General features: G+C 60.6%; 57 protein-coding genes (2 of these 57 only partly in view). 22 read left to right on the top strand and 35 right to left on the bottom strand.

Annotated features, from left to right (window positions below; translation table 11 throughout):
* A protein-coding gene (gene katE, locus GIW79_RS09435; protein ID WP_236453072.1) for a catalase HPII crosses the window boundary here: on the bottom strand, nt 1-1,415 show its 5' portion. The gene continues 727 nt to the left of window position 1, outside the view; only the first 1,415 of its 2,142 coding nucleotides appear in the window; its start codon is at nt 1,413-1,415; its stop codon lies beyond the left edge, outside the window.
* A gap of 265 nt (nt 1,416-1,680) precedes the next feature.
* On the opposite strand from katE, the gene GIW79_RS09430 reads away from it, so the two are divergent.
* From GIW79_RS09430 to GIW79_RS09420, 3 genes are read left to right on the top strand one after another with little or no spacing between them, the layout of a single operon-like run.
* Nucleotides 1,681-2,688 carry a methionine ABC transporter ATP-binding protein gene (locus GIW79_RS09430; protein WP_034129230.1) on the top strand — a complete coding sequence of 336 codons (1,008 nt, stop codon included), beginning with the start codon at nt 1,681-1,683 and terminating at the stop codon, nt 2,686-2,688.
* A complete protein-coding gene (locus GIW79_RS09425; RefSeq protein WP_003187354.1) occupies nt 2,688-3,362 on the top strand; it encodes a methionine ABC transporter permease in 675 nt (224 codons plus the stop codon). The genes GIW79_RS09430 and GIW79_RS09425 overlap by 1 nt, the downstream gene beginning before the upstream one ends.
* A gap of 51 nt (nt 3,363-3,413) precedes the next feature.
* Nucleotides 3,414-4,184, top strand: coding sequence for a MetQ/NlpA family ABC transporter substrate-binding protein (locus GIW79_RS09420; protein WP_003187353.1), 771 nt, complete (start codon nt 3,414-3,416; stop codon nt 4,182-4,184).
* Nucleotides 4,185-4,313: 129 nt separating this feature from the next.
* Here the strand turns inward: GIW79_RS09420 and GIW79_RS09415 are convergent, their stop codons facing one another.
* From GIW79_RS09415 to GIW79_RS09395, 5 genes are read right to left on the bottom strand one after another with little or no spacing between them, the layout of a single operon-like run.
* The gene (locus GIW79_RS09415) at nt 4,314-4,949 is read right to left on the bottom strand and encodes an SCO family protein (RefSeq protein ID WP_054897237.1); all 636 of its coding nucleotides are present in this window, start codon (nt 4,947-4,949) and stop codon (nt 4,314-4,316) included.
* Complete coding sequence (gene cyoE / locus GIW79_RS09410; RefSeq protein ID WP_054897238.1) at nt 4,946-5,845, bottom strand: heme o synthase; 900 nt, start codon at nt 5,843-5,845, stop codon at nt 4,946-4,948. The genes GIW79_RS09415 and cyoE overlap by 4 nt, the downstream gene beginning before the upstream one ends.
* A complete protein-coding gene (locus GIW79_RS09405; RefSeq protein ID WP_054897239.1) occupies nt 5,833-6,912 on the bottom strand; it encodes a COX15/CtaA family protein in 1,080 nt (359 codons plus the stop codon). The genes cyoE and GIW79_RS09405 overlap by 13 nt, the downstream gene beginning before the upstream one ends.
* Nucleotides 6,913-6,922: 10 nt before the next feature.
* Nucleotides 6,923-7,507, bottom strand: a complete 585-nt coding sequence (locus tag GIW79_RS09400; RefSeq protein ID WP_034129225.1) for a hypothetical protein — start codon at nt 7,505-7,507, stop codon at nt 6,923-6,925.
* On the bottom strand, nt 7,473-8,237 hold the full coding sequence (locus GIW79_RS09395; protein WP_236453070.1) for an SURF1 family protein: 765 nt from the start codon (nt 8,235-8,237) through the stop codon (nt 7,473-7,475). The genes GIW79_RS09400 and GIW79_RS09395 overlap by 35 nt, the downstream gene beginning before the upstream one ends.
* A gap of 31 nt (nt 8,238-8,268) precedes the next feature.
* On the opposite strand from GIW79_RS09395, the gene GIW79_RS09390 reads away from it, so the two are divergent.
* On the top strand, nt 8,269-8,472 hold the full coding sequence (locus GIW79_RS09390; RefSeq protein ID WP_003187345.1) for a twin transmembrane helix small protein: 204 nt from the start codon (nt 8,269-8,271) through the stop codon (nt 8,470-8,472).
* Between the two features lie 6 nt (nt 8,473-8,478).
* Here the strand turns inward: GIW79_RS09390 and GIW79_RS09385 are convergent, their stop codons facing one another.
* The 4 genes from GIW79_RS09385 to coxB all read right to left on the bottom strand — a co-directional run bounded on the left by GIW79_RS09385 (nt 8,479) and on the right by coxB (nt 12,858).
* Entirely contained in the window at nt 8,479-9,366 is an 888-nt protein-coding gene (locus tag GIW79_RS09385) for a cytochrome c oxidase subunit 3 (RefSeq protein WP_003187344.1), read from the bottom strand.
* A 35-nt stretch (nt 9,367-9,401) separates the two neighbouring features.
* Nucleotides 9,402-9,953, bottom strand: a complete 552-nt coding sequence (locus GIW79_RS09380; protein WP_054897242.1) for a cytochrome c oxidase assembly protein — start codon at nt 9,951-9,953, stop codon at nt 9,402-9,404.
* Between the two features lie 135 nt (nt 9,954-10,088).
* Nucleotides 10,089-11,672, bottom strand: coding sequence for a cytochrome c oxidase subunit I (gene ctaD, locus GIW79_RS09375; RefSeq protein WP_003187339.1), 1,584 nt, complete (start codon nt 11,670-11,672; stop codon nt 10,089-10,091).
* Nucleotides 11,673-11,730: 58 nt separating this feature from the next.
* Nucleotides 11,731-12,858, bottom strand: a complete 1,128-nt coding sequence (gene coxB / locus GIW79_RS09370; RefSeq protein ID WP_032894328.1) for a cytochrome c oxidase subunit II — start codon at nt 12,856-12,858, stop codon at nt 11,731-11,733.
* A gap of 369 nt (nt 12,859-13,227) precedes the next feature.
* Between coxB and GIW79_RS09365 the strand changes: the two genes are divergently transcribed.
* Nucleotides 13,228-13,875 carry a hypothetical protein gene (locus tag GIW79_RS09365; RefSeq protein WP_003187334.1) on the top strand — a complete coding sequence of 216 codons (648 nt, stop codon included), beginning with the start codon at nt 13,228-13,230 and terminating at the stop codon, nt 13,873-13,875.
* Nucleotides 13,876-14,005: 130 nt separating this feature from the next.
* Here the strand turns inward: GIW79_RS09365 and GIW79_RS09360 are convergent, their stop codons facing one another.
* From GIW79_RS09360 to GIW79_RS09335, 6 genes are all read right to left on the bottom strand, one after another.
* Nucleotides 14,006-15,547 (bottom strand): SulP family inorganic anion transporter, encoded by a 1,542-nt coding sequence (locus GIW79_RS09360; RefSeq protein ID WP_034129222.1) that lies wholly within the window; start codon nt 15,545-15,547, stop codon nt 14,006-14,008.
* A gap of 85 nt (nt 15,548-15,632) precedes the next feature.
* Nucleotides 15,633-16,364: a carbonic anhydrase gene (locus tag GIW79_RS09355; protein ID WP_003187331.1), complete on the bottom strand. Its 732-nt coding sequence runs from the start codon at nt 16,362-16,364 to the stop codon at nt 15,633-15,635.
* A 228-nt stretch (nt 16,365-16,592) separates the two neighbouring features.
* Nucleotides 16,593-17,651 carry a PA0069 family radical SAM protein gene (locus GIW79_RS09350; RefSeq protein ID WP_034129221.1) on the bottom strand — a complete coding sequence of 353 codons (1,059 nt, stop codon included), beginning with the start codon at nt 17,649-17,651 and terminating at the stop codon, nt 16,593-16,595.
* Between the two features lie 82 nt (nt 17,652-17,733).
* Nucleotides 17,734-19,032 carry a cytochrome c gene (locus tag GIW79_RS09345; RefSeq protein WP_072445700.1) on the bottom strand — a complete coding sequence of 433 codons (1,299 nt, stop codon included), beginning with the start codon at nt 19,030-19,032 and terminating at the stop codon, nt 17,734-17,736.
* Nucleotides 19,033-19,044: 12 nt separating this feature from the next.
* Entirely contained in the window at nt 19,045-20,829 is a 1,785-nt protein-coding gene (locus tag GIW79_RS09340) for a GMC family oxidoreductase (protein ID WP_060763841.1), read from the bottom strand.
* Between the two features lie 2 nt (nt 20,830-20,831).
* Complete coding sequence (locus GIW79_RS09335; protein ID WP_034129218.1) at nt 20,832-21,584, bottom strand: gluconate 2-dehydrogenase subunit 3 family protein; 753 nt, start codon at nt 21,582-21,584, stop codon at nt 20,832-20,834.
* Nucleotides 21,585-21,859: 275 nt separating this feature from the next.
* Here GIW79_RS09335 and GIW79_RS09330 point away from each other — a divergent pair, with 275 nt between their 5' ends.
* On the top strand, nt 21,860-22,510 hold the full coding sequence (locus tag GIW79_RS09330) for a dual specificity protein phosphatase family protein (protein WP_236453065.1): 651 nt from the start codon (nt 21,860-21,862) through the stop codon (nt 22,508-22,510).
* A 108-nt stretch (nt 22,511-22,618) separates the two neighbouring features.
* Here the strand turns inward: GIW79_RS09330 and GIW79_RS09325 are convergent, their stop codons facing one another.
* Together GIW79_RS09325 and prlC are read right to left on the bottom strand one after the other, a co-directional pair.
* The gene (locus tag GIW79_RS09325) at nt 22,619-22,894 is read right to left on the bottom strand and encodes a YheV family putative zinc ribbon protein (RefSeq protein ID WP_020301415.1); all 276 of its coding nucleotides are present in this window, start codon (nt 22,892-22,894) and stop codon (nt 22,619-22,621) included.
* Nucleotides 22,891-24,942 carry an oligopeptidase A gene (gene prlC, locus GIW79_RS09320; protein ID WP_236453061.1) on the bottom strand — a complete coding sequence of 684 codons (2,052 nt, stop codon included), beginning with the start codon at nt 24,940-24,942 and terminating at the stop codon, nt 22,891-22,893. Before prlC ends, GIW79_RS09325 begins: the two co-directional genes overlap by 4 nt.
* Nucleotides 24,943-25,043: 101 nt before the next feature.
* Here prlC and GIW79_RS09315 point away from each other — a divergent pair, with 101 nt between their 5' ends.
* Entirely contained in the window at nt 25,044-25,586 is a 543-nt protein-coding gene (locus GIW79_RS09315; RefSeq protein ID WP_034116625.1) for a gamma carbonic anhydrase family protein, read from the top strand.
* Nucleotides 25,583-26,242, top strand: coding sequence for an HAD family hydrolase (locus tag GIW79_RS09310; RefSeq protein WP_034129215.1), 660 nt, complete (start codon nt 25,583-25,585; stop codon nt 26,240-26,242). The genes GIW79_RS09315 and GIW79_RS09310 overlap by 4 nt, the downstream gene beginning before the upstream one ends.
* Nucleotides 26,243-26,337: 95 nt before the next feature.
* On the opposite strand, the gene GIW79_RS09305 is transcribed toward GIW79_RS09310, so the two are convergent.
* A complete protein-coding gene (locus GIW79_RS09305; protein WP_236453056.1) occupies nt 26,338-27,381 on the bottom strand; it encodes an aminopeptidase in 1,044 nt (347 codons plus the stop codon).
* 110 nt (nt 27,382-27,491) lie between these two features.
* Here GIW79_RS09305 and GIW79_RS09300 point away from each other — a divergent pair, with 110 nt between their 5' ends.
* Entirely contained in the window at nt 27,492-27,914 is a 423-nt protein-coding gene (locus GIW79_RS09300; RefSeq protein ID WP_236453054.1) for a PA0061/PA0062 family lipoprotein, read from the top strand.
* Nucleotide 27,915: 1 nt separating this feature from the next.
* Here the strand turns inward: GIW79_RS09300 and GIW79_RS09295 are convergent, their stop codons facing one another.
* Nucleotides 27,916-28,155 (bottom strand): DUF1161 domain-containing protein, encoded by a 240-nt coding sequence (locus GIW79_RS09295; RefSeq protein ID WP_003187312.1) that lies wholly within the window; start codon nt 28,153-28,155, stop codon nt 27,916-27,918.
* Between the two features lie 212 nt (nt 28,156-28,367).
* On the bottom strand, nt 28,368-28,799 hold the full coding sequence (locus tag GIW79_RS09290; RefSeq protein WP_003187311.1) for an OsmC family protein: 432 nt from the start codon (nt 28,797-28,799) through the stop codon (nt 28,368-28,370).
* Between the two features lie 217 nt (nt 28,800-29,016).
* On the opposite strand from GIW79_RS09290, the gene GIW79_RS09285 reads away from it, so the two are divergent.
* Nucleotides 29,017-30,018 (top strand): LLM class flavin-dependent oxidoreductase, encoded by a 1,002-nt coding sequence (locus GIW79_RS09285; RefSeq protein ID WP_034129211.1) that lies wholly within the window; start codon nt 29,017-29,019, stop codon nt 30,016-30,018.
* A 137-nt stretch (nt 30,019-30,155) separates the two neighbouring features.
* Here GIW79_RS09285 and GIW79_RS09280 read toward each other — a convergent pair whose 3' ends face one another.
* Together GIW79_RS09280 and GIW79_RS09275 are read right to left on the bottom strand one after the other, a co-directional pair.
* Complete coding sequence (locus GIW79_RS09280; RefSeq protein WP_198715748.1) at nt 30,156-30,383, bottom strand: DUF1161 domain-containing protein; 228 nt, start codon at nt 30,381-30,383, stop codon at nt 30,156-30,158.
* A gap of 116 nt (nt 30,384-30,499) precedes the next feature.
* A complete protein-coding gene (locus GIW79_RS09275) occupies nt 30,500-30,715 on the bottom strand; it encodes a dodecin (RefSeq protein ID WP_005783406.1) in 216 nt (71 codons plus the stop codon).
* A 157-nt stretch (nt 30,716-30,872) separates the two neighbouring features.
* Here GIW79_RS09275 and GIW79_RS09270 point away from each other — a divergent pair, with 157 nt between their 5' ends.
* Nucleotides 30,873-31,199, top strand: a complete 327-nt coding sequence (locus GIW79_RS09270) for a DUF883 family protein (protein WP_003187304.1) — start codon at nt 30,873-30,875, stop codon at nt 31,197-31,199.
* An 8-nt stretch (nt 31,200-31,207) separates the two neighbouring features.
* On the opposite strand, the gene GIW79_RS09265 is transcribed toward GIW79_RS09270, so the two are convergent.
* Complete coding sequence (locus GIW79_RS09265; RefSeq protein WP_054897253.1) at nt 31,208-32,104, bottom strand: LysR family transcriptional regulator; 897 nt, start codon at nt 32,102-32,104, stop codon at nt 31,208-31,210.
* Between the two features lie 108 nt (nt 32,105-32,212).
* On the opposite strand from GIW79_RS09265, the gene trpB reads away from it, so the two are divergent.
* The 3 genes from trpB to GIW79_RS09250 all read left to right on the top strand — a co-directional run bounded on the left by trpB (nt 32,213) and on the right by GIW79_RS09250 (nt 36,094).
* Nucleotides 32,213-33,439 (top strand): tryptophan synthase subunit beta, encoded by a 1,227-nt coding sequence (trpB, locus tag GIW79_RS09260; RefSeq protein ID WP_236453019.1) that lies wholly within the window; start codon nt 32,213-32,215, stop codon nt 33,437-33,439.
* The gene (gene trpA / locus GIW79_RS09255) at nt 33,439-34,248 is read left to right on the top strand and encodes a tryptophan synthase subunit alpha (protein ID WP_236453023.1); all 810 of its coding nucleotides are present in this window, start codon (nt 33,439-33,441) and stop codon (nt 34,246-34,248) included. The genes trpB and trpA overlap by 1 nt, the downstream gene beginning before the upstream one ends.
* Nucleotides 34,249-34,435: 187 nt before the next feature.
* Complete coding sequence (locus GIW79_RS09250) at nt 34,436-36,094, top strand: FAD-dependent oxidoreductase (RefSeq protein WP_236453028.1); 1,659 nt, start codon at nt 34,436-34,438, stop codon at nt 36,092-36,094.
* A gap of 33 nt (nt 36,095-36,127) precedes the next feature.
* On the opposite strand, the gene GIW79_RS09245 is transcribed toward GIW79_RS09250, so the two are convergent.
* The 6 genes from GIW79_RS09245 to GIW79_RS09220 all read right to left on the bottom strand — a co-directional run bounded on the left by GIW79_RS09245 (nt 36,128) and on the right by GIW79_RS09220 (nt 41,796).
* Entirely contained in the window at nt 36,128-37,432 is a 1,305-nt protein-coding gene (locus tag GIW79_RS09245; RefSeq protein WP_032894350.1) for an MFS transporter, read from the bottom strand.
* 101 nt (nt 37,433-37,533) lie between these two features.
* A complete protein-coding gene (gene dgoD, locus GIW79_RS09240; RefSeq protein WP_003187297.1) occupies nt 37,534-38,682 on the bottom strand; it encodes a galactonate dehydratase in 1,149 nt (382 codons plus the stop codon).
* Between the two features lie 48 nt (nt 38,683-38,730).
* The gene (locus GIW79_RS09235) at nt 38,731-39,351 is read right to left on the bottom strand and encodes a 2-dehydro-3-deoxy-6-phosphogalactonate aldolase (RefSeq protein ID WP_057975191.1); all 621 of its coding nucleotides are present in this window, start codon (nt 39,349-39,351) and stop codon (nt 38,731-38,733) included.
* A gap of 1 nt (nt 39,352) precedes the next feature.
* Nucleotides 39,353-40,312, bottom strand: coding sequence for a 2-dehydro-3-deoxygalactonokinase (locus tag GIW79_RS09230; protein WP_236453030.1), 960 nt, complete (start codon nt 40,310-40,312; stop codon nt 39,353-39,355).
* 176 nt (nt 40,313-40,488) lie between these two features.
* Nucleotides 40,489-40,815, bottom strand: a complete 327-nt coding sequence (locus tag GIW79_RS09225) for a DOPA 4,5-dioxygenase family protein (protein ID WP_014716300.1) — start codon at nt 40,813-40,815, stop codon at nt 40,489-40,491.
* A 30-nt stretch (nt 40,816-40,845) separates the two neighbouring features.
* Nucleotides 40,846-41,796 (bottom strand): choline sulfate utilization transcriptional regulator, encoded by a 951-nt coding sequence (locus tag GIW79_RS09220; RefSeq protein ID WP_034129203.1) that lies wholly within the window; start codon nt 41,794-41,796, stop codon nt 40,846-40,848.
* Nucleotides 41,797-41,899: 103 nt separating this feature from the next.
* On the opposite strand from GIW79_RS09220, the gene betC reads away from it, so the two are divergent.
* From betC to GIW79_RS09205, 3 genes are all read left to right on the top strand, one after another.
* Nucleotides 41,900-43,414 carry a choline-sulfatase gene (betC, locus tag GIW79_RS09215; RefSeq protein WP_236453033.1) on the top strand — a complete coding sequence of 505 codons (1,515 nt, stop codon included), beginning with the start codon at nt 41,900-41,902 and terminating at the stop codon, nt 43,412-43,414.
* A gap of 18 nt (nt 43,415-43,432) precedes the next feature.
* Entirely contained in the window at nt 43,433-44,347 is a 915-nt protein-coding gene (gene choX / locus GIW79_RS09210) for a choline ABC transporter substrate-binding protein (RefSeq protein ID WP_089041574.1), read from the top strand.
* A 219-nt stretch (nt 44,348-44,566) separates the two neighbouring features.
* Nucleotides 44,567-46,135: a SulP family inorganic anion transporter gene (locus GIW79_RS09205; RefSeq protein ID WP_236453035.1), complete on the top strand. Its 1,569-nt coding sequence runs from the start codon at nt 44,567-44,569 to the stop codon at nt 46,133-46,135.
* 128 nt (nt 46,136-46,263) lie between these two features.
* Here the strand turns inward: GIW79_RS09205 and aroE are convergent, their stop codons facing one another.
* The gene (gene aroE, locus GIW79_RS09200) at nt 46,264-47,082 is read right to left on the bottom strand and encodes a shikimate dehydrogenase (RefSeq protein WP_057975195.1); all 819 of its coding nucleotides are present in this window, start codon (nt 47,080-47,082) and stop codon (nt 46,264-46,266) included.
* On the bottom strand, nt 47,082-48,014 hold the full coding sequence (hemF, locus tag GIW79_RS09195; RefSeq protein WP_054898863.1) for an oxygen-dependent coproporphyrinogen oxidase: 933 nt from the start codon (nt 48,012-48,014) through the stop codon (nt 47,082-47,084). Before hemF ends, aroE begins: the two co-directional genes overlap by 1 nt.
* A gap of 178 nt (nt 48,015-48,192) precedes the next feature.
* Here hemF and GIW79_RS09190 point away from each other — a divergent pair, with 178 nt between their 5' ends.
* Complete coding sequence (locus GIW79_RS09190; RefSeq protein ID WP_034129198.1) at nt 48,193-49,170, top strand: quinone oxidoreductase family protein; 978 nt, start codon at nt 48,193-48,195, stop codon at nt 49,168-49,170.
* A 111-nt stretch (nt 49,171-49,281) separates the two neighbouring features.
* Here GIW79_RS09190 and GIW79_RS09185 read toward each other — a convergent pair whose 3' ends face one another.
* From GIW79_RS09185 to GIW79_RS09175, 3 genes are all read right to left on the bottom strand, one after another.
* Nucleotides 49,282-49,839 (bottom strand): L-threonylcarbamoyladenylate synthase, encoded by a 558-nt coding sequence (locus tag GIW79_RS09185; protein WP_034129197.1) that lies wholly within the window; start codon nt 49,837-49,839, stop codon nt 49,282-49,284.
* A gap of 74 nt (nt 49,840-49,913) precedes the next feature.
* A complete protein-coding gene (gene dprA, locus GIW79_RS09180; RefSeq protein ID WP_054898864.1) occupies nt 49,914-51,017 on the bottom strand; it encodes a DNA-processing protein DprA in 1,104 nt (367 codons plus the stop codon).
* 63 nt (nt 51,018-51,080) lie between these two features.
* Complete coding sequence (locus tag GIW79_RS09175; RefSeq protein WP_034129195.1) at nt 51,081-51,857, bottom strand: hypothetical protein; 777 nt, start codon at nt 51,855-51,857, stop codon at nt 51,081-51,083.
* 135 nt (nt 51,858-51,992) lie between these two features.
* Here GIW79_RS09175 and def point away from each other — a divergent pair, with 135 nt between their 5' ends.
* The 4 genes from def to trkA all read left to right on the top strand — a co-directional run.
* A complete protein-coding gene (gene def / locus GIW79_RS09170) occupies nt 51,993-52,499 on the top strand; it encodes a peptide deformylase (RefSeq protein WP_020301426.1) in 507 nt (168 codons plus the stop codon).
* Between the two features lie 69 nt (nt 52,500-52,568).
* Nucleotides 52,569-53,522, top strand: a complete 954-nt coding sequence (fmt, locus tag GIW79_RS09165) for a methionyl-tRNA formyltransferase (RefSeq protein WP_034129194.1) — start codon at nt 52,569-52,571, stop codon at nt 53,520-53,522.
* Entirely contained in the window at nt 53,519-54,829 is a 1,311-nt protein-coding gene (rsmB, locus tag GIW79_RS09160; RefSeq protein ID WP_198790687.1) for a 16S rRNA (cytosine(967)-C(5))-methyltransferase RsmB, read from the top strand. Before fmt ends, rsmB begins: the two co-directional genes overlap by 4 nt.
* 22 nt (nt 54,830-54,851) lie before the next feature.
* Nucleotides 54,852-55,219, top strand: partial view of a Trk system potassium transporter TrkA gene (gene trkA, locus GIW79_RS09155; protein WP_054898867.1) — the 5' portion only. Its footprint extends 1,006 nt past the window's final position; the window shows 368 of its 1,374 coding nt (coding positions 1-368); its start codon is at nt 54,852-54,854; the stop codon falls past the right edge of the window.

The raw sequence follows: 55,219 nt of genomic DNA, 5'->3' as shown, positions 1-55,219 counted from the left end.
GCCTGGGAGAAATGGTCACCGAAGGATTCGCTGCGCTCACGCACTTTGTTGGCATCGACGCGCTCGTAGTAGGACTCAAAGCCACCATCGGTAGGACCGGCAGGGGTTTCTTTCGGCCAACCACCATCAATAGAGTTTGGCTCGTAGGACGCACGACCCTTATCAATCACGGTGCGATGCTGAGCGTCGCGCTGGCCGTTATGAAAAGGCACGACAGGCCGGTTGATTGGAATCTCATGAAAGTTCGGCCCGCCCAGTCGGCTGATCTGGGTATCGGTGTAGGAAAACAGACGGCCCTGCAGCAATGGGTCGTTGGTGAAGTCGATGCCCGGCACGATGTGACCCGGGCAGAACGCAACCTGCTCGACTTCAGCGAAGAAGTTGTCCGGGTTACGGTTGAGCACCATTTTGCCCAGCGGCGTGATCGGTACCAGTTCTTCTGGAATGATCTTGGTCGGGTCGAGCAAGTCGAAATCAAACTTGTGCTCGTCTTCTTCGGCCACGATCTGTACGCCCAGCTCCCACTCGGGGTAATCGCCGCTTTCAATCGCTTCCCACAGGTCACGACGGTGGTAGTCCGTATCTTTACCGGCCAGCTTTTGCGCCTCATCCCATACCAGCGAGCAGGTGCCGACTGTTGGACGCCAGTGGAACTTCACGAAGCTGGACTTACCTTCGGTATTGATCAAACGGAAGGTGTGTACCCCAAAGCCCTGCATGGCGCGCAGGCTTTTTGGAATGGCGCGGTCGGACATGGCCCAGATCACCATGTGCGCGGATTCCGGTTGCAGCGAAACAAAGTCCCAGAACGTATCGTGGGCCGAACCGCCGGTAGGAATCTCGTTATGAGGCTCGGGTTTCACCGCGTGGACGAAGTCAGGAAATTTGATCGCATCCTGGATGAAGAACACCGGCATGTTGTTGCCCACCAGGTCGAAGTTGCCTTCGTCGGTGAAGAACTTCACGGCAAAACCGCGCACGTCACGCACGGTGTCGCCGGAACCACGCGGGCCCTGCACCGTGGAAAAACGTGCGAACACCGGGGTTTTATGCTCAGGCGTGCGCAGGAAACCTGCCTTGGTCAGCGCCGAATGGTCGCCGTAACTCTGGAAATAGCCATGGGCCCCCGTACCACGGGCATGCACGATGCGCTCGGGGATACGCTCATGGTCAAAGTGCGTGATCTTTTCACGCATGATGAAGTCTTCCAGCAGCGAAGGGCCGCGGGCACCGACTTTCAGGCTGTTTTGGTTGTCGGAAATCTTCACGCCCTGGTTGGTGCGCAGGGCCTGGCCGGTCGCGTCGGAACGGAATTCTTCCAACGCCTGCAGCTTGGCGTTGGTGTTGCCACGGTCCAGGGTATCAGTGCCCGCGAGTTCACTCTTCGGCGGGGTGGCTGGCTTCTTGGTACTCATCAGTCAAAACTCCTTATTCAAAGTGGCCAGAGCGGTCCCCGGCTCGTTTGAGCAAAACCCCAGGCACGGCACCTGGGAAATCGAGTTGCTTAAGTAGTGACTGACTTGGTTTTGCACCGTTCCTTTTTTATGACCTTTGATCGCGTTATTGCCAAATGACTGGATGAATACGAAATAAATGCTAAGAAACGCTATACGGACAGGCTAAAATGCGCGCCCGGCTAACCGCTGATCCCTTTTCAATGCGCCCCACAAGGTTCGCTACGTGATCGAGTTTCAAAACGTCCATAAAACCTACCGCGTCGCCGGTAAGGATATCCCCGCCCTGCACCCCACCAGCCTGCGCGTCGAGAACGGCCAGGTGTTTGGCCTGATTGGCCACTCGGGTGCCGGTAAAAGCACCCTGTTGCGCCTGATCAACCGTCTGGAAGAGCCCAGTGGCGGCCAGATCAAGGTGGATGGCGAAGAAGTCACTGCGCTGGACGCCAACGGCCTGCGGCGCTTTCGCCAGCAGGTCGGGATGATCTTCCAGCACTTCAACTTGCTGGCGTCCAAGACCGTGGCCGACAACGTCGCGCTGCCGCTGACGCTCGCCGGTGAACTGTCGCGCAAGGAAATCGACCAGCGTGTGGCTGAGCTGCTCGCCCGCGTCGGCTTGTCGGACCACGCCAAGAAGTACCCGGCGCAGTTGTCCGGCGGCCAGAAACAGCGCGTCGGCATCGCCCGAGCCCTGGCGACCAAGCCAAAAATCCTGCTTTGTGACGAAGCCACCAGCGCCCTCGACCCGCAAACCACGGCGTCGGTCCTGCAACTGCTGGCCGAGATCAACCGCGAGTTGAACCTGACCATCGTGTTGATCACCCATGAAATGGACGTGATCCGCCGCGTATGCGACCAGGTCGCCGTCATGGACGCCGGGGTAATCGTCGAGCAAGGCTCGGTGGCCGACGTGTTCCTGCACCCCAAGCACCCGACCACCAAGCGCTTCGTACAAGAAGCCGAACAGGTGGACGAAGGCGAGCAGCGCGACGACTTTGCCCATGTGCCAGGCCGTATCGTGCGCCTGACGTTCCAAGGGGACGCGACCTATGCGCCACTGCTGGGTACCGTCGCACGGGAAACCGGTGTGGACTACAGCATTCTTGCCGGTCGTATCGACCGCATCAAAGACATCCCTTACGGGCAACTGACCCTCGCCGTCACCGGCGGTGACATGGAAGCCGCGTTCGCACGCTTCACCGCCGCCGACGTTCACATGGAGGTCCTGCGCTGATGGACGTTTTCCTGAGTTTCTTCGCCAATATCGACTGGTCTGAAATCTGGCTCGCCACCGGCGACACCATGACCATGCTGTTCGGCTCGCTGTTCTTCACCGTGCTACTGGGGCTGCCCCTGGGCGTGCTGTTGTTCCTGACCAGCCCGCGCCAGCTGTTCGAACAAAAAGGCCTGTACGCGCTGTTGTCGCTGATCGTGAATATCTTGCGCTCGCTGCCATTCATCATCCTGTTGATCGTGATGATTCCGTTCACGGTACTGATCACCGGCACGTCGCTGGGTGTCGCCGGCGCGATCCCACCACTGGTCGTCGGTGCCACGCCATTCTTTGCTCGCCTGGTGGAAACCGCCCTGCGCGAAGTGGACCGTGGCATCATCGAAGCCACCCAGGCCATGGGCGCCACCACCCGCCAGATCATCACCAATGCCCTATTGCCCGAGGCCCGCCCTGGCATCTTCGCGGCGATTACGGTGACGGCGATTACACTGGTTTCCTACACCGCGATGGCTGGTGTGGTCGGTGCTGGCGGCCTGGGCGACCTGGCAATCCGTTTTGGCTACCAGCGTTTCCAGACCGATGTGATGGTGGTCACTGTGGTGATGCTGTTGATTCTGGTGCAAATTCTGCAAACCGTCGGCGACCGGCTGGTGGTGCACTTTTCTCGTAAATAACGGCCATTGCCGGCACATAGCCGGCAGATGCCCGAACAAGGAGCTTGCTGGATGAAAAAACTACTGGTTGCTTTCGCCGCCGTGGCTGCGTTTTCCGCCCACGCCGAGACCATTACGGTCGCTGCTTCGCCGGTGCCTCACGCCGAAATCCTCGAATTCGTGAAGCCTGCCCTGGCCAAAGAAGGCGTGGATCTGAAGGTCAAAGTCTTCACCGACTACGTGCAGCCGAACGTACAGGTGGCTGAAAAGCGCCTGGATGCCAACTTCTTCCAGCACCAGCCGTACCTGGATGAATTCAACAAGGCCAAAGGCACTCACCTGGTGAGCGTCGGCGCTGTGCACCTGGAACCTCTGGGCGCTTACTCCAGCAAGTACAAAAAACTGGCCGACCTGCCTGACGGCGCCAACGTGGTGATCCCGAACGACGCCACCAACGGCGGCCGTGCGCTGTTGCTGCTGGCCAAGAACGGCCTGATCACCCTGAAGGACCCGACCAACATCCTGTCGACCATCAAGGACATCACCGGCAACGATAAAAACCTGAAATTCCGCGAACTGGAAGCCGCCACCCTGCCGCGCGTGCTGACCCAGGTCGACCTGGCGCTGATCAACACCAACTACGCCCTGGAAGCCAAGCTGGACCCATCCAAGGATGCCCTGGTGATCGAAGGCAGCGACTCGCCTTACGTGAACATCCTGGTGACCCGCGAAGACAACAAGGATGCGGACGCGGTGAAGAAGCTGGTTGCAGCCCTGCACACGCCTGAAGTGAAGAAATTCATCGAAGAGAAGTACAAAGGCGCGATCAAGCCAGCGTTCTGATCTCTCCTGACCTGATCGTTCCCACGCTCCGCGTGGGAACGCCTCTTGTGACGCTCTGCGTCACGCTTGGGGACGCAGAGCGTCCCTAACTGCATTCCCACGCAGAGCGTGGGAACGATCATCAGGTGCTCACTTGCGCTGCAGCAACCCCGGCAACTGCGCCACCAGTTTCTGGTTGTTCAACGGCGCACGAATAAACCCACGCTGAGTACCATCCGGGCCGATCAGTGCCAGGTTACCGCTGTGGTCGACTGTATAGTTCGGCTTGCTGGTATCCGCCGGAATGAAGGGAATGCTCACCGCATTCGAGACCTTCTGCACATCCTCCACGTTAGCGCCAGTCAGGCCTTGGAACTGTGGGTCGAAGTAACCCAGGTACTGCTTGAGCTGCGCCGGGGTATCGCGGTGTGGATCGACGCTGACCAGGATCACCTGCAACTTGTCCACAGCCTCTTTGGGCAGCTCACTCTTGATCTGGCGAAGCTGGGCGAGGGTGGTCGGGCAGATATCCGGGCAGAAGGTGTAACCGAAAAACAGCAGGCTCCACTTGCCCTTCAACTCATTGACCACCACCGGCTGGCCTTCCTGGTCGGTCATGGTCACCGTTGGCAACTGGCGGCTTTGCGGCAGCAGAATGATGCCAGCGTCGATCAGCGCAGTGGGATCGCCCTGGCCTTTGCCCGAGAGCACTTTGTTGACGGTCAGGCCCATGATCAACGCCACCAGGGCCACGAGGATGAAGACGGTTTTTTGAGTTCGAGTCATAGGTTCAACAATAAGTAGTGGTCTACGAGCAGGGCGATAAACAGCAGCAGCAAGTACCAGATAGAGTACTTGAACGTGTTGATCGCCGCGTGCGGCTGGCTGCCACGGTACAACACCCAAGCCCATTGCAGAAAGCGCGCACCCAATACCAGCGCACAGCCCAGGTAGAGCAGCCCGCTCATGTGGATAACGTAGGGCATCAGGCTCACCGCCAGCAGGGCGAAGGTGTACAGCAGGATATGCACCTTGGTGTAGTGTTCGCCATGGGTGACCGGCAGCATCGGGATGTCGGCCTTGGCGTATTCCTCTTTGCGGTGAATGGCCAGGGCCCAGAAATGTGGCGGAGTCCAGGCGAAGATGATCAGCACCAGCAGCAAGGGTTCGGCACTCACATGCCCAGTAACAGCCACCCAACCCAACAGCGGCGGCGCCGCACCGGCCAGACCGCCGATGACGATATTCTGCGGCGTTGCTCGCTTGAGAAAGCCGGTATAGATCACCGCATAACCCAGCAGCGAAGCCAAGGTCAGCCAGGCCGCCAGCGGGTTGGTGAACGCCAGCAGCAGGGCCAATCCTGCAATACTCAGGAACAACGCAAACGCTAACGCCGCCATCGGCGAGACACGCCCCTCAGCCATCGGCCGCTTGTGAGTGCGCGCCATCACGGCATCAATCCGTCGATCGACCACATGGTTCACCGCCGCCGCGCCGCCGGCACACAGGGCAATGCCGAGGTTGCCGAACACCAGCACTGTCCAGGGCACCCCGGCGCGGGTGGCAAGGAACATGCCCACCAGCGAAGTAATCAGCATCAGCACCACTACTTTGGGCTTGGTCAGCTCCAAATAGTCACGCCAGATCGCCCGGTCGCGACGTGCGCCGATCACGGTCGCCATGGCAGCTCTCCTTTAAGGGTGATAAGGCCCGACACCTGTTTGCGCGGGATAAAACGCCAGCCGAACAGGCGCGGGTGACGCACCCGAACCAGGCTGGTGCGCGCGTGATAATTGACCAGCACCAGCGTCAACAACAACGCTGCCCCGCCGGCGTTGTGTGCGACCGCCACCGGCAGGGGCAAGCCGAACGCCACATTGCTCACCCCCAGGCAGATCTGCGCAGCCAGGGCGATCAACAGCAGGCCGGCCAGGCGCGTCATCCCTACTGCTCGCAGTTGCCAGGCCAAACCGAGCAGCACGAGCGTGACCAGCACGGCGCCGATGCGATGCGTCAGGTGGATAGCAGTGCGCGCCTCGCTGTCGAGCTGCCCGCCCAGGTAATTGGGGCCGATGTGCTGGGTCAGGTGAAAACCATTGGCGAAGTCTGCCGTCGGCCACCATTGGCCATGACAGGTGGGCAAATCGATACAGGCCACCGCCGCGTAGTTGGAACTGACCCAGCCGCCCAGGGCGATCTGCCCGATCACCAGCACCAGGCCCGCCGTCGCCCAATATTGCAGGCGCTTGGGCACGACCAGCGCCGGTAGTACGCCGGACAGCCGCAGGGTCAGCAGAAACAGCAGGCTCAAGGTCGCAAAGCCGCCCAAAAGGTGCCCTGTGACCACTTGCGGCCAGAGCTTCAAGGTCACGGTCCACATGCCAAACGCCGCTTGGGCGAACACCACCGCCAGCAGGAACAGCGGAAGCTTCACGGGCTGGCCCGGATCACGTCGATGACGCCACGAACGCGCCGCCAGCAGCGCGATCAACAGGCCCAGGCTGCCCGCGAAGTAGCGATGGGTCATCTCGGCCCAGCCTTTGTCGGCCTCCACCGGCGTGTCGGGAAAGTGCAACTCGGCATGGGCCAGTTGGGCTTCGCTTTGCGGCACGCTGATAAAGCCATAGCAGCCCGGCCAGTCCGGACAGCCGAGGCCGGCGTGGGTCAGGCGGGTATAGGCACCGAGCAGCACGACAAACAACGCCAGTAACGTGGCAAACAGCGCGAGGCGAAATCCAGGCTTGGCCATGAGGGTGCCCTTATCCGATGTTCGACAGTTTCAGCAGCAAGCGCAGATCGTTGAGCAAGTCCTTGCCCTTGACCTTGGCGTCGTAGCGCAGCACCAAATTGCCGTGGGGGTCGACGATCCACAGTTGCGCATCGCCGGGCGCGGCAGCGTTCCTGGTAAAGGACGACACATCCAGCGGGTAGCGCTGCAGCTGTGGATATTCGGCTTTGAGCTTGGCCTCGTATTCGCCGCTCAACGGTTGCGCACCCGCCAGGGCATGGCTGGCACGGGATGCATCACGGCCAAGGCTGATCTGCAGCTGGCGCGCCAGGTAGACCAGTTGCTGGCAATTGGCAGCACAGGCGGTGGGGGCGGTGACCAGCAGTTGCCAGCGCTGTTCATCGGCCTGCACGCCGATGTCGGCGCGGGTCTGGCCGTTGCCAATCAGTTCGCCGTGATAGCTGCGGCTGTCCGGCACCCAGAACTGCAATTTGTACATGAAGGTGGCCAGCACCATCGGGCCGATCACCATCATCAGGATCAAAATCAGCTGCCAGCGCCCCTTGCGCCGATCAGGCGTGTCAGATGTGCTGGGTGGATTCATGGCCGCTCCCATGGGGCTTCTCCTTTTTGTTATGCCATCCGAGGTAGAGGTAAAGCGCCAGCAACGCCATGGCCATGGCGAACCATTGCACAGCGTAGGCCAGGTGTTTTTCCGGGCCCATGGCGACGACGGGCCAGCTGGTTTCGTAGGTACCGGGGCCCGCTTCGGCGCGCAGTTCATAGTCAAAACCGCTGCGCCCCAGTTCGTCCCACAGGGCGGCGGGGTGCAGTGCGGTAAGCAGGCGCGGCCATTGCGTGCTGGCCGGGTCGGCATGCAGTTGGAAGGTCTCGCCTGGGGCGACGTACACCCAGGCGTCGAGGTTCAGCGTCTGTTCAGGAGTAGTAAAGGCGGGCGCGATACGCCGGTCCGGCCAGGGCAGCCAGCCGCGATTGAGCAACAGCCACAGGCCGCTGGCCTGGTCATGAAAGGGTTGCAGCAACTCGACACCGGCCTTGCCGTCACGCATGCGGTTATCCAGCAATACGCTGTGTGCACCATCCAGTTGCCCGCGAAGGTGAACGCGACGGAAGGCTGGATCAGCCATGTCTTTGAGCTGAGCACTGCTGACCGGCTCGGCGGCGCGGCGCTCGGCATAACGGTCTACCAACAGTTGCTTTTCGTGCCCGCGGGACAATTGCCAAAACCCCAGGCCCACCATCAACGGCAGCAACACCAGTACCACCAGCGTCGGCGCGATGCCCTGACGAAAGCGTTGCATGGCACTGGCTATACTCGATCTCATCGCCCCTCCCCAATTAGCCCGGAGCCAGACCATGCTCAAAGCCGCCATTGCCCTGATGCTGATCGCGACCGTCGTGAGCCTGTTCAGTGGCTTGTTCTTCCTGGTCAAGGACGAGGGCAACTCCAACCGCCTCGTCACTGCCTTGACCGTGCGTGTCACCCTGGCCGTGATCACCGTGGGCTTGATCGCCTGGGGCTTTTTCAGCGGCCAATTGGTCTCTCATGCGCCGTGGTAAGCGGCGTCAGAGCACATAGACAAAGAAAAACAGCCCGATCCACACCACGTCCACAAAGTGCCAATACCAACTGGCCGCCTCGAAACCGAACTGGTGCTCGGCATTGAAATGCCCGCGCAGGATGCGCATCAGCATCACAAACAGAATGATGGTGCCGATGGTCACGTGGGCGCCGTGAAAGCCCGTGAGCATGAAGAACGTCGCGCCGTACACGCCTGAACCCAGGGTTAGGCCCAACTCTTTGTAGGCGTGGATGTATTCCTCGGCCTGGAATCCAAGAAACGCCAAGCCCAGCAGCACGGTGATCGCCAGCCAGAGTTTCAGTGCGCCACGATGGCCTTTGCGCAGGGCATGGTGGGCAATGGTGATGGTCACGCTGGAACTCACCAGCAGGATGGTATTGACCAATGGTAGGCCCCAGGGGCTGATGGTGCCTTTGGGCGCAGGGTAGAGCTTGGGGTCGGGGTTGTTCAGCAGGGGCCAGGCAAACTCGAAGTTCGGCCACAGCATGTGCGCAATGCCCTTGGGCCCCTCGCCCGCCAACCAAGGCCCAGCCCAGACGCGCACGTAGAACAGCGCACCAAAAAAGGCGATGAAGAACATCACCTCCGAAAAGATGAACCAGGTCATGCCCCAGCGGAACGAGCGGTCCATCTGGGCGCTGTACAGCCCAGCACGACTTTCCTTGATCACCGCGCCAAACCAGCCAAACAGCATGTAGGCCAGCAGCAAACCGCCGACGAAAAAGATCCACGGCCCGTGGGATTCAGGGCGCGCGGCCTTCAAGTCGTTGAACCACACGGCCAGGCCATACACGGTGACCAGCAGGCCAATCGTGGCAATTATTGGCCATTTGCTTTGCGCTGGTACGTAGTACGTATCATGAGTCGACATGTATTCGCTCTCCTGATTGAGGGGGCAAACAGTAGCTAGCCCCCGGTCCTGACGGCCACGGGCGGCTGGCGCGCAGTGATATCGAACAGCGTGTACGCCAGGGTCAAATGCTTCACATCCGTGGGCATCGCTCGGTCGACGATGAAACGTACGGGCATCTCAATGCGCTCACCGGGCTGCAACACTTGCTGGGTGAAGCAAAAGCATTCGGTCTTGTGGAAGTACATCGCCGCTTCGGCCGGGGAAATACTGGGTATCGCCTGGGCGGTCATCGGCTTATCAGTGGGGTTGTAGGCCACGAACAGCATCTCGTTGACTGCTCCGGGGTTGACCACAATCTCATCGGCCTTGGAGTGAAATTCCCAGACCATGTCGATGGCGTTGGTGGACAGAAACTGCACCCGCACTTGGCGCGAGGGGTCAACCATTTGCTCACCCTCGTACTGCCCGGCGGTCTTGCCGTTGATGCCGAACGCCTTGCACATCACGTCGTAGATCGGCACGAGGGCGAAGCCGAAGGCGAACATTGCCAGCACCAGGATCAGCAGGCGGGTGACCAGGCGCTTGAGCGGTACGGACTCAGCCATGGTGCCCACCTGGCTTTGGACTTTCTGTGGGAGCTGGCTTGCCTGCGATGAGGGCCTGAGGGCTGGTAGATTCAGTGCCTGACCTACCGCCATCGCGGGCAAGCCCGCTCCCACAGGGGGAGTATAGGGAGGGCTTCATTTGACCTCCGGCGGCGTGGTGAAGGTGTGATACGGCGCCGGCGAGGGCACGCTCCACTCCAGGCCTTCGGCGCCATCCCACGGTTTGGCCGGCGCAGGCGGGCCGCCACGGATGCACTTGATGACAATGAACAGGAAGAAGATCTGCGTGGCGCCGAACATGAAGGCACCAATGGACGAGACCATATTGAAGTCAGCGAACTGCAGGTTGTAGTCCGGCACTCGGCGCGGCATACCGGCCAGCCCCACAAAGTGCATGGGGAAGAACGCCATGTTCATGCCCACGAAAGACAACCAGAAGTGCAGCTTGCCCAAGGTTTCGTCGTACATGTGGCCGGTCCATTTAGGCAGCCAGTAGTAGGCCGAAGCGAAGATCCCGAAGATCGCGCCGGGCACCAGTACGTAATGGAAATGCGCCACCACAAAGTAGGTGTCGTGGTACTGGAAGTCCGCCGGGGCAATCGCCAGCATCAGCCCGGAGAAGCCGCCGATGGTGAACAGGATCACAAAGGCCACCGCAAACAACATCGGCGTCTCGAACGTCAGTGAGCCTTGCCACATGGTGCTGACCCAGTTGAACACCTTCACGCCCGTAGGCACGGCGATCAGCAAGGTGGCGTACATGAAGAACAGCTCACCCACCAGCGGAATGCCCACCACAAACATGTGGTGCGCCCACACGATGAACGACAGGAACGCGATGCTCGCGGTGGCGTAGACCATCGAGGTGTAGCCGAACAGCGGCTTGCGCGAGAAGGTGGGGATGATCGAGCTGACCGCGCCAAAGGCCGGCAGGATCATGATGTACACCTCGGGATGCCCGAAGAACCAGAACACATGCTGGAACAGCACGGGATCGCCACCACCGGCCGCGCTGAAGAAGCTGGTGCCGAAGTGGATATCCATCAGCATCATGGTCACGCAGCCCGCCAGTACCGGCATCACCGCGATCAGCAGGAACGCGGTGATCAGCCAGGTCCACACGAACAGCGGCATTTTCATCAGGGTCATGCCCGGCGCACGCAGGTTAAGGATGGTGGCGACCACGTTGATGGCGCCCATGATCGAACTGATGCCCATCAGGTGGATGGCAAAGATAAAGAACGTCACGCTTTCCGGGGCATAGGTGGTCGAGAGCGGGGCGTAGAAGGTCCAACCGAAATTCGGCCCGCCGCCGGGCGTGAACAAGGTGGACACCAGCAGCAGGAACGCCGCCGGCAGCAGCCAGAAGCTGAAATTGTTCATGCGCGGCAGGGCCATGTCCGGCGCGCCGATCATCAACGGGATCATCCAATTGGCCAGGCCGACAAACGCCGGCATCACCGCGCCGAATACCATGATCAGGCCGTGCATGGTGGTCATCTGGTTGAAGAACGCCGGCTGCACGATCTGCAGGCCCGGCTGGAACAACTCGGCGCGGATCACCATGGCGAACGAGCCGCCGAGCAGGAACATGGTGAAGGCGAACCACAGGTACATGGTGCCGATGTCTTTGTGGTTGGTGGTCAGCACCCAGCGCATCAGGCCCTTGGCGGGGCCGTGTGCGTGGTCGGCATGACCATGGTCGATCACGGTGCTCATGGCCGTTCTCCTGCAAGCGAGTGAGCGGGACGATTCAGGGCATTGGCAATGAAAGTCGTCATTTGCTTTCCGCCTGTTTCAGAGCCAGCACGTCTTTGGGCGTGACCATGTCGCCTTTGTTATTGCCCCAGGCGTTACGCTCATAGGTCACCACAGCGGCGATATCCACTTCCGAGAGCTGCTTGCCGAAAGCTGCCATCGCGGTGCCGGGCTTGCCGTGATACACGATGCTCAGATGGTCTTTGGCCGGCCCGGTGGCGATTTTCGAACCCTTGAGCGCCGGGAACATCGGTGGCAAGCCTTGGCCCTCAGCCTGGTGACAGGCCACGCAAGTGGTGTGATAGACCTTGTCGCCACGCGCCACCAGTTCGTCCAGCGTCCACTCCTTGGAGGTCAACTCCTTGAGCTTAGCGGCCTCCTCCTTGCGCTCGCCCAGCCAGGTGTCGTAGTCGGCCTTGGACTTGACCTCCACCACGATGGGCATGAAGCCATGGTCCTTGCCACACAGTTCGGCGCACTGACCACGGTAGATGCCGGGCTTCTCGACGCGGGTCCAGGCTTCGTTGACGAAGCCAGGGATAGCATCGCGCTTGACCGCAAAGGCCGGCACCCACCAGGAGTGGATCACATCGGCGGCGGTCACCAGAAAGCGCACCTTGGCGCCCACCGGCAATACCAGCGGCTGGTCGACTTCCAACAGGTAGTGCTCGCCCTTGGTGGCCTGGTTATGGATCTGCTCGGCGGGTGTGGCCAGGTTGCTGAAGAACTCCACATCCTGGCCCAGGTATTTGTAGTGCCACTTCCACTGATAGCCGGTGACCTGGATATCGATATCCGACTCACTGCTGTCGTAGATGTTGATCAGGGTCTTGGTGGCCGGAATGGCCATGGCCACCAGGATCAGCAAGGGCACCACGGTCCAGAGGATTTCCACGGTGGTACTTTCGTGGAACTTCGCCGCTACCTGGCCCGTAGACCGGCGGTGCAGGATCATCGACCAGAACATCGCGCCAAACACGACGATGCCGATCACCACACAGATCCAGAAAATGGTCATGTGCAGGTCAAACACAGCGTGGCTGACTTCAGTAGCCCCTGGCGCCATATTCGTAGTCCAGGCGGCGTGCGCCTGGCCGAATACCGACCACAACAGGAGGCCCATCCAAACGTGTGGATGTCGCGTCATTGCGGGTTCCCCTTTATGTTTCTTGTTATCCCGCCGGTTTGCACCTGCGGCGAAGGGAGCGGCTTCCATACTGCTTACAACCGCCAAGCCTTGCCTGCGTCATGCAGTTGGGCGTCATCAGCTAATTGCGTACAAAACCGAGTATAGACAGCCGTAGCAACCCCGCAATGTGTGGGGGCAAATCAATAGAAACAGACAGACGGAGCCCGTAAAATGGGCGGCGGAATCGTTTATCCGACGAACGATGGCATTTCGATATAACCCCTGCCTATAACCATGAAATAATTATGACAAATGCGTCTTAGGCGCTCGTATAAACGAACTACCTTATCTTCTCCCTTTTCCTACGCCTGCTTCACTGGAGCCTTCATGAACACCGCCGCATTGCGCGAGCAGATTTCCCGTGCCCATCAACACGAAGCCAGCACCGGCCAGCTCGTCAGCCAGCTGAAAAAACAAGTGCCGCACCTGCATTCGTCCATCGCCTTGGCTGACGGTGATCGCAACATGGTCATGACCCGTTTTGTGACCGCTTACATCGATCTGGTTCCTGACTTGCTCGACGCCGCCAATGACGTGGCCCGTGAGGCCGGGATTGAAAGCCAGATCAAACCGGTACTGAAAATCGCTGAACATTTCTTCCTGCAGCCGCCAGCGATTCTGGCCGGCCACGACGGCCTTGATGGCCTGCTGGATGAGGCCTACCTGGCGCATCGCCTGGTCGAAGAAGTGAACGATCTGTATATCAAGCATTTTGGCCAGCCGCTGATTCCAGCGGATACCACCGTGGCCAACGTGATCGCCCATCAACTGATCGGTGAAGACTTCGCCAACCAATTGGATGAAGCCGTGCACCTGGCGGTGGATGAGATGCTTAACGAGGAAAGCTTTGCGCTGGAATCGGTCGAGGCCTATCGCGAACAGCTCAAGAGCCCGCAGACCGAAGCGTCCTGGAAGCGCTGGCCATGCCTGTCGCGCCAGCTTGGGGTTGAGCTGTCGCTGGATCAACCTGCGTAAATCGTCCGGCTTACAAAGATCAACTGTGGGAGCCGGGCTTGCCCGCGATTGGCGGAGTATCAGCCAACAGATTAGTTGACTGAACCAGCGCCATCGCGGGCAAGCCCGGCTCCCACAGTTTTTTGAGAGATCAGGCAGGCGCTGAGCCGATCCCCACTGTCGTTCTCACCCGACCTTCCAGCCGACGCTTCAAACCGCGAGCCTCGATCACCAACGTCGAGCCCTTGGCCGCATTGGCCCGGCCCCATTCTTCCAGCAACTCCAGGCAAGAGTGGTCGATGTAACTCAAGTTGCTCAACGGCACATGCAGGGTGGTCCCCGCAGGTACCGCCGACAACACTTGAGTCAACGCCGGCACCTTCAGAAAGGTCGCCGCCCCCGTCAAACGCAGCTCCATCTCACCTTCCTGGGGCAGGTCGATCAGACTGACTTTCAGGCGCGACGCCTTGAACGCCAGCTTCACCAATGTAAGCCCAAACCCCACCAGCACACCGGTCAGCAAATCGGTGAAGATGATTGCCAGTGCCGTGGCCGCATAGGTGAACATCGGCATCCGCCCATAGCGGCCCAGCGCCTTGAACGCCTTGATGTCTACCAACTTGATGCCGGTGTACACCAGCACACCCGCCAGGCTCGCGACCGGAATGCTCTGCAGCACGCTCGACAGCAAGAGCACGAAACCCAGCAGCCACAGGCCATGGAACATCGCCGACAGACGCGTGGTTGCCCCGGCCTGGACGTTAGCCGAGCTGCGCACGATCACGCCGGTCATGGGCAAAGCGCCAACCAGACCGCAGAGCATGTTGCCCACCCCTTGGGCCGACAATTCCTTATCGAAATCCGAACGTTGACCACTGTGCATGCGGTCCACTGCTGCAGCAGACAGCAGGGTTTCGGCACTGGCAATAAACGCCACGGCGAATGCCGCGATCAGCAACTGTGGATCCGCCAGGTTCAGCAAGTCGCTGGGGCGCAGCCAGTCGATAGCGTCCGCAAGGTTTTCCGGGACTTCCACGCGCTTGACCTGCAACGCCAGCACCAGGCTGGCAACAGTCGCCAGGCCCACGCCAAGCAACGCGCCAGGCACAAACCGCAGTTGTTGCGGACGGAATTTGTCCCACAGGTACATCACCAACATCGTCGACAAACCAAGTACGCCAGCCTGCCAGCCGAGCCCGCCGCCGAAGGTAGGAATTGCTGCAGCCAGCGCTGCCGGGAATCCTGCGAGGTTATCCAGCCCTGAAGGCTTGGGCGCGCCGTCGAGCATCACATGAACCTGCGACAGCACGATCAACACGCCAATCCCGGCCAACATGCCGTAGACCACCGCCGGCGCGGTGACGCGAAACCAGCAGCCCAGGCGCAAACGCCCGGCAACCAATTGCAGGAAGCCGGCCAGCAACAGGATCGGCCCCAGCATCAGCATGCCGTGCTGGCGCACCAGCTCGAACACCAGCACCGCCAGACCCGCCGCCGGGCCGCTGACTTGCAGCGGCGAGCCGGCCAACCAGCCCACCACCAGGCCGCCGATGATGCCAGTGATCAGGCCCTTGGCCGGCGGCATGCCGGACGCAATCGCGATGCCCATGCACAGTGGCAAGGCGACCAGAAAAACAACCACCGAGGCGAGCAGCTCCCGTGGCAATACAGCTTTCAATTGAGCAGCACGCATGATGACTCTCCCGAGGCATTCGCCGGGCGCGGTAAAGCCTGGCTGCATCCATGGCAGCCACCGCATTACCCGGCAGGGAAGTGTTTTAGAAGCGCGCTTTAGGCGTCGCTGAAGGGATCGGCTCGGTGCCGTTCAGCGGTCGGAACGCCGCTTTGTCCGCATCGTAGGCCCGAATTTCGCTGGTCTCGATGTTGTAGATCCAACCATGGATAAACAAATGACCATTGGCCATGCGCGAAGCCACGGAAGGGTGGGTACGCAAATGTTGCAGTTGGGCGATGACGTTTTCTTCGGTCAGCACCGCCATGCTCTCGCCTTCGTTGGCGCAGTCGCAGTTGTCATGGACCATGGTCTTGGCGACCTCGGCGTGACGCAACCAGGCCTTGACCGTCGGCATCTTTTCCAGACTGTCGGGGTTGAGCACGGCACGCATGGCGCCGCAGTCCGAATGCCCGCACACGATGATGTGCTGTACGCCAAGGGCGAGCACAGCGTATTCGATAGCCGTGGAAACACCGCCGTTCATCTGGCCGTAGGGCGGCACCACGTTACCGACGTTACGGGTCACGAACAGGTCGCCTGGGGAGCTCTGGGTGATCAGCTCGGGCACGATGCGCGAGTCGGCGCAGGTGATGAACATCGCCCGTGGGCTCTGGGCGGTGGCGAGTTTCTTGAAGAGTTCTTCCTGCTGGGGGAAGACGTCGTGATGGAAATGCAAAAAGCCGTCAACGATATGCTGCAGCGCTGCATCGGCGGATTCCGCCACCTGAGGGGCTGAAGCCGACGCAGCCAACGGCTGTTTATCCTTGTCACTCATGATTCATCCTCTTGATCAATGCAGGGGAGGGTTCAGGTCAGTTCGACGCCATGGCGGTGAAATAGTTGTAAAACAAGCACCGGCCAGGCTGCCGACTCATCAGTCACTCGCTGAACAAGGTAAACGTCGAAACTTAACTCAAACTGAATGAACCGCTCTAGAACGCGGGTTTCAGTGATGTCAAAACGCGACTATTCCTACAGCAAAGGTGCACGTCTCTCCCTCAGTCTACAACAAAGCCATCTGCCTGCCCGGTGGGCAAAACGCCGTGCAATCAAGGTTGAACCCTTCCCGCCGATTCAGCCCCAGACGCTTGATCGCCTTGCTGAAACGCTGCGCCAGCAAATCGGCAAACGGCCCTTCACCGCGCATACGCACGCCAAACCGGCTGTCATACACCTCACCCCCGCGTACTTGACGCACCAGGCTCATCACATGGGTTGCTCGCTGGGGGTAATGGGCCGCCAGCCACTCCTCGAACAACGGCGCCACCTCCAACGGCAGGCGCAGCATCATATACGCCGCGCTTTGTGCGCCGGCCGCGTGAGCTTCGGTAAGCAGGCTTTCCAGCTCGCTGTCGTTGATCATCGGGATCATTGGCGAACAAAGCACGCCCACCGGGATGCCTGCGTCACGCATTACCCGAATCGCCCGCAGCCGTGCCTTGGGGGCCGCCGTGCGCGGTTCCAGGATGCGCTTGAGCTCGTCGTCCAGGCTGGTGAGGCTGATCATCACCCCCACCAGGCGCTGGCGGGCCAACTCGGTCAGCAGGTCGAGGTCGCGCAGGATCAGCGAGCCCTTGGTGATGATCGTCACTGGGTGGCGGTAGCGCAGCAGTACTTCAAGGGTTTGCCGGGTGATCCGGTATTCGCGCTCGATTGGCTGGTACGGATCGGTATTGGAACCCAGGTTGATCGGCGCACACACGTAGCCCGGCTTGGACAGCTGCTGTTCCAGCACATCGGCCGCGTTGCTCTTGGCAATCAATCTGGTTTCAAAGTCCAGCCCGGGCGACATGTCCCAATAGGCATGGCTGGGCCGCGCATAGCAGTAGATGCAACCATGTTCACAACCACGATACGGGTTGATCGACCGATCAAACGGCAAGTCCGGCGAGTTGTTGCGGGTGATGATGGTCTTGGCCGTTTCGATACGCACTTCGGTGCCTTGGGTCGGCGGCACTTCCTGGTACCAACCGTCGTCCTCGGCCACGCTGACGGTGGGTGCAAAGCGATTATGCAGATTGGTGGCCGTACCCCGGCCACGGGGCGGCAGCGCAGTAGACATGAAAACGCCTCGATACTGTTTTTATATACAGTATCGAGGCGCGAGGTTTCTGACCAGTGCCGTTGGGCGGCCAGCGAACTTATCAGTGCTTTTGCGTCACCTGCCCCAAGTCATCGCCCGAGGTGGTGTGCAGATCGTTTTTGCGCAGGTCCGCCACATCGCTCGCCTTGACCGGCGCGCCCTGGTTGCCCCAGCTGCCACGGATAAAACTGACCACATCCGCCACTTCCTGGTCCGACAGACGCCAGGCGAACGCTGGCATAGTGAAGGTTGATGGCGCCGCATGGGTGGCCGGCAAGGTGCCGCCGTTCAACACAATGTTGATCAACGACGTGGCATCTGCCGTCTGCAACACCGGGTTGCCCGCCAGCGCCGGGAATACCCGCGTATATCCATGGCCGTCGGTACGGTGGCAGGCCGCGCAGTTGTCGATATACACCGAGGCGCCCGGCTTGCTGTCATCACCTTTCCAGAGCGCTTGCGCTACCTGCTTGTCGTATTGGTGCGGCTGGTCCTTCGGATCGACTGCCGGCAGGCTCTTGAGGTATCGCGCGATAGCGGTCAGGTCATCTTCCGACATGTACTGCATGCTATGGACGACAACATCGCTCATACCGCCGAACACCGCACTGCGGTCACTGCGGCCGGTCTTGAGAAACTGCACCAGTTGCTCTTCGCTCCAGCTGCCGAGGCCGTCCTTGTGGTCGCCGCGCAGGCTTTTGGCAATCCAGCCTTCCAACGGCGCACTGCCAGAGAGGAAGGCGCTGCCGTCCGTGGCACTCAGGGCTTTTTCCTGCATGGTCAGGGCACGCGGCGTATGGCAGGCGCCGCAATGTCCGAGACCTTCCACCAGGTAGGCACCACGATCGATCACCGGGTCGGCAGCGGCTTGCGGCTGATGCGCCTCGACTGCCGGGGCAAACATCCAGCGCCAGGCCGCCAACGGCCAACGCATGCTCAAGGGCCAGGGAATATCGCTGTCCTTGTTTTCCTGGGCAACCGGTTCGACCCCCTTCATAAAGTACGCATACAGCGCTTGCATATCGCTGTCGCTGACACGTGCATAAGACGGGTAAGGCATCGCCGGGTAAAGCGTACTACCGTTCTTGGCGACACCATGGCGCACGGCCTTGTCGAAATCCTCGAAGCTGTAGTCGCCCAGGCCGGTCTTGTCCGGGGTGATATTGGTGGAGTAGATCACGCCAATGGGCGTTTCCATCGGCAGGCCGCCAGCGAAGGGCTTGCCACCCTTGGCGGTATGGCAGGCAACACAGTCGCCGGCGCGCGCCAGGTATTCACCCTGCTTGATCAGATCGGTTTCGGCGGCGCTGATCGAGCAGCTGCTGAACAGCGCCAGGGAGGCGATAACGAGTGCTTTCATGGTCATCGCTCCTTATGCCTGAACCAGCGGGCCGGGGTTTTTGAGGTACTGCTCGCGAATCGCGCGAGCCGACCAATAGGTCAACGCTGCCACCAGGCCGGTCGGGTTGTAGCCCAAGCCTTGTGGGAAAGCGGAAGCACCAGGGACAAAGACGTTGTGCACATCCCAGCTCTGCAAGTAGCGGTTCAACGCACTGGTTTTCGGGTCGGTGCCCATGATCGCGCCGCCGTTGAGGTGGGTGGTCTGGTAGGAGGCGGTATTGAAATGCTCACCAACCTTTTTACCCAGCACGGCGATGGCCTTGGGGTTCATGGCCTGGGCCACTTTGCCCATTTTTTCCATCATGAAGCGGTTCATCTTGATATCGTTTTCTTGCCAGTCGAAGGTCATGCGCAGCAGCGGCAGGCCGTAGGCATCGCGATAAACCGGGTCCAGATCCAGGTAGTTGCTCCGGTAGGATTGATGGGCACCGTGAGAATCCATTGAGACCTGATGGGTGTAGTAATCGGCGGTGGCGCGCTTCCAGGCACTGCCCCAGGCCGGCGTACCCGGCGGGTTGGACGTACCGGCAATCGGCCGGCTGCCCGCCTGGTTGACCCACATCGGCGAACCACCCACGAAGCCGTGGGGGCCATGGTCAAAGTTGTCGGCGTTGAAGTCGTCGATGGCCACGCCATTGCCGCCCGCGCCGATAAAGTTGTTGGTGTGGGTGTCCTTGTCGAAGAACGCCTTGATGGTGCCCATGTTCTGGTAGGCGAAGTTGCGGCCTACCACACCCTCGTTGGTAATCGGGTCGTAGGGTCTGCCGATGCCGGACAGCAGCATCAGGCGCACGTTATGGAACTGGAAGGCGCCAAGAATCACCAGGTCAGCCGGTTGTTCACACTCGCGGCCCTGGGCGTCGATGTAGGTCACGCCGGTGGCTTTCTTCTTGGTGCTGTCGAGGTTGACCTTGAGCACGTGGGAATTGGGCCGCAGCTCGAAGTTGGGCACCTGGCGCAAGGCCGGCAGGATGTTCACGTTCGGCGAAGCCTTGGAGTACATGTAGCAAACGTAGCCACTGCAAAACCCGCAGAAGTTGCACGGGCCCATCTGCGCACCGTAGGGGTTGGTGTACGGCCCCGACGTATTGGCCGAAGGCAGGTTGTAAGGTTTGTAACCTACGTCGGTCGCCGCTTTCTGAAACAGCTGGGCGGAGACAGTATTTTTCTGCGCCTCCAGCGGGAACGGGTTGGAGCGATCCGGCGCGTAGGGGTTGCCGCCACGGCCTTCACCGACCAGTTGGCCCTTGACCGTCCAGGCTTGGCCGGAGGTGCCAAAGACTTTTTCCGCATAGTCGAAAAACGGCTCCAGCTCTTCGTAGCTGACGCCGAAGTCCTGGATGGTCATGTCCTTGGGAATGAAGTTCTTCCCGTAGCGCTCTTCGTAATGGCTGCGCATGCGCAGCTCAATTGGATCAACGCGAAAATGCACGCCCGACCAGTGCAGCCCCGCACCACCAACGCCATTGCCCGGCAAGAACGCGCCCAACTGACGATTGGGCAGGGCGACGTCATTCACGCTGTGGCGAATGGTCACCGTTTCTTTGGAGATGTCCTGGAACAGCTTCTTACGCACGCTGTAGGTCAATTCGTCGATGACCTGGGGATAGTTGCCGTCTGGATAAGTGTCCTGCATCGGGCCGCGCTCCAGCGCTACCACGTTGAGGCCCGCTTCTGTCAGCTCTTTGGCCATGATCGCGCCCGTCCAGCCGAAGCCCACAATCACTGCATCCACTTTCTTCATGATGGTCGCCACGTTTACGCCCTCTCGCCGCGAATGGAAACAGCCGGGAAGGGGTATTGCTCGTTGCGTTCCACCCAATCCATGAAATCGGCGCGGGCGCCGGGAAAGCCGATCATGGTCCAGCCGACCATGCCTTTATTACCGCCGTGGATAGGGTCGCAGAAGAAGCCTTCCTTGGTGTTTTGCAGCAAAAGGTTGAAGAACATCTTGGGCGGCACCGCGTCGAAGTGCGCAGCGACTTCACTGCCGCCAGCCTCCAGGCGTCGCAGCATATCGTCTCGGGTAGCGCTGTCTTGCGCAGCAAAAGCCTTACCGTTGAACGCTTTCGACCACGCATCTGTAGAAGCAATGCCGAGGCGATAGATCTCCTTGGGTACCAATTTGCTTTGCCAGCCCATCTCCGGCGCCGCATCAGCGTTGAACGGGCCTTGCATGAACCACAGGGCGCCACTGGCGTAAGGGGTGTTCATCTGGCGGTCGATGTATTCCGGCGCGCCAGCTTCCAAGGCACCTGGGCCTTGGGCGTCAGCGGGAATCAAGCGCTCGACGGCGGCGTTGATAAACGCCCATTCCTCGGCCGTGAAATAACTTGGCTCGTAGGCTTTGTCGCTGACCGCGGGTTTGGCCGGCTCGGCCTGGGCCGGTTCCGGAGTGGCCATTAACATCGAACCGCCAAGGCCGGTGCTGGCAACCGTGACCACCGGGATCAAGGTCAAGGATTTGCGTAAAAAGTCACGCCGGGGGTTGTCTTGATCTTGATCAGACATAGGTACACCTCATCATGTGGTCACGGGTTTATCCGCCGCTTCTGGGAGCAGCGTGAAGGCTTTGCCGCTAGTTGGATCCAAGCAGACACAGCACAATGGCAAACATTAGTTACAAATGATAGCAGGCTAAGAATTCAGAGGCGTCGATTCGGTGACAAAAACACCGGATCAGATCGCAGGCATCACGATTCTTTGACACGGACCTCACGCCGTATTGACCCGCTTTGAGTGAATCTGCGGCCCATCAGCCACTTCCTAGCTCGGTCACGACGTTCATGTTCAACACACGCTTACTCCTCGTTCTCGGCCTGGCGCTCATGAGCCTGTTCAGCACCGTACAAGCCGATGAGGCTGCGTCGATCCGCTCGCCGGAGTGGGCCCAGCCGGTGGGTAACCAATACAACCTGCACCAGATGACACCCACGCTCTATCGCAGCGCATTGCCGGATGGACGTGCGCTGCCGTTATTGCAAAAACTCAAGATCGTTACGGTCATCAACTTCTTGCCAGAATCTGATACGCAGTGGCTCCAATCCTCTGATATCAAACAGGTGCAGTTGAGCTATCGCACCAACCACGTCGACGATGCCGACGTGCTGGCGGCAATCAGAGCAATTCAGGCAGCAGAGGCCGATGGCCCGGTGTTGATGCATTGCAAGCACGGCGCCGACCGCACCGGCCTGATGGCAGCGATGTATCGTGTGGTGGTTCAAGGGTGGAGCAAGGAGGACGCGCTGAACGAAATGACCTTGGGCGGCTTTGGCAGCAGCAATGGTTTCAAGGATGGCGTTCGCTACATGATGAAAGCCGATGTCGACAAGTTGCGCGCAGCTTTGGCGAATGGGGATTGCAGCACCAGCGCCTTTGCGTTGTGCTCAATGAAAGGCTGGATCACCACAACGGGTAAGGAAGAAAAAAAATTGTAGGAGCGAGCTTGCTCGCGAAGAACGTTAACGATAACGCGCGTTTTCCTGGGTAAACGCCGCGCTGTTGAGTTCTTCGCGAGCAAGCTCGCTCCTACAGTGAGTGCCGGCTTAGTCTTTTTTCAGCTTCGGGTTCGGGAAGAACTGCACTGCCTGCACTTTAGGATCCGCCGGCGCTTTCAACGCGGTGGTATTGACCCTAGTGCCCAATTCCTTGGGCACCGACAGGCCTTGATCATTCAGCGTATCGGTATACCCGCAGGCCACGCATTCGCGGTGCGGCACGCTGTCTTCGGTCCACATCTTCAACTTGTCCGGCTCGCTGCACGCCGGGCAGACCGCCCCGGCGATAAATTGCTTTTTGGTAATCACAGGCCCTTCACTCATGCTGCCGCGTCCTCACTCAAGCCGCTGTGGCGCAAGAGTGCGTCAATCGACGGCGCGCGTCCGCGGAAATCGACGAACAGCACCATCGGCGCCTGGGAGCCGCCACGGGCAAGGATGGCTTCACGGAAGGCACGCCCGGTCTGGGCGTTGAGCACGCCGTCTTCCTCAAACTTGGAGAACGCGTCCGCCGACAGCACTTCCGCCCATTTGTAGCTGTAGTAACCCGCCGCATAACCGCCGGCGAAGATGTGAGCGAAGCTGTTGGGGAAGCGGTTGTAGGCCGGTGGGCGCATGACCGAGACTTCATCGCGCACGCCTTCAAGTACCTGGGCCACGCTGCGACCATCGCCATGGGTGGCGTGCAGTTCAAAGTCGAACAGCGAGAACTCCAGCTGACGCACCATCATCAGGCCGGACTGGAAATTTTTCGCCGCGAGCATTTTTTCCAGCAGGTCCTGGGGCAGGGGCTCGCCGGTTTCGTAGTGGCCGGAGATCAGCGCCAGGCCTTCAGGCTCCCAGCACCAGTTCTCCATGAATTGGCTCGGCAGTTCCACCGCGTCCCACGCCACACCGTTGATACCGGATACGCCGGCGTACTCCACGCGGGTGAGCAGGTGATGCAGGCCGTGGCCGAATTCGTGGAACAGGGTGGTGACTTCATCGTGGGTCAGCAGGGCAGGCTTGCCACTGTCGGCCGGGGTGAAGTTGCACACCAGGTTGGCCACGGGGCTTTGCAGCACGCCATCAAGTGTACGGCGGCGGTCACGGGCACCGTCCATCCAGGCACCGCCACGCTTGTTGGCGCGGGCATACAGGTCGAAGAAGAAGCGTCCGACGTGCTCGCCGTTCTCCTTGATCTCGAATAAGCGCACATCCGGGTGCCAGGTGTCGAAGCCTTTAAGCTCAGCGATCTCGATGCCGTACAGGCGCTGCACAATGGCAAACAGGCCGCCCAGCACTTTGTCGATGGGGAAGTAGGCGCGCAGCGCTTCCTGGGACACGCTGTAGCGCTGCTCACGCAGTTTTTCGCCGTAGAAACCGCTGTCCCAGCTCTGCAGATCAGCGCAGCCTTGCTCGGCGGCGTAGGCCTTGAGTTGCTGCAGGTCCTGGGCGGCGAACGGCTTGCTGCGCTTGGCCAGGTCGCGCAGGAAGCTCAGCACCTGGTCGCTGGATTCGGCCATCTTGGTGGCCAGGCTCAGCTCGGAGAACGACGCATAACCCAACAATTGGGCCAGTTCCTGACGCAGGTCGAGGATCTGCTCCATCACCGGGCCGTTATCGTTCTGACCGGCATTAGGGCCCTGGTCCGACGCACGGGTGCAGTAGGCGGCGTACACCTCTTCACGCAGGGCACGGTCCTGGGCGTAGGTCATGACGGCGTAGTAGCTGGGGAATTCCAACGTGATCAGCCAGCCGTCGAGGCCCTTGGCCTGGGCGGCGGCAGCCATTTGCGCCTTGGCCGAATCGGTCAGGCCGGCAAGTGTCGCCTCATCAGTGACGTGCTTGGTCCAGGCCTGGGTGGCGTCCAGCAACTGGTTGGAGAATTTGCTGCCCAACTCGGACAGCTTGCTCTGCACCTCGGCGTAGCGTTTTTGCTGCTCCGGCGGCAAATCAATACCAGACAGGCGGAAGTCACGCAGGGAGTGTTCCAGAATGGTTTTTTGCGCCACATCGAAACCGGCAGCTTCCGGGCTGTTGGCCAGGGCTTCGAAGGCCTGAAACAGCTCACGGTTCTGGCCCATTTCGGTGGAGTAGGCGCTCAATGCCGGCAGGCACGCCTCGTAGGCTTCGCGCAGTTCGGCGCTGTTGCACACGGCATTGAGGTGGCTGACCGGGCTCCAGGCGGCGCCGAGGCGATCATTGAGCTCATCCATGGCCAGGACCAGGCCGGCCCACGTCGGGGTTTTACCCTGGTTTTGCAGGATCTCTGCGATCGCCACGCGGTTGTCGGCGAGGATCTGTTCGATGGCCGGCTGCACGTGCTCGGCACGGATCGCCGAGAACGGCGGCAGGTCGTAGGACTGCAAAAGAGGGTTGTTCGCGCTCACGGTGGGCACCTTGGCTGAAGAAACATGTAGAACAAAGATGGGGCCATCTTAATTACAATCAACACCCACCGCAGCTATCAGCAGAAGAGAGAGAGGCTATCGTGACCCTTCGCACCTATCAGAACCACACGCCAACCCTCGGCGCCGGGGCGTTTGTCGATATTTCGGCGGTGGTGATCGGCGATGTCGAAATCGGCACTGACAGCTCGGTTTGGCCGCTGACAGTGATCCGCGGCGACATGCATCGCATCCGCATCGGTGCGCGCACCAGCGTGCAAGACGGCTGCGTGCTGCACATTACCCATGCGGGGCCGTTCAATCCTGAGGGTTTCCCGTTGCTGATCGGCGACGATGTGACCATCGCCCACAAAGTCATGCTGCATGGCTGCACCGTGGGTAACCGCATCCTGATCGGCATGGGCAGTATCGTGATGGATGGCGCCGTGGTCGAAGACGACGTGATCATCGGCGCCGGCAGCCTGGTGCCGCCAGGCAAGAAACTCGACAGTGGTTTTTTGTATGTGGGCAGCCCGGTCAAACAGGTTCGCGCATTGACTGACAAAGAACGCGCCTTTTTCACCTACAGCGCTGCGAACTACGTGAAGCTCAAAGACCTGCACCTGGCTGAAGGATTCGATCAATGACCCTGCATCACCCCACCGTCCTGTTCGACCTGGACGGCACCCTCACCGACCCACGCGAGGGCATTACCCGTTCGATCCAGTACGCCTTGGCCAAACTGGGCATTGATGAGCCCGACCTGACCAAACTCGAACACTTCATCGGCCCGCCCTTGCTGCAGGCGTTCATGCAGTTTTACGCCTTCGACGAGGCCAAGGCATGGGAGGCGGTGAATTTCTACCGTGAGCGCTTCAAGGTCACCGGCCTGTACGAAAACCGCGTGTTCGACGGCGTCATGCCGTTATTGGAAGAGTTGAACAGCCAAGGGCGTCAGCTGTACGTAGCCACCTCCAAACCGTGGGAATTTGCCCGCGAGATTGCGCGGCATTTCGACTTTGCCAAGTACTTCAAGGTGATCTACGGCAGCGAACTGGACGGCACGCGTACCAACAAGGTCGAGTTGATCGCGCATTTGATGCGTGAGGAACGGCTGGACCCGGCCACCACCTTGATGATCGGTGATCGCAAGCATGACCTGATCGGCGCACGCAGTAATGGGCTGGATTCGGCCGCCGTGGGGTATGGGTTTGGTAGTTTTGAAGAGCTGAGTGCCGAGGCACCGACCTGGCATTTCGAGACGTTGGACCAGATGCATCAGGCGTTTTTGCAGCGTCCTTGAGACCGCTTTCGCAGGCAAGCCAGCTCCCACAGTTGACCGATTTTCAACATGAGGATGCGGTCAACTGTGGGAGCTGGCTTGCCTGCGATAAGGCCCTAACGACCAACCGTCTCCAACTGCCTCAACGCCGCTTTACGCTGCTCCACCGGCAACCCGCCCAACCGCTCCACCGCCGCATAAAACCTCACCCAATCCCCGCCTTCCCGCGCAAACAACGCCGCAAACGCCGGCACCCATTGGTCATACAACCCAAACGGCAAAAGCCGCGCGTTATTCATCGGCTGGTTAATCCAGGCGTCATAACGCTTGTCACCACCCCATTGGCTATCACGCAGGTGCCGGTATTCACTACGCAACTGCTCGAATTGCGCCGCTTTGGCACGGCGCATCGCGTCCGCTGCCAACGGCTGCGCGTACAACGCCTCCAGGCGTCTACGGGTATCGAGAATCAGCCGGATAAATTGATCGCGTTGCTTCAACGCCGCATCGCCGACAGGCGCCAGGCCCCGCGCCGCACGCCATTGGCGCGTGCCCTCCTGCTCGACAAAACTGGCATAGGACTCGTTGAACTCGGTGTCATCCTTCACGTAGAAGCGCTGGTGGGCCAGCTCATGGAAAATCAGCGTGGCAAGGCGCTCATCGCCCCAGCTCATCATCGAGCTCATGATCGGGTCGTTGAACCAGCCCAGGGTGGAGTAGGCCTCCACGCCGCCGATCGACACATCCATGCCCTGTTGCCGCAACAGCGCCGCCTCGCCCCGGGCCGCACCTTGGTTGTAGTAGCCGCGATAGGCGACGCAACCGGCGATGGGAAAGCAATGGTTCTGGGGTGACAGAGAAAATTCCTGCGTGGCGAAGACATTCCAGACCACATAGGGTCGGCCAATATCGGCATAGAGCCGGTAACTTTGATTGTCCGGCAGATGCAGGTGTTCACTGGCAAAGGTTCGAGCTTTCTGCGATTGAGCCAGATGCTCGCGCAGCAGTGGCGGGCGAGCAGGGTCGGCGATGACCTCGGCAACCGGCTCCCGGGCCCGCAACAGTTGCCATTGGCCACTCGCCAACTGGCTGTAATAACTGACACTGGAACAGCCGCTGAGCAGCAAAACCATCAGTCCTGGAAGAAAACGCCTGATCATGCACTGACTGCTCCTGGGTGATGGGTTCGCCAGACTATCGCGCTTGCCGGGGATTTTTCCACGGCGTGGCGTGTTTATACTCAAGCCTCTTCTCGTGTTGAGTACCTGCCATGCGCCAGCTCTTGCTTCCCGTCGCCGCTGTATTCCTCAGCGCTTGCGCCTCGACCCCCATCCCCCCCGTGGACCCGCAGCAGGCCTGGGTCGATTTCACCACGCCCACCCCGGGTTCCAAGTTGGTAATGGCTCAGCGCCTGGACGGGAAAAACCTCGACGACGGGCGCTTTTTTCAAATGCCTCCCGGCCCTCACGAGCTGATGGTGCGCTTTGACTTTGAAGTGCCCGCTGGCGGCGGCCTGGGTGGCCTCAGCCAGATGATGTATCGCACCTGCTTCATGACGCTGCAGTACAACAACTTTCAGGCCGGCCAGCGCTATGTGTTGGAAGGGCGCTCACTGGCGTTCACGCCCAACATCCGGCTGTACGACTCAACCCGCCAACTATTGGCCGAAGAGCGCAGCGTGAACTGCATGTGAGTCAGTCGTTGTTCTTTTGATAGATGATGCGCTTGGTGCCGTTTTCGCATGAGCCGACAATCATGGCTTCGTCATGGTTCTTGGCTTCTTCGGCGGTGATGATTTCCAGGGTGTAGGACGGAATCGCCTTGGCCTGGATCTTCACTTCGATTTCTTTCCTGAGCTCTTCACAATCTTTTGGCGCGGCCACGGCCGAAGTGGCCAATACACCGCAGATGATTGCCAAGGCAAAACGTTTCATGTGTGGAGCTCCCTGAATGCGCTGCGCACGAGTGTGCGCCTAGGCTGCATGGGCTATTCGACCACATTTTGCGAACACGAGTTCTGATTTAACGCAGAACTAAACATGTGGGAGCGGGCTCGCTCGCGAATACGGAGTATCAGTCACCGAAGATATCGGCTGATCCACCGCATTCGCGAGCAAGCCCGCTCCCACATAAGATGACTGCTGTGTCAGTTGACCAGCGTGGCATCCAAGGTGATGGTCGCATTCAGCACCTTGGACACCGGGCACCCTTCCTTGGCCTTTTTGCTCAGTTCATCGAACTGCGCCTGGCTCGCGCCTGGGATTTTGGCTTTCAGGATCAGATGCACTGCTGTAATCGCAAAGCCGCCCTCGACCTGGTCCAGAGTCACTTCGGCCTGGGTGTCGATGCTGTCAGCCTTGAGCCCGGCGTCGCCAAGAATCATGGAAAACGCCATGGAGAAACAGCCGGCGTGAGCCGCGCCGATCAATTCTTCAGGGTTGGTACCCTTGCCGCCCTCGAAACGGGCCTTGAAGCCGTAGGGCGCTTCGCGCAGCACGCCGGTTTCGGTGGAAATGGAGCCCAGGCCAGTCTTCAGGTCGCCTTCCCAATGCGCGGATGCCTTTTTAACGATACTCATAGCTTTCTCCTCGAACGGTGGTTTTGCGTCGGTAAGGGTTCTGAGGATAGACGTCAAAACAAAGTTCATTCGTAAGAGAAACCTAGCAATCCAGTAGGAAATTTCAGAGCTACCTATTGAATCTCGGGTATATGCCCTCATTGCATAGAGCATGCACATGAAGCGGCAGGTTTTGGTTCGTCTAGAAAGCCTGCGCCCCCATTGGAGAAGCAGGCTTATGAAATCGCTGTCCGACGTAAAGTTCTCGACCCTCGACCTGGTGCCCGTACGCGCCAACGGCAGCCCGGCGCAGTCGCTGCGCAATTCCCTGGACCTGGCCCAGCATGTGGAGAAGTTCGGCTACCACCGTTTCTGGGTAGCTGAGCACCACAATATGGACGGCATCGCCAGTTCGGCCACCTCGGTACTGCTCGGTTACCTGGCAGGCGGCACCTCGACCATTCGCGTGGGGTCTGGCGGGGTGATGTTGCCAAACCACGCGCCACTGGTGATCGCCGAGCAGTTCGGTACGCTGGAAAGCCTCTACCCCGGTCGTATTGACCTGGGCCTGGGGCGCGCGCCCGGTTCCGACCAGATGACCGCCCGCGCCCTGCGCCGTGAACGCTCCGGCAGTGCCGATGACTTCCCCGAAGATGTGGCCGAGCTGATGGCCTACCTCGGCCCGCGTACGCCCGACCAACGGGTTATCGCGGTACCGGGCACCGGCACCAATGTGCCGGTGTGGCTGCTGGGTTCAAGCCTGTTCAGCGCACAATTGGCCGGTGAGCGTGGCTTGCCTTACGCCTTCGCCTCCCATTTCGCACCGCGCTTGATGCATGAGGCAATTCGCGTGTATCGCAATCACTTCAAGCCTTCAGCCGTACTGGACAAGCCCTACGTGATGCTCGGCATTCCGCTGGTGGCGGCCGACACCGATGAGCAGGCCGATTACCTGGCCACCTCGGTGTACCAGCGCATCCTCGCGTTGATGCGCGGCCAGAGCCTGGTGCAGCGCCCTCCAGTAAAAACCATGGACGGCCTGTGGTTGCCCCATGAAAAAGATGCGGTCGGTAGCTTCCTCGGCTTGGCCATGGTGGGCAGCCCGGCGAAGATTCGCGGCAAGTTGGAGGTGTTGATCGAGCAGACCGGTGCCGATGAGCTGATTTTTACCAGTGACCTGTATGAGCACGCAGACCGGATTCATTCCTACGAGCTGCTTGCACAAGTGATGAAGGGCTGAATGGTAAAACGATAGACCTGTGGCGAGGGAGCTTGCTCCCGCTGGAGTGCGCAGCGCTCCCATTTTTTTGGGGCCGCTACGCAGCCCAGCGGGAGCAAGCTCCCTCGCCACAGGTGCGTCGCTTATACAGCACGGGGTTAGCCGCGCTTGTAGGCAATTTCCTTGGTGCCACCTTCGCAGGTGCCAACTACCGTGTGGTCACTTGGCGTAGCACCTTTGTCCACCACTTCCAGCGAATACCCCGAAGCGCCGTTGGCGTCGATTTTCGCTGCGATTTCGCTTTTCAGCTCTTCACAAGGCTTGCCCGCCGCCATAGCGGTACCCGCAATGCTCAACAACCCTACCGCTAACAGAAACTTCTTCATCCGTTACTTTCCTTGCGCTGATCAAAAAGAGCGTGCCGACGCTCATCGCGTCGGCACCCGTTGTTTGTAGCGCAGGTTATGGCAATCGGCCAGCGGGCAAAGTTCAACTCTGCCGATCAACTACTGGCAATGCGGAATCCCACTTTGAGCGTGACCTGGAAGTGCGCAGCCTTGCCATCTTTGATGTGACCACGGGTTTCGGTCACCTCAAACCACTCCAGATGCTTGATGCTTTTGTTGGCTTCAGCCAGGGCATTGTTGATCGCGTCTTCGATGCTGGTGGTGGAAGAGCCTACCAGTTCGACTTTCTTGTACGTGTGATGATCACTCATGGCGTTTCTCCTTTAGGTCGTCAATCAAGACTAGCAGCGAATGTGCGTACTGCTTCAGGCGACCGTTGGGAGGCGAAAGTTCAGAATTACTGCACTTTCTGGAACCGGCGCAGTCGGTATCTACACACGCCACTCAATCACTTCAGGAGATGTCCACATGGCCAACACTTCTTTACGCAAAGCGTCGCTGGAAAGCATGGAAGCCGAGATTTCGAGCCTGCTCAAATCGCTGGAGAGCCTCAAGGACGACGCGTCCGATGAGTCGCGCAAAACGCTGAAGGCCTTGAAAAGCAATGCCGAGAACGCCCTCAAGCACTCTCGCCACCTGATCAGCGACGCCTACGAAGAAAGCAAAGTCAAAATCCGCGAAACCAGCGCTGCCACTCGTGACTACGCACAAGAGCACCCCTGGACGACCGCCGGTGTCGCCGTTGGCGCGCTGGGCCTGCTGGCGGCTTATCTGCTGTGCAAACGCGGTGACTGATTGACCGGTTACATCGGTTGACGCAACAGCTCAGCCTTGAGCCATTGCGCCAACTGCCCGGCGCGCCCGTCTGCGGCGCGCTTGGGTAGCCACAACGCCAGGTGCGCCGGGGTTTCACTGAACCCCCAAGGCGCCACCAGGCGACCCGCTCGCAGGTCCTCTGCCACCAGCGGTTCTGGCGCAATTGCCACTCCCAAGCCGGCAACCGCCGCTTCCAGCAGATAATACAAATGCTCAAACCCCTGGCCGAGTTTCAGCGCGCCGGGCTCTAGGCCGTGTTGCCGTGCCCAACTGGGCCAGGCTTGCGGACGTGAGGTGGTGTGAAGCAAGGGTTGCTCCAGCAGATCCGACGCTGGGGCCTGACGCAGTTGTTCAAAACCGGCGAAGCGGGGGCTCAAGACCGGGCCGATGCGCTCGCTGGCCAGCTCATACACCTGCATATCCGCCGGCCACGGCGGCTCAGCGAATACCAGCAAGGCATCCAGCCCCGGGCGGCGCGGGTCCAGATCGCCTTCGCCTGCCGACAGGTGCAAGCGTAAATCCGGCAAGTCAGCATTCAACCGCCCCAGCCGAGGGATAAACCAACGCGCCAGCAAACTGCCTGAACAACCAAGAACGAAGGGCGCGTCAGCGCCGCGTTGGGTGAGTTCGGCGCACACGTCGCGCAAACGCTCGAAAGCCTCGCTGCTGGCATCTCGTAGCCTGACGCCAGCATCTGTGAGTTTAAGGCCGCGCCCATCCTTGATGAACAGGCTCACGCCCAAGTGCTCCTCCAGCACTTTCAACTGGCGGCTGACCGCACCATGGGTCACGTGCAATAGCTCCGCAGCCTGGCTGACGCTGTTAAGGCGAGCGGTGGCTTCAAAAGCGCGCAGGGCGTTGAGGGGAGGAAGGTCGCGGCTCATCTGTGAGTTTTCCTGACAGGTTGCGGCGATCTTATCGGTTTTCAGGTCAGAGCGTCACGAGTAGAGTGACCGTCATTGCCTTTAAACACATTTTTCCTGGAGCGTCCCATGACTCAGTCCCAGACCGATCTACGCAACGGCCCTGACGCCAACGGCCTGTTTGGTGCGTTCGGCGGCCGCTACGTCGCTGAAACCCTGATGCCGTTGATTCTCGACCTGGCCCGTGAATACGAAGCGGCGAAGGTAGATCCGGCGTTTAATGAAGAATTGGCCTACTTTCAGCGCGATTATGTCGGGCGCCCAAGCCCGCTGTATTTTGCCGAACGCCTGACCGAGTTCTGCGGCGGCGCCAAGATCTACCTCAAGCGCGAAGAGCTCAACCACACCGGCGCGCACAAGATCAACAACTGCATCGGCCAGATCCTGCTGGCCCGGCGCATGGGCAAGAAACGCATCATCGCCGAGACCGGCGCCGGCATGCACGGCGTGGCCACCGCAACCGTGGCAGCGCGCTTTGGCCTGCAATGCGTGATCTACATGGGCACCACCGACATCGAGCGCCAGCAGGCCAACGTGTTCCGCATGAAGCTGCTGGGCGCCGAGGTCATCCCCGTGGTCGCCGGCACCGGCACCCTCAAAGACGCCATGAACGAAGCCCTGCGCGACTGGGTAACCAATGTCGACAGCACCTTCTACCTGATCGGTACCGTGGCCGGGCCACACCCATACCCGGCGATGGTGCGCGACTTCCAGGCCGTGATCGGCAAGGAGACCCGCACCCAGTTGCAAGCCCAGGAAGGCCGCCTGCCGAACAGCCTGGTGGCGTGCATCGGCGGCGGTTCCAACGCCATGGGCCTGTTCCACCCATTCCTGGATGACACCAGCGTCGAGATCATCGGTGTTGAAGCCGCAGGCCATGGCATCGAAACCGGCAAGCACGCTGCCAGCCTCAACGGCGGCGTACCGGGCGTGCTGCACGGCAACCGCACCTTCCTGCTGCAGGACGACGACGGTCAGATCATCGACGCCCACTCGATTTCCGCAGGCCTGGACTACCCCGGAATCGGCCCGGAACACGCCTGGTTGCATGACATCGGCCGCGTCCAGTACACCTCGGTGACTGACGATGAAGCCCTGCAAGCCTTCCACAAATGCTGCCGCCTGGAAGGGATCATTCCGGCACTGGAAAGCGCCCACGCCCTCGCTGAAGTATTCAAGCGCGCGCCAAACTTGCCCAAAGATCACCTGATGGTGGTCAACCTCTCGGGCCGTGGCGACAAAGACATGCAGACCGTGATGCACCATATGGAACAGTCCAAGCAGGAGAAACACTGATGAGCCGCCTGCAAACCCGCTTTGCGCAACTTAAAGAACAAAATCGCGCCGCCCTGGTGACCTTCGTCACCGCTGGCGACCCCGGCTATGACACCTCGCTGGCGATCCTCAAGGGCTTGCCGGCCGCCGGCGCCGATGTGATCGAGCTGGGCATGCCCTTCACCGACCCGATGGCCGATGGCCCGGCCATCCAGCTGGCCAATATCCGCGCACTGGGCGCCAAGCAGAACTTGTTGAAAACCCTGCAGATGGTTCGCGAGTTCCGCCAGGACAACGACGACACGCCGCTGGTGTTGATGGGCTATTTCAACCCGATCCACAAATACGGCGTGTCGCAGTTCATTGCCGATGCCAAGGCAGCTGGCGTCGACGGCCTGATCGTGGTGGACATGCCCCCCGAGCATAACGGCGAGCTGTGCGACCCGGCCCAGGCCGCAGGTATCGACTTTATCCGCCTGACCACGCCGACTACCGATGACGTGCGCCTGCCTACTGTGCTCAATGGCAGCTCCGGGTTTGTGTATTACGTGTCGGTCGCCGGTGTCACCGGGGCGGGTGCCGCCACCCTGGAACACGTCGAAGAAGCCGTGGCCCGTCTGCGCCGCCATACCGACCTGCCGATCAGCATCGGCTTTGGTATCCGCACACCCGACCAGGCAGCGGCCATCGCACGCTTGGCGGACGGGGTGGTAGTGGGTTCGGCGCTGATCGATCATATCGCCACGGCCAAGAACGACCAGCAAGCCATTGATGGCGTGCTGACCCTGTGCGCAGCGCTGTCGGAAGGTGTGCGCAACGCACGCAAGTAAGTTGCACGGCGCGACGACCGCAGCTTATACGCTAGGCTTCAAAGGAGGTGGGCATGTCGCCCACCTCCTTTTTTAATGCACTTCGTGCCCTTTGCCGTCTAACCACCTTCGCAAGCCCCGCAGTCCTTGCCCCTCGGTCGTTAAGTTAGCCGCATCAGAAGTCATTCTTGGCTCTTAGGAGTACATCATGGCATTTGATCTCGTCACCGTTTCAGACCGTCGTCACTCAACCCTGCAAAAGGGTTTCAATCTGCGCTGGCCCTTTGGCAATGTGCAGGGCCAGTCTTCGCCCAATGGCGCCAACCTGATTTACCTTTGCCGCAGCCCGCAAGACATCATGGACGCCGCCGCCCAGGCCTTGGCCCTGCCCAATGGACGCATCACCGTACGCAGCGGCGGTCATTGCTACGAAGGGTTTGTCGCCAACAAGATGCCAGACAGCCCGAATGAGGTGCTGTCGATCCTGGATATCAGCGCGCTGAACCGAGTGATCTACGATGCCAGCGGCCAGATCGGTTCCGAGCTGCGCCCCACGCAGCCCTTTCGCTACCGCTTTCGCCTGGAGGCCGGCGGCCAGAACTGGGACGCCTATGGCGCTTTGTACAAGCTGGCGAACAAAACCTTGCCCGGCGGCTCATGCTATAGCGTGGGCCTGGGCGGACACATTTGCGGTGGCGGCTATGGGCTGCTGTCGCGCAAGTATGGACTGGTGTGTGACTGGCTCAGCGGGGTCGATATCCTGGTGCCTGACAGCCAAGGCAAAGGGCTAGAACCGCGCCATGTCAGCAGGGACAGCACCCAACAGGACGAATTGGACCTGTTCGCCGCGTGCTGCGGTGCGGGGGGTGGTCAATTCGGCATTATCACCAGCTATTACTTCAAGGACCTGCCACCGGCCCCCAAAGAAGTACTGTGGCTGGTGTTGGAATGGGATTGGTCAGCACTGACCCAGGATGCACTTAACAATCTGCTGGTGGCTTACCAGAGATGGTTCGCCAGTCATCAGAGCAACCCGGACACCTGGGGCCTGGCGACCAAACTGGAAATGCGCCACGAGCACACAGGCAATATCACCTTGGGTATCCATTATGTGGACAAGGAGGGTGAGCTGAACGACCGTGCGCCCTTCGATGATTTTGTCGACAAGATGCTCACGGCCGTCGGCTTACCTGCCACCGAGTCGCTGGTGCCGTTTCATGTGGTCCATTTGCCGCCCGGCACAGCCGGCGGGCGCCCCATCGACTCAGTCTCATCCGCCCAGGCTGCGGCGCGGCGCCTGGACTGGCTGGTGTGCCAGCAAACATTGAATGGTTCGGGAGACAATCAGCGTGGGCGCTATAAATCGGCCTATCAGAAAGGTGAGTTCAGCCCCCAAGTGCTACAGGCCATCTGGACTACCCTGACCTGGCCGGACCCTGACAACCACCTGACACAAAGCCTGATCCAGATTCAGTCCTTCGGCGGCCAGATCAACGCCGCCAGCGCGCCCGTGCGCAAGGAGTCGTCGGCCGCCCAGCGTTCGTCCTTCCTCAAGTGGCAACCCCAGTGTTACTGGCACGACGACAGCGCGGCCGCGGATCAAGCCCATGCCGACTGGATCCGAGGGCTGTACGTCAATGCGTTTGCCGATGCGCAAGGCGTACCGCTCAACAATGCGTTCGAAGGCTGCTACATCAATTACCCCGACCTCGACATGACCTACACAGGCGGTAATCCGGCCAACGGCAAAAACCCCCAGTGGTACAAAATCTTCTTTCCCGATCTGATGATCGAAAGCCGCTTGCGCCGTACCAAGCAGCGCTGGGACCCGCACAATATATTTCGCAACGAGATGTCGGTGCAGTAGAACGAAAAAAGGGCGACCCGAAGGTCGCCCTTTTTACAGCTCGATCCGCTCGACTTTGCCGACCAGCAATATGTAGGAAAGCGCGCCGAGCAGCGCCAGGACCGCAATGTAGGTAATGGCCGGCGCAAATGACGAGCCACTGGCCAGAAAGCCAATCACGATAGGCGTGGCAATTGCCGCCAGGTTGCCGATGAAGTTGAACACCCCGCCGGTCAGCCCCAACAGACGGGCAGGCGCCAAGGTCGACACCAGCGACCAGGTGATCGACGCCAGGCCATTGCCGAAAAACGCCACCGCCAGAAACGCGATGACCCACCCCGTCGAGTCCACATAGTTGGCCCCGATGATCGCCGTGGAAATCAGCAGCCCACTGATGATCGGCAACTTGCGCGCAAAGCCCACCGATGCCCCACGGCGAATCAGCCAATCGGAAAACACCCCAGAACACAGCACGCCCACAAACGCGGCCAGGAACGGCAAGGAGGCCAGCAAGCCAGACTGGATAAAGTCCATGCCGCGATATTTCACCAGGTACGTCGGGAACCAGGTCAGGAAGAACCACAGCGTGGAGTTCAGGCAAAACTGGCCCAGGTAGATGCCCCACAGCTTGCGTTTGCTCAGCACGATGCCGAGGTCGGTCCAGCTGAAGGGTGCCTTGACGGTTTTAGCCTGCATGTCCACCAGCCCGCCACCGTCGCGGATCAGTTGGATTTCGGCTTCGTTGGCGCCTTTGAAATCTTTGGGCTCGCGGTACACCGCGTACCAGATCGCGGCCCACAGGATGCCGACGCCACCGGTCACCACAAACACCATGTGCCAACCGTACTGGTGCTGCAGCCACGCCAGTACCGGAGTGAGGAACGCCAGGCCGACGAATTGCCCGGAGGTATAGACGCCGATAGCCGTGGCGCGCTCGCGCTCGGGAAACCAGGTGGTGACCACACGGCTGTTGATGGGATAGGCCGGCGCCTCCAACGCGCCCACGGCCATGCGCAGCACGAACAGCGCGATAAAGCTGGCGGCGAAACCGAGCATCACGGTGGCAATCGACCACAGCAGCAGGGCGGCCGTGTAGAGAATGCGCGGCGGCACCCGGTCTACCAGCCAGCCACCCGGGATTTGCATGGCGGCGTAGGTCCAGCCGAAGGCAGAAAAAATCAGCCCGACTTGCACCGGATCGATCCCCAGCTCGCTGGTCAGCGCGGGCGCGGCAATCGATAGGTTGCTACGGTCGAGGTAGTTGATGACCACGGTGATGAACAGCAGCACCATGATGAAAAAGCGCTTTCTGCTAGGCGTGACTAAAGAAGCCTGCCCGGTGAGGGATTCAGGGTGCATGGGGGTGCCTCTTTTTATATTTGTTGAGGAAGGAACGCGCTCAATGTGGGAGCTGGCTTGCCTGCTCCCACATTTTTTGGCGCGTTTCAATCAGGTGGAAATCACCACTCGGCAAAACTGCCATCGGCATGGCGCCAGATCGGATTGCGCCAGCGATGGCCGATGGCCGCGCGCTCAACCACATACTCCTCGTTGATCTCAATGCCCAGACCTGGGCCGTTGGGGATCTTCACAAAGCCCTGGTCATAGTCGAATACGCCTGGATCACGCACATAGTCGAGCAGATCGTTGCTTTCGTTGTAGTGAATACCCAGGCTCTGCTCCTGGATAAACGCGTTGTAGCAAACCGCATCCAGCTGCAGGCATGCCGCCAAGGCAATCGGGCCCAGCGGACAGTGCAGGGCCAGGGCCACGTCGTAGGCTTCTGCCATGTTGGCGATCTTGCGGGTTTCGGTGATACCACCTGCGTGGGAGGCGTCCGGCTGGATGATGTCGACGTAGCCTTCGCTGAGCACCCGCTTGAAATCCCAGCGCGAGAACAGGCGCTCACCCAAGGCGATCGGCGTACTGGTCAGCGGGGCCAGTTCTTTCAGCGCCTCGTAGTTTTCGCTGAGCACCGGCTCTTCAATGAACATCAGTTTGTACGGGTCGAGCTCTTTCATCAGCACCTTGGCCATCGGCTTGTGCACGCGGCCATGGAAGTCGACGCCAATACCCACGTTAGGGCCGACCGCATCGCGCACAGCAGCGACGTTGGCCAGGGCCAGGTCGACTTTTTCGAAGCTGTCGACAAACTGCAATTCTTCGGTGCCATTCATTTTCACGGCTGTGAAGCCACGGGCCACCGCCTCTTTGGCGGCACGGGCAGTATCGGCGGGGCGGTCACCGCCGATCCATGAGTACACACGGATCTTGTCACGCACCTGGCCGCCCAGCAGATCGCTGACCGATACACCGAGGGCCTTGCCCTTGATGTCCCACAACGCCTGGTCGATGCCGGCGAGGGCGCTCATGTGCACCGCGCCACCTCGGTAGAAGCCGCCGCGATAGAGCACGGTCCAGATATCTTCGATATTGCGTGGGTCTTTGCCGATCAGGTAGTCGGACAGTTCTTCGACAGCGGCAGCCACCGTGTGAGCGCGGCCCTCGACCACAGGCTCACCCCAGCCGGTCACACCCTGGTCGGTTTCGACCTTGAGGAAGCACCAGCGCGGCGGAACGATAAAGGTCGTCAGTTTGGTGATTTTCATCTCTTGTCTCTCTTATAGATGCAGCGCCTGTGGGCGCGGAATATGCTCTCAGCTCAGGGCTTTCCAGGCGGCGACATAAGCCTGGGCACGGCTCGCAACCTGATCCACTGTCATGCCCGGCTTGAACAGCCCGGAACCCAATCCGAAGCCCTTGGCGCCGGCGTCGGTAAACACCTGCATGTTGTCCGGGGTAATGCCGCCCACCGGCAGCAGCAACGTGCCCGCCGGCAATACCGCCAGCCATGCCTTGATCACTGAAGGGCCCATCTGCTCGGCCGGGAACAGCTTCAACACATCGGCGCCTTCGGCCAGTGCGGCAAAGGCTTCGGTAGGCGTGGCTACCCCAGGCGACAAGTACAGGCCCGCCGCTTTGGCGGCACGCAGCACCTTGGCATCGCTGTGGGGCATGACGATCACCTGGCCTCCGGCCGCCTTGACCTGTTCGACCTGCTCAGGCGTCAACACCGTGCCGGCACCGATCAGGCAATCGGCGGGCAAGCTGTCGCGCAGGGTACGGATACTGGTGTAGGGGTCTGGCGAGTTGAGCGGCACTTCGATCACGCGAAAACCCGCGTCGTACAGCACCTGGCCGACCGCCTGGGCTTCGTCGGGGCGTAGGCCGCGCAGGATGGCGATCAAACCGTTTTGTGCGAGTGCTTGCTTGAGCATGTCAGGCCTCCAGTACAGGTCGAATGAGCCCGGCGGCTTGCGCCAGTTGCCACAGGCCACGCTCGGTGGCTTCTTGCGCCAGGCTGACGTGGGCAAATCCGCAATGGGCGAGGGCGCGTTGATAGCGGGCGCAAAGTGCAGCAGCGCCGACCAGGATGATCGGCTGATGTTTGGCCGAATCTGGCAAGCCGGCGAGCTCATGGCCGATGAGCAGGCCAGACAGGTAATCGAGTTGCTGGTCGGGCGCCAGCTGCGCAGTGAGCCCAAGGGTACGGGCACTGAACAGGGTTGAAAGCACGCCACGCTGGCCATCGTTGGACAGCGCCACGCGCACGCCTTGATCAAACGCCTCGGCCTGGAACTGCTCGCTCGCTTGTTGGGTACGCCCCAGGATGCTGTGCTTGCTCAACACCGCAAACACTTCGCCAGTCATGAAGGTATCGAAATGGGTAATGCGGCCTTCCACCACCTCGACCCACTTGGAATGGCTGCCGGGCAGGCCGATCAACACCTGGGGCCCAAGCCCTTGCAGTACGCCGAGCACTTGGGTTTCTTCGCCACGCATGACATTGGGCAGACCCACTTGCTCGATCACCCCCGGCACGATATGCACCTGCACCCCACGCAGGCTGCGTATGCCATGCAATGCCTGGCCGAGACTGGCGACATCCACGGGCGTGCTGCGATAGGCCGCCTCGCTCCAACCCTGTGCGCTGCCGACCATGCCGCAAGCGATTACCGGCAGCCCGGGCTGGGCATCAAGCCAATCGCCACAGGCGCTATCGAACGCCAGTTCAAAGCCGTCAGTGCATAGCACACCGGCTATTTCCCGGGGCTCTGTGGGCAAATGCATGATGCCCCAGGCTTGAGAGCGCTGTTCCAGCACAACGCCCGCGGGGCCGAGTTTGTAAGCACGAAGGGAGCTGGTCCCCCAATCGAGCGCGATCAATTGCGCCTGCATCGCTTCACCTGAAATGAGTGGGTGCTGAAAAAAGCAGATGGGCGAATATAAACCTAGGGAGCGGAATATCTCAATATATAAATATCAATCCCATATAATGAGACAATACAAGATAAATCCTACAAACATTCTTGTTTTTACTTAGGGAAGGCCGCGGATTTATCGGGTAAGGAAGGTTAAAAAATCGACAAGTCCAGCTCGCGCATCGCGCCCATCCAGATGGCGTAATCGGTGTGGTCCTTGAGGTCGTCACCGGTTTCAGGGTGCAGGAACACCACCAGACCATTGCGATGCAGCGCCAGCCACGGCAACACCACACCGATATATTCCGGCTCGAACGCCAGCTGGCAACTCCAATCCGGGTGCGGGCCCACGGGCCGCTCGTGCACACGGCCCATGCGCAGCGGGAACAACTTGGCGGCGTCCTCACAGAGCGTGCGCGCCTGCTCAATCGTGCTGGCGTCGAAATAGATATGGGCGTGGTAGCCCTTGATACGTTGCATGACTGACTCCGGTTCCACTGTGGGCCGATCCTAGACCGCAATCGACGGCAGGGCCAGCCCGGTCAACGAGTGCGCACTGTTGGCCTGTTCCGCCACAAGCCACTCGACAAAGCGGTCCACCAACTGTCCGCGGCGTTTGCGCTGGGGTTGCACCACGTAATAGCCCAAGCGCGAGATCACCGTGGAGCTGATCGGCCGGCACAGCCAATTCTGCTCCAGCAGGTTATCCACCAGGTGGCGCCAGCCGATGGCGACGCCCTGGCCGGCAATCGCGGCCTGGATCAGCAAGGTGTAGTTGTCGAAGCGCAATTGCCCCGGGGTCGGCGCAGCCGTGATACCCAGTTCGCGGAACACGCCGTTCCAGTCAAACCATTGGCTGTTGTTTTCCTGGCGCAGGTGCAGCAACGGGCAGTCTTGCAAGGTCTGCACCGTCAGGGGCGCGACCTGCTCCTTGAGCCACTGTGGGCTGCACACCGGGAACACTTCCTCATTGAACAACCACAGGCTCTCGCCCTGCTTGAAACGGCCATCGCCGAACAGCACCGCCACATCAATATCGCTGCGCAGGGTGGCCGGGTTGCGCTCACTGGTGACCAGGCTGACATCCACCTGCGGGTTGGCCTGGTGAAAACGATGCAGGCGTGGCATCAGCCAATAGGCGGCGAAGGCAAAGTCGGTGGCGACTTGCAGCACTTCATGCTGGCTTTGTTGAGTGATGGCGCCGAGCCCCTGGTTGATGTTCTGCAGGCCGCCTTGCACATGCTCGAACAGCAGGGCACCGGCGTCAGTCAGTTCGATGCCGCGGTAAATGCGATCAAACAGGCGGATCGCCAGTTGCTCTTCAAGGCGTTTGATTTGCTGGCTGACCGCCGGTTGGGTGGTGCCCAGCTCCATCGCGGCCGCGGTGAAACTGCGATGACGCGCCGCTGCCTCAAAGGCGCGCAGCAAATCGAGAGAGAGGTCACCCAGCGCTTCATACATAAGCTCAACTTATCCTAGTCATTGCTGCTCATGGGCTTTACCCCATAATTCATGGGCCGCATGCTCATTGGCATAAACACTGCCTATGGAATGCCGAGAAACCATGAAGCGCAAGAACATTCTTTTCATCATGGCCGATCAGATGGCCGCGCCGATGCTGCCGTTCTACGGGCCTTCCCCGATCAAGCTGCCCAACCTCAGCCGCCTGGCGGCACAAGGCGTGGTGTTCGACGCCGCCTATTGCAACAGCCCGCTGTGCGCACCGTCGCGCTTCACCTTGGTCAGCGGCCAGTTGCCGAGCAAGATCGGCGCCTACGACAACGCCGCCGATTTCCCCGCCGATGTGCCGACCTATGCCCACTACTTGCGCCGCCTCGGCTACCGCACCGCGCTGTCGGGCAAGATGCACTTCTGCGGCCCCGACCAGTTGCACGGCTATGAGGAGCGCCTGACCAGCGACATCTATCCCGCCGACTACGGCTGGGCAGTGAACTGGGATGAGCCAGACGTACGACCTACCTGGTATCACAACATGTCCTCGGTGCTGCAAGCCGGACCGTGCGTGCGCACCAACCAGCTGGATTTCGACGAAGAGGTGGTGTTCAAAGCCCAGCAATATCTGTTCGACCATATCCGTGAGGAAGGTGACCAGCCGTTTTGCCTGACGGTGTCGATGACCCATCCCCACGACCCTTACACCATTCCCAAGCCGTTCTGGGACTTGTACGCAGACACCGACATCCCAATGCCCGCGACGCCGCCCCAGGCCGACCTCGACCCGCATTCCCAGCGGCTGCTCAAGGTTTATGACTTGTGGGACAAACCGCTGCCTGTGGATAAGATCCGCGACGCCCGCCGCGCCTACTTCGGTGCGTGCAGCTACATCGACAGCAACGTCGGCAAGCTGCTGCAGACCCTGGAAGAGACCGGCCTGGCCGACGACACCCTGATCATTTTCTCTGGCGACCACGGCGACATGCTTGGCGAGCGCGGCCTCTGGTACAAAATGCACTGGTTTGAAATGGCCGCCCGCGTGCCGCTGCTGATCAGTGCGCCGGGGCAGTTCGCCGCTGGCCGCGTCACCCAGGCCGTGTCGACCGCCGACTTGTTGCCGACCCTGGTGGAATTGGCCGGCGGGGAACTGGACCCGCACTTGCCGCTGGACGGCCGCTCACTGGTCCCGCACTTGCAGGGGCAGGGCGGGCATGACGAAGTGTTTGGCGAATACATGGCCGAAGGCACCGTCAGCCCATTGATGATGATTCGCCGGGGCGCCTACAAATTCATCTACAGCGAGGACGATCCTTGCCTATTGTTCGATGTGCACAACGACCCGAGCGAGCAGGAAAACCTCAGCCAGTCAGCTGAACATCGGCCATTGTTCGAGGCGTTCTTGCGTGAAGCGCGGGCTAAATGGGATATCCCGGCGATCCATCAACAGGTGCTCGCCAGCCAACGCCGTCGCCGACTGGTGTTTGAAGCGCTGACCCATGGCAAGCTCAAGAGCTGGGATCACCAGCCACTGGTAGACGCCAGTCAGCAGTACATGCGCAACCATATCGACCTTGATGACCTGGAGCGCAAAGCACGTTTTCCACAACCCTGCCAAAACCAATAAGTAGACGGAGGGAAGGCCATGCAAAAGTTGACCGTGGTACTGAGTTTGGTGATGCTCAGCAGCGCCCAGGTGTACGCAGACACCCGCTGCGAAACGGTAAAGATGGCCGACCCAGGCTGGAGCGATATTGCCGCCACCAACGCTATTACCAGTTTCCTGCTGACGGGCATGGGCTATCAACCCAAGGTCGACACCCTGGCGGTGCCGATTACCTTCGGCGGGCTCAAGGACGGCCAGGTGGATGTCTTCCTCGGCAACTGGATGCCGGCGCAGCAAGGCTTCTACGACAAGTTCGTGGCCAATGGCGATGTGGTGCAACTGGCGAAGAACCTGGAGGGCACCGAGTTCACCCTCGCCGTGCCGGACTATGTGTGGGACGCCGGGGTGCATGACTTTGCCGACCTGAATAAATTTGCCGACAAGTTCGACAAAAAGATCTACGGCATTGGCTCCGGCGCGCCAGCCAATATCTCGCTGCAGGAGATCATCAAGAAGAATGATTTCGACCTTGGGCAGTGGAAGCTGATCGAGTCAAGCGAACAGGCGATGCTCGCAGAGGTCTCGCGAGCGGTGAAAAAACAGCGTTTTATCACCTTTCTCGGCTGGACCCCGCACCCGATGAACGTGCAACTGAAAATGCGCTACCTCAAGGGCGGCGAGCAGTACTTTGGTGCCTCCGGCAGCGTCTATACCTTGACCCGCAAGGGTTACGCACAAGCGTGCCCCAATATCGGAAAACTGCTGACCAACCTGAGTTTTACCCAGCCCATGGAGAACAGCATCATGGCTGACGTGGCCAACAACAAGGTCAGCAATGCGCAGGCGGCGAAGGCGTGGATCAAGGCCAACCCGGCAGTGTTGGACCAGTGGTTGGAGGGCGTGAAAACCCTGGATGGCCAGGAGGCGTTGCCAGCGGTAAAAGCCAAGCTCTGACGTTAAAATCGGACGCAGAGCGTCCTGAGCAGCATTCCCACGCAGAGCGGGGGAACAATCACTCTGACGCTTGCCGGCGACCCTGTGGGAGCTGGCTTGCCTGCGATAGCATCACCCCGGTATGCCTGTCACACCGAGGCGCCAGCATCGCAGGCAAGCCAGCTCCCACAAGTACCCATGCATTGATACTCTTGCCAAAACCCTTTACCCGAGCCTGCGATGCCCCGGCCCAACCGCCATACACTTTTGCCCTTCCTGCGCTGGCTGCCGCGCCAAACCCGCGCCAGCGTCGGCCGGGATGCCATCGTCGGCCTCAGCGGCGCTGTGCTTGCGCTGCCGCAGTCGATTGCCTACGCACTGATCGCCGGTCTCCCTCCCGAATACGGGCTCTACGCCGCCATCATCCCGGTATTGATCGCCTGCCTGTGGGGCTCGTCCTGGCACCTGATCTGCGGGCCCACGGCCGCCATCTCCATCGTGCTTTACGCCAGCATCAGCCCATTGGCCGTGCCAGGCTCCCAGGACTACATCACCCTCATCCTGTTGCTGACCTTCCTCGCCGGGGTGTTCCAGTGGTTGCTCGGCCTGCTGCGCTTCGGCGCGTTGGTGAACTTTGTCTCCCATTCGGTGGTGCTGGGATTCACCCTGGGCGCCGCCGTAGTGATCGCCTTGGGGCAACTGCCCAACCTGCTCGGCTTGGATTTACCGAGCCAGGCCACGGCTATCAATGGCCTGCTGGCGCTGATCGACCACCGTGGCGAGTGGGACCACGCGTCCCTGGCCCTGGGGCTGGGTACGTTGCTGGCAGGTATGCTGCTCAAGTACCTGGTGCCACGCTGGCCGACACTGTTGATCGCCTTGGTGTTGGGCAGCGTGGCGGCATGGCTGTGGCCGGCGATGTTCGGGCATGTGGCACGGGTCAGTTCGTTTATTGGCAAACTGCCGCCGTTCAGCCCGTTGCCGATGGATCTGGATCTGGTGCTGCGCCTGCTGCCCAGTGCCGTGGCGGTGGGGATGTTGGGGTTGGTGACCAGCCTGTCGATTGCCCGTTCGCTGTCCGCCCGCTCGCAACAACTGCTCGACGCCAACCAGGAAGTACGCGCCCAGGGTTTATCCAACATCGTGGGCGGATTTTTTTCCGGCTACCTGTCAGCCGGATCGTTCACCCGCTCGGGCCTCAGTTATGAGGCGGGTGCCTGTTCGCCATTGGCGGGGGTGTTTTCGGCGCTGTGGGTGGCGTTATTTGCGTTATTTGGCGCAGCGTTGATTGCGCATATTCCGATCCCGAGCATGGCGGCGAGTATCCTGCTGATCTGCTGGGGCCTGGTGGACCACCGCGGCATTCGTGCGCTGTTCCGGGTCAGCCGCGCCGAATTTGTGGTGATGAGCCTGACCTGTGTCGCCACCTTGTTGTTGGAGCTGCAAACGGCGATCTATGCCGGGGTACTGGCGTCGCTGTTTTTCTACCTCAAGCGCACCTCGCAGCCACGGGTGCAACACTGGCGCGACGGTGAAGCGGATGTGTTGCGGGTGGGCGGCTCGATCTTTTTTGGCGCCAGCCATTACCTGCAAGTGCGCCTGCAACGTCTGCAGGGTGAGCGGGTGGTGATCGAGGCGCAGCAGATAAACTTTATCGACTATTCCGGGGTGGAGATGCTGCACCAGGAGGCGCGGCGGTTGGCGGGGTTGGGCCGTAGCTTGACGTTGCGTGGGGCCAGGCCGCAGGTGGTCGAGGAATTGATGAAGCTGGAGGGGTCGGATAACTGCCCCCTCCATTTCGAAGACTAAACCCGATCAACTGTGGGAGCTGGCTTGCCTACGATAGCGGTGGATCAGCCAGCACATGGGTAACTGACCTATTGCTATCGCAGGCAAGCCAGCTCCCACATTAAGTGTGCCCACATCAGCGTGTGGGATCAGGCCAATTGCCGGCGCAGTTCGGCCAGTACGGGCGCCGAATCCGGACGCACACCGCGCCACAGCAAGAAGGCTTCCGCCGCTTGTTCCACCAGCATGCCCAGGCCATCCATCGCCACCGCCGCGCCTTGCTCGCTCGCCCAGCGGCAGAATGCGGTGGGTTCCTTGGCGTACATCATGTCGTAGCAGAAGGTCTTGCCCGGCTCGATCAGGCTGCCGGCAATCGGCGGTACATCGCCTGACAGGCTGGCCGACGTGGCATTGATGATCACATCCACCGGCTCACGCAACCAGTCGAAACCACTGGCAGACACCGGGCCCAGGTCATCGAACAGCTCAGCCAGTCGCTCGGCCTTTTCCACGGTGCGGTTGGCGATGATCAACGACGAGGGTTGCTGCGCCAGCAACGGCTCCAGCGCACCGCGTACCGCGCCACCGGCGCCCAACAACAGGATGCGTTTGCCTTGCAGGCTCAGCCCGGCATTGACCGTCAAGTCGCGCACCAGTCCCGCGCCGTCGGTGTTGTCGCCCAACAACGTGCCGTCAGCCAATTTGCTCAAAGTGTTTACGGCGCCGGCGCGCTGCGCCCGTTCGGTCAGGGTATTGGCCAAGCGATAGGCCTCTTCCTTGAACGGCACGGTCACGTTGGCGCCACGGCCGTGTTGGAAGAACTCACGGGCACAGGCGGTGAAGTCCTCCAACGGCGCGAGCATCGTGCTGTAGTGCAGTTGTTCGCCGGTCTGGGCAGCGAACAGACGATGAATCAGCGGCGATTTGCTATGGCCGATGGGGTTGCCGAACACAACATAACGGTCCATCACACCGCCGCCTTGGGCGCGGCAACGCCGAGCCAGTCACGGTCTTGCAGGAAGTAGTCGGTGAGGCGCGCCTCTTCGCTGCCGGCTTCGGCCTTCCAGTCGTAGCTCCAGCGTACCTGAGGTGGCAGCGACATCAGGATCGACTCCGTACGCCCGCCCGATTGCAGACCGAACAGGGTGCCACGGTCATAGACCAGGTTGAACTCAACGTAGCGGCCCCGGCGGAACTCCTGGAACTGGCGTTGTTGCTCGGTGTACGCCATGGCCTTGCGACGCTGCACAATCGGCAGGTAGGCATCGATGTAGGCATCGCCGATGGCGCGGATGAAGGCGAAGCAGGTGTCAAAGCCCCACTCGTTCAAGTCATCGAAGAACAGGCCACCGATGCCACGGGGCTCGTTGCGGTGCTTGATGTGGAAGTAGGTGTCACACCAGGCCTTGTAGCGTGAGTACACGTCCGGGCCAAACGGTGCACAGGCCTTCTCGGCCACGCGGTGCCAATGAATGCAGTCTTCTTCATTGCCGTAATACGGGGTGAGATCGAAGCCACCACCGAACCACCACACCGGTTCTTCGCCTTCTTTTTCAGCGATGAAAAACCGCACATTGGCGTGGGAAGTCGGTACATGCGGGTTATGCGGATGGATCACCAGCGACACACCCAGGGCCTCAAACCCACGGCCCGCCAGTTCAGGGCGATGGGCACTGGCAGACGGTGGCAGACCGCTGCCAAACACGTGGGAAAAGTTGACACCGCCTTTTTCGATCACCGAACCGTTTTCCATCACACGGGTACGACCGCCACCGCCGGCTGGCCGGGTCCAGGCGTCTTCGATAAAGCGAGTGTCCGTCTCGAAGGTTTCCAGGGCGCTGCAAATGCGGTCTTGCAGGTCAAGCAGGTAGGCTTTAACGGCCTCGGTGCGGGTAGTCATGGCATCACCTTGAATCGGGCAAAGCTACGCGAGGCCCATGGGGCGTCGGCGGCAAATGGGCGCACAGGATACCACTGCGCCTACATGCCACTGCACTTAGGTGCGCAGCAGTTGACGAGGATCAAGCTTAGGAGTCCGATAGGGGGCTACGCAGATTCGAACCCAAGGAGAAGTGCAGATGGCCAAACGTATCCAGTTCAGCGCCCATGGCGGCCCCGAAGTACTTGAATATGTGGACTACACGCCAGCGGAGCCTGGCCCACAGCAGGTTCGGGTGCGCAACGAGGCCATCGGCCTGAACTTCATCGACACCTACTTCCGCAGTGGCCTCTACGCGCCGCCCGCGCTGCCATCGGGCCTTGGTGCGGAAGGCGCTGGCGTGGTGGACGCGGTGGGCAGTGAAGTCAGCCAATTCAAAGTTGGCGACCGCGTGGCCTACGGCAGCGGCCCGCTGGGTGCCTACAGCGAGCTGCATGTGTTGCCTGCCGCCAACCTGGTGCACTTGCCGGATGAGATCAGCTTTGAACAGGCCGCCGGCGCCATGCTCAAAGGCCTGACCGTGCAATACCTGTTGCGCCAGACCTATGAGCTCAAAGGCGGTGAAACCATTTTGTTCCACGCCGCTGCGGGTGGCGTGGGTTCCCTGGCCTGCCAATGGGCCAAGGCCCTGGGGGTGAAGTTGATCGGCACGGTCAGCTCGCCGGAAAAGGCCGCCCTGGCCAAATCCCTCGGCGCCTGGGAAACCATCGACTACAGCAAGGAAGATGTCGCACAACGCGTACTGGAATTGACTGACGGCAAGAAGTGCCCGGTGGTGTACGACGGCGTCGGCAAGGACACCTGGCTGACCTCACTGGACAGCGTGGCGCCACGGGGTTTGGTGGTGAGCTTCGGCAATGCGTCGGGTGCGGTGGATGGGGTGAACCTGGGGATTCTGTCGGCGAAGGGTTCGCTGTACGTAACCCGGCCAACGTTGGCGACCTACGCCAACAGTGCGGCAAACTTGCAGGCGATGGCGGACGATCTGTTTTCGATGATCAAGAGCGGCAAGGTGCGCATTGATATCAACCAGCGCTACCCGCTGGCGGAGGCGGCCAAAGCGCAGACGGAGTTGTCGGCGCGGCGCACGACTGGCTCAACCATTCTGCTGCCTTAAGATCGTTCCCACGCTCTGCGTGGGAATGCATACCGTGACGCTCTGCGTCACAAGCGGACGCAGAGCGTCCAATGCGGCGTTCCCACGCAGAGCGTGGGAACGAGCTGCACCTTACGAGGGGCGCACCACATCACCCGTCACCAGGTCCCGAATCAGGCTCGGGTTCTTGCGCCCACCCAGGGCGCCGCCCAACACCAAGTCCACTTGCCCGCGAAAATACTGCTCTACGCGAAGCCGCGTGCGGGCCGCCGGGCGGCCCTGAGGGTTGGCCGAGGTGGAAATCAACGGGCCGACCTGGGCGCACAAATCTCTCACCAACGGATGATCACTGACCCGCAGCGCTACGGTGTCATGCACACCCGTGACCCATTCAGGCAGCAAGTCTTGATGGGGCACCAGCCAGGTATTCGGCCCTGGCCAAGTGCTGGCCATGCGTTCGATCCACGTTTGCGGGAAATCTTCAAACAGAAAGTCGAACTGACGAATATTATCCGCCACCAGGATCAGGCCTTTGTCGACCGAGCGGTTCTTGATCGCCAACAGTCGATCCACTGCTTCTTCGTTCCACGGGTCGCAGCCCAGGCCCCAAACCGCTTCGGTCGGATAGGCGATCACTGCGCCTGCGCGAATTTCCCGTGCGGCTTCCAGCACACGCCACCTGTTGACCATTGTTTACTCTCCGGACTAAAGCTCTGGGCAGTTTACCGATCTTCGTTACAAAACCTAGCGCCAAAAAAGGGCCATTACAAAAGCGGGCACCGCGCCAGCCAGCGCCCGCTTTCGCAAATCACTTGGCCCTCCAACTCCAGTTCCGTCAGGGTGGCCAGTACTTGGGACAACGGCCGACCGCTGGCAATCGCCAAGGCTTCGCTGCTAAGCGGTGCCGCGTGCAGCAGCGCCACCAACGGATGGATCACGGGCACCGGCGCAGCATGGGACAACCGCTGCCAACCGCGCAGGCTTTCAAGAATGTGCTCGATGGTTTCCACAAGCACCGCGCCATCACGGATCAGCTGATGACAGCCCTTGGCGGCGGGGTGGTGGATGGAACCCGGAATCGCGTACACCTCGCGCCCTTGCTCCGCCGCCAGGCGTGCGGTGATCAGCGAGCCGCTGGCCATACTGGCCTCCACCACCAGCACGCCTAACGACAGCCCGCTGATAATCCGGTTGCGCCGTGGGAAATTGCCGGCCTGGGGCGCTGCATCCAGCGGAAATTCGGAAACCACGGCGCTGCCTTGGGCAATCATCGCCGCGGCGAGCCTGCGATGGCGCTGTGGATAAAAATTTTCCAGGCCAGTGCCGAGCACGCCGATGGTATGGCCGCCTACGTCCAATGCCGCCTGGTGCGCCGCGCCGTCAATGCCCACCGCCAGCCCACTGGTGATGACAAAACCGGCGCTCGCCAGGCTACGGGAAAAGGCCGCTGCCGTGTCCATGCCCGGGCGAGAGGCACGCCGACTTCCCACCATGGCCAACTGTGGTTTTTCCAGAATACCGGGGTCGCCCGCCACGAATAACAACGGCGGCGCATCGTCGATCTGCGCGAGCAACGCCGGGTAATCAGGTTGGTCCCACATCAGCAAATGCTGGGCCGGGCGCCCCAGCCAGGCCAACGCTTCACTGGCACCGTCACGGACTTTGGGGCTACGTCGGGCCTCGGCACTGACGGCGGGCAAACCGAGGGAATGCCAGGCGCTGGCGGGAGCACTCAGGGCCTTGGAAGCGCAACCAAAGGCTTCGATCAATACGTGAAAACGCTTGGGCCCCAGTTCTGGCAGCCTGTGCAAGCGTAGCCGGGCTTCCAGCTCTGCCGGGGAAATATCGCTACTGTTTATCGGATTCATATGATCATCCTTGACCGGAACAAGCTGTGGATAACTCTGTTGGTAACTTATTTAGCAGGCTATTTATTGCGCTTGATCAGCCGTCTCGAAACGGTCTTGCACGGCTAGCGACCGTGAAGCACTGAGCACCAGGGCATAGCTGAGCTTTTCATAGGTACGAAACACCAGAAGGGTGCCGGCTCGCTCATCCGGGAGTGGCGTGGGCGTGCCGGTGAGGGCGTCTCGCACGGTGGCGCCAGCCTTGATCACCGTCAGCAGTTGGCCCTCCACCAGGCCATCGCGGCGGCCCTTGTTCAGGGTCACAGCGTCGAGCACGCCAATCTGCGTGACGCCCTTGGGGATGTCGATGATATGCCCTGTAATCAAGGGTGCAGGTTTGCACGGCTCCAGGTTCGCCAAAGCAACGGGAGGCTCGGCGCGCAACAAGCGGTCGCCTGGGCGGATTTCCTGGGTCACCCGTTGCACTGCGAGGGTGGTGAGGCTGTCGGCAAGCACAAAGCGCGCAGTGCCGATGTCGTCGGCATTGATGCCGAGTAACTCCTGGGTAACGGGGTCGGTGTAGGCCTTGCCTCGCCGAAAGATCCCGTAGCTCGGCTGGGCCGGGTCCAGACGCCCGCGCGCATGCACACGCTCGTCGTTGGCACCCAGCACGCGCCCGCCTTGCGCCGCAATAATATAAGGCGCGTTATCCAGGTCCTCGGGCGAGTCAAAAATACGGTTGTGCAGTAAAAAATGCTGGATGGCCTGTTGCGCTGCCTGATCCAGGCGCTCAGTGGGTTGCGCAATCAACGCCGTGGCGAACGGGGCCCACAGCAGCAAGACGAGTAGCGATTTCCTCATGGGGTGAATCTCCTTTATTATGTGCGTTCGCGTGAAATGCCATGGCCTTCGCGGCTTCCGAGCGTTTCACACCGGCCGTATGGGTCCATCCCACCGCCGATTTGTCTCTTCCTCACATGTGCAGCAATTACGCTTATGGCTATTTTGAACATCCTCGAATTTCCCGACTCGCGCCTGCGCACGATCGCCAAGCCGGTGGCCGTAGTGGACGACAAGGTTCGTCAGTTGGTCGATGACATGTTTGAAACAATGTATGAAGCCCCGGGCATCGGCCTCGCCGCTACCCAGGTCAACGTGCATCTGCGTGTCGTGGTCATGGACCTGTCGGAAGATCGCAGCGAACCTCGGGTGTACATCAACCCTGAGTTCGAACCGCTGACCGAAGAGATGGGCGAATACCAGGAAGGCTGCCTGTCGGTACCGGAGTTCTACGAAAATGTGGAACGCCCGCTGCGCGTGAAGATCAAGGCGCTGGACCGTGACGGCAAGCCTTTCGAACTGGTTGCCGAAGGCCTGCTGGCGGTGTGTATCCAGCATGAATGCGACCACCTCAACGGCAAGCTGTTTGTCGATTACCTGTCCACGCTCAAGCGTGACCGCATCAAGAAGAAGCTGGAAAAAAAGCATCGCCAGCAAGCTTGATGCCCTTCTTCCAAAGGCTTGCTGCGGCAAGCCTTTTTCTTTTGTGACCGCTTTTAACCGAGAACTCCCATGACCGAGCCATTGCGAATTGTTTTTGCCGGCACTCCTGAATTTGCCGCCGAACACCTCAAGGCGCTGCTTGCCAGCCCTTATGACATCGTCGCGGTGTACACCCAGCCGGATCGCCCGGCCGGTCGCGGGCAAAAACTGATGCCGAGTCCGGTCAAGCAGTTGGCGCTGGAGCACAACATTCCTGTGCTGCAGCCGCCGACCCTGCGTAACGCCGACGCCCAGGCCGAACTGGCCGCGCTGAAGCCCGACCTGCTGGTGGTGGTGGCTTACGGTTTGATCCTGCCTCAGGCTGTGCTGGATATACCGCGCCTGGGTTGCATCAACAGTCATGCTTCACTGCTGCCACGCTGGCGCGGTGCGGCGCCGATTCAGCGCGCCGTTGAAGCGGGCGATCAGGAGAGCGGCGTGACCGTGATGCGCATGGAAGCCGGCCTGGATACCGGGCCGATGCTGCTCAAAGTCACCACCCCGATCTCCGCCCAAGACACCGGCGGCAGCCTGCACGACCGCCTGGCTGAGCTGGGGCCGCCCGCCGTGATCCAGGCCATCGCTGGCCTGGCTGCCGGCACCCTGCAAGGTGAAATCCAAGACGACAGCCTGGCCACCTACGCCCACAAGCTGAACAAGGACGAAGCGCGCATCGACTGGAGCCGCCCTGCCGTGGAACTGGAGCGCCTGGTACGTGCCTTCAACCCATGGCCGATCTGCCACAGCACCCTGAACGGCGAAGCCTTGAAAGTGTTGGCCGCGACCCTGGCCGATGGCGTAGGCGCTCCCGGTGAGATCATCGGCGCCAGCAAAGACGGCCTGTTGGTGGCTTGCGGTGAACAGGCGCTGTGCCTGACGCGTCTGCAATTGCCCGGCGGCAAGGCGCTGAACTTCAGCGATCTGTTCAACAGTCGTCGTGAGAAATTCGCCCTGGGCACCACGCTTGGAGTGGTCACTCAATGAACCCACGTCTGGCCGCCGCCAAGGCTCTCGCCGCTGTGCTCAATGGCAAGGCTTCGCTGAACAGTTCTCTGCCGACGCAGTTGGATAAGGTTGAAGACCGCGACCGCGGGTTTACCCAGGACCTGGCCTTTGGCACCGCCCGTTGGCAGCCACGGTTGTCTGCGTTGGCCGCCAAGCTGCTGCAAAAACCGTTCAAAGCGGCGGACGCGGATGTCGAGGCGCTGTTGCTGGTGGGCCTCTACCAGTTGCTCTACACCCGCGTGCCGGCCCACGCCGCTATCGGTGAAACCGTCGGTTGCGCCGACAAGCTGAAAAAGCCCTGGGCCAAGGCCCTGCTCAATGCCGTGCTGCGCCGCGCCCAGCGTGAAAGCGAAACGCTGTTGGCCGAGCTGGAACATGATCCGGTGGTGCGCACCGCCCACCCGCGCTGGCTGCAAAAATCCCTGAAGGCCTTTTGGCCCGAGCAATGGGAGGCTATCTGCGCGGCCAACAACGCGCACCCGCCGATGATCCTGCGGGTCAACCGTCGCCACCACAGCCGGGATGCATACCTGCAATTACTAGCCGGCGCGGCCATCAACGCCACCCCGTGCGTGTACAGCACGGACGGTATCGTGCTGGAAGTCGCCGCCGATGTACGCAGCCTGCCGGGCTTTGCCGAAGGCTGGATCAGCGTGCAGGACGAGGCCGCGCAATTGGCTGCCGATCTGCTCGATTTGGCCCCAGGCCAGCGCGTACTCGACGCCTGCTGCGCGCCAGGCGGTAAGACGTGTCACATCCTTGAGGTTGAAAAAGACCTGGCCGGTGTGGTGGCTGTGGACCTTGAGGCCAAGCGCCTGGTGCGCGTGCGGGAAAACCTTGCACGCCTGGGCCTCAACGCCGACCTGATCGCCGCCGACGGCCGCGACACCGCCACCTGGTGGGACGGCAAGCCATTCCAGCGCATCCTGCTGGACGCTCCTTGCTCCGCCACCGGCGTGATCCGACGTCATCCGGACATCAAGCTGACCCGCCAGCCCGACGACATCGCCGCCCTGGCGGTGTTGCAAGGCGAACTGCTCGACGCGCTGTGGCCAACCCTGGAAGTCGGCGGCATCCTGCTTTACGCCACCTGCTCCACGCTGCCCACCGAAAATACCGAGGTCATCCAAGCTTTCCTCGCCCGCACCAGCGGCGCGCGCGAACTGGACCTCGCCACTAGCGCCGGTATCAAGCAGCCCCACGGTCGCCAACTGCTCGCGCAGGAAGGCGGGCACGATGGCTTCTACTACGCCAAACTGATCAAGATCGCTGCCGCGCGCGGCTGAATGGTTTTAAGGGAGTGACCGGATGAAAATCATCATCCTTGGAGCAGGGCAGGTTGGTGGCACGCTGGCCGAACATTTGGCCGGTGAAGCCAACGACATCACCGTGGTCGACACCGATGCCGAGCGCCTGCGCAACCTGGGCGACCGCCTGGACATTCGTACGGTGCAAGGTCGCGCGTCGTTTCCGACGGTGCTGCGTCAGGCCGGTGCCGACGATGCCGACATGCTGGTGGCTGTGACCAACAGCGACGAGACCAACATGGTCGCCTGCCAGGTCGCCCACACCCTGTTCCACACCCCGACCAAGATCGCTCGGGTGCGGGAAGCGGCTTACCTGACCCGCGCCGGGTTGTTCGACAACGACGCCATTCCGGTGGACGTACTGATCAG

The organism is Pseudomonas sp. PA-7-1E (genome assembly GCF_021605325.1).
GTDB lineage: Bacteria > Pseudomonadota > Gammaproteobacteria > Pseudomonadales > Pseudomonadaceae > Aquipseudomonas > Aquipseudomonas fluorescens_BV.
The sequence above is the reverse complement of the archived record's forward strand: the minus strand, read 5'-3'. Positions and strand labels throughout refer to the sequence as shown.

Excerpts from the sequence above, each read along its gene's own strand:
- GIW79_RS09425 (WP_003187354.1), top strand. The coding sequence starts at position 2,688 with ATGGACGTTTTCCTGAGTTTCTTCGCCAATATCGACTGGTCTGAAATC.
- GIW79_RS09420 (WP_003187353.1), top strand. The coding sequence starts at position 3,414 with ATGAAAAAACTACTGGTTGCTTTCGCCGCCGTGGCTGCGTTTTCCGCC.
- GIW79_RS09415 (WP_054897237.1), bottom strand. The coding sequence starts at position 4,949 with ATGACTCGAACTCAAAAAACCGTCTTCATCCTCGTGGCCCTGGTGGCG.
- cyoE (WP_054897238.1), bottom strand. The coding sequence starts at position 5,845 with ATGGCGACCGTGATCGGCGCACGTCGCGACCGGGCGATCTGGCGTGAC.
- GIW79_RS09405 (WP_054897239.1), bottom strand. The coding sequence starts at position 6,912 with ATGGCCAAGCCTGGATTTCGCCTCGCGCTGTTTGCCACGTTACTGGCG.
- GIW79_RS09400 (WP_034129225.1), bottom strand. The coding sequence starts at position 7,507 with ATGGGAGCGGCCATGAATCCACCCAGCACATCTGACACGCCTGATCGG.
- GIW79_RS09395 (WP_236453070.1), bottom strand. The coding sequence starts at position 8,237 with ATGAGATCGAGTATAGCCAGTGCCATGCAACGCTTTCGTCAGGGCATC.
- GIW79_RS09390 (WP_003187345.1), top strand. The coding sequence starts at position 8,269 with ATGCTCAAAGCCGCCATTGCCCTGATGCTGATCGCGACCGTCGTGAGC.
- GIW79_RS09385 (WP_003187344.1), bottom strand. The coding sequence starts at position 9,366 with ATGTCGACTCATGATACGTACTACGTACCAGCGCAAAGCAAATGGCCA.
- GIW79_RS09380 (WP_054897242.1), bottom strand. The coding sequence starts at position 9,953 with ATGGCTGAGTCCGTACCGCTCAAGCGCCTGGTCACCCGCCTGCTGATC.
- ctaD (WP_003187339.1), bottom strand. The coding sequence starts at position 11,672 with ATGAGCACCGTGATCGACCATGGTCATGCCGACCACGCACACGGCCCC.
- coxB (WP_032894328.1), bottom strand. The coding sequence starts at position 12,858 with ATGACGCGACATCCACACGTTTGGATGGGCCTCCTGTTGTGGTCGGTA.
- GIW79_RS09365 (WP_003187334.1), top strand. The coding sequence starts at position 13,228 with ATGAACACCGCCGCATTGCGCGAGCAGATTTCCCGTGCCCATCAACAC.
- GIW79_RS09360 (WP_034129222.1), bottom strand. The coding sequence starts at position 15,547 with ATGCGTGCTGCTCAATTGAAAGCTGTATTGCCACGGGAGCTGCTCGCC.
- GIW79_RS09355 (WP_003187331.1), bottom strand. The coding sequence starts at position 16,364 with ATGAGTGACAAGGATAAACAGCCGTTGGCTGCGTCGGCTTCAGCCCCT.
- GIW79_RS09350 (WP_034129221.1), bottom strand. The coding sequence starts at position 17,651 with ATGTCTACTGCGCTGCCGCCCCGTGGCCGGGGTACGGCCACCAATCTG.
- GIW79_RS09345 (WP_072445700.1), bottom strand. The coding sequence starts at position 19,032 with ATGAAAGCACTCGTTATCGCCTCCCTGGCGCTGTTCAGCAGCTGCTCG.
- GIW79_RS09335 (WP_034129218.1), bottom strand. The coding sequence starts at position 21,584 with ATGTCTGATCAAGATCAAGACAACCCCCGGCGTGACTTTTTACGCAAA.
- GIW79_RS09330 (WP_236453065.1), top strand. The coding sequence starts at position 21,860 with ATGTTCAACACACGCTTACTCCTCGTTCTCGGCCTGGCGCTCATGAGC.
- GIW79_RS09325 (WP_020301415.1), bottom strand. The coding sequence starts at position 22,894 with ATGAGTGAAGGGCCTGTGATTACCAAAAAGCAATTTATCGCCGGGGCG.
- GIW79_RS09310 (WP_034129215.1), top strand. The coding sequence starts at position 25,583 with ATGACCCTGCATCACCCCACCGTCCTGTTCGACCTGGACGGCACCCTC.
- GIW79_RS09305 (WP_236453056.1), bottom strand. The coding sequence starts at position 27,381 with ATGATCAGGCGTTTTCTTCCAGGACTGATGGTTTTGCTGCTCAGCGGC.
- GIW79_RS09300 (WP_236453054.1), top strand. The coding sequence starts at position 27,492 with ATGCGCCAGCTCTTGCTTCCCGTCGCCGCTGTATTCCTCAGCGCTTGC.
- GIW79_RS09295 (WP_003187312.1), bottom strand. The coding sequence starts at position 28,155 with ATGAAACGTTTTGCCTTGGCAATCATCTGCGGTGTATTGGCCACTTCG.
- GIW79_RS09290 (WP_003187311.1), bottom strand. The coding sequence starts at position 28,799 with ATGAGTATCGTTAAAAAGGCATCCGCGCATTGGGAAGGCGACCTGAAG.
- GIW79_RS09285 (WP_034129211.1), top strand. The coding sequence starts at position 29,017 with ATGAAATCGCTGTCCGACGTAAAGTTCTCGACCCTCGACCTGGTGCCC.
- GIW79_RS09280 (WP_198715748.1), bottom strand. The coding sequence starts at position 30,383 with ATGAAGAAGTTTCTGTTAGCGGTAGGGTTGTTGAGCATTGCGGGTACC.
- GIW79_RS09275 (WP_005783406.1), bottom strand. The coding sequence starts at position 30,715 with ATGAGTGATCATCACACGTACAAGAAAGTCGAACTGGTAGGCTCTTCC.
- GIW79_RS09270 (WP_003187304.1), top strand. The coding sequence starts at position 30,873 with ATGGCCAACACTTCTTTACGCAAAGCGTCGCTGGAAAGCATGGAAGCC.
- GIW79_RS09265 (WP_054897253.1), bottom strand. The coding sequence starts at position 32,104 with ATGAGCCGCGACCTTCCTCCCCTCAACGCCCTGCGCGCTTTTGAAGCC.
- trpB (WP_236453019.1), top strand. The coding sequence starts at position 32,213 with ATGACTCAGTCCCAGACCGATCTACGCAACGGCCCTGACGCCAACGGC.
- trpA (WP_236453023.1), top strand. The coding sequence starts at position 33,439 with ATGAGCCGCCTGCAAACCCGCTTTGCGCAACTTAAAGAACAAAATCGC.
- GIW79_RS09250 (WP_236453028.1), top strand. The coding sequence starts at position 34,436 with ATGGCATTTGATCTCGTCACCGTTTCAGACCGTCGTCACTCAACCCTG.
- GIW79_RS09245 (WP_032894350.1), bottom strand. The coding sequence starts at position 37,432 with ATGCACCCTGAATCCCTCACCGGGCAGGCTTCTTTAGTCACGCCTAGC.
- dgoD (WP_003187297.1), bottom strand. The coding sequence starts at position 38,682 with ATGAAAATCACCAAACTGACGACCTTTATCGTTCCGCCGCGCTGGTGC.
- GIW79_RS09235 (WP_057975191.1), bottom strand. The coding sequence starts at position 39,351 with ATGCTCAAGCAAGCACTCGCACAAAACGGTTTGATCGCCATCCTGCGC.
- GIW79_RS09230 (WP_236453030.1), bottom strand. The coding sequence starts at position 40,312 with ATGCAGGCGCAATTGATCGCGCTCGATTGGGGGACCAGCTCCCTTCGT.
- GIW79_RS09225 (WP_014716300.1), bottom strand. The coding sequence starts at position 40,815 with ATGCAACGTATCAAGGGCTACCACGCCCATATCTATTTCGACGCCAGC.
- GIW79_RS09220 (WP_034129203.1), bottom strand. The coding sequence starts at position 41,796 with ATGTATGAAGCGCTGGGTGACCTCTCTCTCGATTTGCTGCGCGCCTTT.
- betC (WP_236453033.1), top strand. The coding sequence starts at position 41,900 with ATGAAGCGCAAGAACATTCTTTTCATCATGGCCGATCAGATGGCCGCG.
- choX (WP_089041574.1), top strand. The coding sequence starts at position 43,433 with ATGCAAAAGTTGACCGTGGTACTGAGTTTGGTGATGCTCAGCAGCGCC.
- GIW79_RS09205 (WP_236453035.1), top strand. The coding sequence starts at position 44,567 with ATGCCCCGGCCCAACCGCCATACACTTTTGCCCTTCCTGCGCTGGCTG.
- aroE (WP_057975195.1), bottom strand. The coding sequence starts at position 47,082 with ATGGACCGTTATGTTGTGTTCGGCAACCCCATCGGCCATAGCAAATCG.
- hemF (WP_054898863.1), bottom strand. The coding sequence starts at position 48,014 with ATGACTACCCGCACCGAGGCCGTTAAAGCCTACCTGCTTGACCTGCAA.
- GIW79_RS09190 (WP_034129198.1), top strand. The coding sequence starts at position 48,193 with ATGGCCAAACGTATCCAGTTCAGCGCCCATGGCGGCCCCGAAGTACTT.
- GIW79_RS09185 (WP_034129197.1), bottom strand. The coding sequence starts at position 49,839 with ATGGTCAACAGGTGGCGTGTGCTGGAAGCCGCACGGGAAATTCGCGCA.
- dprA (WP_054898864.1), bottom strand. The coding sequence starts at position 51,017 with ATGAATCCGATAAACAGTAGCGATATTTCCCCGGCAGAGCTGGAAGCC.
- GIW79_RS09175 (WP_034129195.1), bottom strand. The coding sequence starts at position 51,857 with ATGAGGAAATCGCTACTCGTCTTGCTGCTGTGGGCCCCGTTCGCCACG.
- def (WP_020301426.1), top strand. The coding sequence starts at position 51,993 with ATGGCTATTTTGAACATCCTCGAATTTCCCGACTCGCGCCTGCGCACG.
- fmt (WP_034129194.1), top strand. The coding sequence starts at position 52,569 with ATGACCGAGCCATTGCGAATTGTTTTTGCCGGCACTCCTGAATTTGCC.
- rsmB (WP_198790687.1), top strand. The coding sequence starts at position 53,519 with ATGAACCCACGTCTGGCCGCCGCCAAGGCTCTCGCCGCTGTGCTCAAT.